Genomic DNA, 53,849 nt, shown 5'->3' on the forward strand with positions numbered 1-53,849 from the left:
GGTCGACAACGGCGGCCATCCGGTCACCGGCCGCCCGGATGGTGCGCCGCCCCCGTCCCCACGGTGCGGCGCCGGCGGGTCGTCGTCATCCGCTCGGACGACGGCCCACGTCTGTCGGGACTAGTGCGCGGGCGCACTCAGTCCGAGCGAGGGAAGGACTGCGTCCTCCACGAACCGGGTGAGGTAGGCCTCGTCCGCGTTCTTCCCCTCCAGCAGCGGACGGGCGCGCATCACGCCCAGGAGCTGCGCGGAGACGAACTCCGCAGCCGGATTGTCCGGCCGGATCTCGCCGCGCTCCGCGCCGCGCCGGACCATGGCGTCGATCGCCGCCAGTGCCGGCATGATCAGCGCCTCGCGCAGCGCGCACAGCAGCTCGGGGCTCTGCAGCGCGGCATGGCTGAGTGCGTGCATCAGCGGGGTGTCGCGTCCCGAGCCCGCGCCGATCGACCGCGCGGCCTCGCGCAGGTCGTCCGCGAGGCTGCCGGTGTCGATGTGCGGGAGCAGGCCCTGCCGGGTGCCATGCAGTGCGGCCACCACCAGTTCGGGCTTGGAGCCCCACTGCCGGTAGAGCGTGGACTTGCCGCAGCGGGTCCGCGCGGCGACGCCCTCCATGGTGAGCGCCTCGTACCCGGACTCCCGCAGCATGTCGAGCACGGCCGCGTAGAACTCCTGGGCCCGCTCCGGCGTGATCTTCGAGCGGCGCGGCGTGTGTGCGGGTTCCTGCGCGACTTTCTGCGGCGACATGTGTCTTCCCTCCCGGCGAGCTGCGACGAGGTCCTTCGATACGCCAGTGTACCGATACGCGCGTGTACCGATACGTTGGCGTATCGGTACACTGGCGTATCGATACGGCATGGACTGGACCATGCCGCCGTAACACCGCTTCGTCAGCAAAGGGGCACCGGGTGATGTACGCCGGTAGCGAGCCAGCAGATCGGGAGCCGGACAGTTCTGCCCGACCGCCCCTCGTCCGCGAACTTCTTCTGGTCGTGGGTCTCTTCGTGATCTACAAGCTCGGCCGGCAGGCCGCGAACGGCCACGTGGACGAGGCGTACCGCAATGCCGGACACGTCTGGGACTTCGAACGCTCCGTGCACCTGCCCGGCGAGGGCGCCGTCCAGAACCTGCTGCTGCACAACGAGACGCTGGTCCACCTCGCGAACACCTATTACGCGACCGTGCACTTCCCGGCCACGCTGCTCTTCCTCGTGTGGCTCTACTGGCGCCGCCCGCGCCACTACGTCTGGTCGCGCCGCATCCTCGCCGCACTCACCGGCGCGGCGCTCGCCCTCCACCTGCTCTTCCCGCTCGCCCCGCCGCGGCTGCTGGACGCCGCCGGACTGGTCGACACCGGCCAGGTGTACGGGCCGACGGTCTACGGGGCGACTCCGGCGACCGACTCGATGGCGAACCAGTTCGCCGCGATGCCCTCGCTGCACTTCGGCTGGGCGGTGATGGTCGCCGTCGGGCTGATCGTCGCGACCCGGACGCGGTGGCGCTGGCTGTGGCTGCTGCACCCGCTCGTCACCCTGCTGGTGATAGTCGGCACGGCCAACCACTACTGGCTCGACTCGATCGTGGTCTCGGCGCTGCTCGCGGTGGCCTTCGCGGCACTGCGGCTGCCGCGCACGGAAGCGGTGCGGGCCCACCTCCCGTGGCCGTCCACGACGGGCGAACCCGCGCCGTCGGCCGTGCCGTACGCCGTCGAGCCCGCCGTCCCGGCCGCCTACGCCTCGACCGGGGCGCGGCGATGAACGCCACCGTGATCGCCGTCGCGCTGTCCCTGGTCTCCGCCGCCGCCTACGCCTCGGCCGCGGTGGCGCAGGCCCGGCTCGCCGGGCGGACCGAACCGGACGCCGGGGTGCTGCGGCTGCTCGGCCGGGGTGCCTGGTGGTCGGCGGTCGCACTGAACGCCGGTGGCGCGCTGCTGCATGTCGCGGCGCTCAAGTACGGCCCGCTCACCCTCGTCCAGCCGCTCGGCGCCCTCACCCTGGTCGCCGCCGTCCCGCTGGGCGCCAGGGCCGCCGGCCGCCGGGTCACCCGGATCGAATGGCGCGGCACGGTCCTCACCCTGCTCGGTCTCGGTGCCCTGCTGGTGACCGCGGGCGGTGCCGCCCCGCACGAAACGCTCAGCCTGCCCGAGGCCCTGGCCGTGGGGGCCGGGACCATGGCCGTCGTCGCCGGACTCAGCAGGCCGGGTGCACGCCCCGGCCTGCGGCACGCCGCCGCGTCCGGCATCACCTCCGGGGTCGCGTCCGCGCTCACCCAGACCCTGACCGTCTCCGTCACCGACCACACCGGTCCGCTGATCAGCTGGCGTCTGGTCGTCGTCGCGCTGCTGGTCTCCGCGTTCGCGATGAGCGGGCTGCTGCTCTCCCAGACCGCCTACCGGGGTGGACTGGGCGCACCACTGGCGGTCGTCACGCTCGCCAATCCGGTGGCCGCGGCGGCCATCGGCCTGGCCCTGCTCGGCGAACGCCTCCAGGGCGGGACGACCAGCCTGTTCCTGGCCCTGCTCGGAACGGTGGCGGCGGTACGGGGCGTGGTCCTGCTCAGCCGTGCCCAGGCGGAGAGCCCGGCCGCCGCAGGTCCGGTCACCGCCGGTCCGGCCGGGGACGAGCCGAAGCCCGACGGGGCCGGATCGCCGCCACGGGTCGTCATCGCCGGCCGGGGGCCGATGGACCGGGCGGTGTTGCGACCGGAACCGGTCCGGGCACCGGTGGGCGGTCCGTGACGCGCTGAAGCGGTGTCTGCCTGCCTGCCGGTGGTGTGGCGCGGGTACGTGACCTCCGCCCGCCCGACCGTCACGTACCCGAACAACCCGTCTACGGACCCGGCTTCTCCTCCGGGTCCAGCGCCCGCGTCAGCCAGCCGATCCAGAAGTTCTCCAGATCGATGCCGCCGCGCAGCACCAGGTGGCGCAGCCGGTCCTCCTCGGAGTCCCGCCCGGGCGGGAAGTCCCGCTCCTCGATCTCCAGATACTCCGCCAGCTGCCGGCGATGCAGCCCCAGGTGGCGGCGGAGCTCCGCATCCAGGCCAGGTGCCCCGACGACCGCCGCGGCCCGCATGCGCAGCAGCAGCGGATCCCGGACCTGCTTGGGGTCCTCGGAGCGGGCCACCCAGGCAGAGAGCGCCTCACGGCCCGCCGGCAGCACCTCGTACTCCTTCTTCTGCCCCCGGGCGGGCTGCTCCGACGGCAGCGCCCGGATCTGTCCGGCCTGCTCCAGTTTCCCCAGCTCCCGGTAGATCTGCTGGTGCGTGGCGGACCAGAAGTAGCCGATCGACCGGTCGAACCTGCGGGTCAGCTCCAGCCCCGACGACGGCTTCTCGAGCAGGGCGGTGAGAATCGCATGCGGGAGTGACATGAGGTGCATCCTATGGACGGCCGACCGCAGTCCCGTGGCGCAGGGGCGGGTCCCCGCGCCGCGGGACCGGTGCGTCACAGCGAGGCCGCGAGCTCCGTGCCCTGGCGGATCGCCCGCTTGGCATCCAGTTCGGCCGCCACGTCCGCGCCGCCGATCAGATGTGCCGTACGGCCCGCGGCGAGCAGCTCCTCGTACAGGTCGCGGCGCGGCTCCTGACCCGCGCAGACCACGATCGTGTCGACCGGCAGGACGCGCTGCTCGCCGTCGACCGTGAGGTGCAGGCCCTCGTCGTCGATCCGGTCGTAGGCGGCGCCCGCGATCGTGGTGACGCCGCGGTGGCGCAGCTCGGTGCGGTGGATCCAGCCGGTCGTCTTCCCCAGCCCCGCGCCGACCTTGCCGGTCCTGCGCTGGATCAGGTGGACGGTCCGGGGGGACTTGGCACGCTCCGGGGCGCGCAGGCCGCCCCGGCCGTGGTAGCCGGTGTCGACGCCCCACTGCCGGAAGAACACCTCGGGGTCGCGGCTCGCCCCGTCGCCCGGGTCGGTGAGGAACTCGGCGACGTCGAAGCCGATGCCGCCCGCCCCGATGACCGCGACCCGTTCGCCCACCGGAGCCCCGCCGCGCAGGACGTCGAGGTAGCCGACCACACTGGGGTGGTCCTGGCCCGGTATCCCGGGGGAGCGCGGGGTGACGCCGGTGGCGAGGACGACCTCGTCGAAGCCGTCGAGCGCGTCGGCCGTGACGCGCGTACCGAGTCGGAGCCCGACCTTCTCCTCCCGCAGCCGGGTACGGAAGTAGCGCAGCGTCTCGTCGAACTCCTCCTTGCCCGGGACCCGGCGCGCGACGTTCAGCTGGCCGCCGATCTGCTCGGCCGCGTCGAACAGCGTCACCTCGTGCCCGCGCTCGGACGCCGAGACGGCGCACGCGAGACCGGCGGGCCCGGCGCCCACGACGGCCACCCGCTTCGCGGTGCGGGTCGGCGACAGGGTGAGCTCGGTCTCGTGGCAGGCGCGCGGATTGACCAGGCAGGAGGTGACCTTGCCGCTGAAGATGTGGTCCAGGCAGGCCTGGTTGCAGCCGATGCAGGTGTTGATCGCGTCGGCGCGGCCCTCGGCCGCCTTGGCGACGAAGTAGGGGTCGGCGAGGAACGGCCGGGCCATCGAGACCATGTCCGCCCGGCCCGAGGCGAGGATCTCCTCGGCGACCTCGGGCGTGTTGATGCGGTTGCTCGTCACCAGCGGCACCGAGACGGCCCCGCGCACCTTCTCCGTGACCCAGGTGTAGGCGCCGCGCGGCACCGAGGTGGCGATGGTGGGGATACGGGCCTCGTGCCAGCCGATCCCGGTGTTGATGATCGTGGCCCCGGCCGACTCGATCTCACGGGCGAGCCGCACCACCTCCTCCAGCGAGGAGCCGCCCGGCACCAGGTCCAGCATCGACAGCCGGTAGATCAGGATGAAGTCGCTGCCGACCCGCTCACGGACCCTGCGCACGATCTCGACGGGGAACCGGATGCGGTTCTCGTACGAGCCGCCCCAGCGGTCGGTGCGGTGATTGGTGGCGGCGGCGATGAACTCGTTGATCAGGTAGCCCTCGGAGCCCATGATCTCGACGCCGTCGTACCCGGCGCGGCGCGCCAGCTCGGCCGCTCTCGCGAAGGCCTCGATGGTCTCCTCGACCTCGTCGTCGGTGAGGGCGTGCGGGGTGAAGGCGCTGATCGGAGCCTGGATCGCACTCGGCGCCACCAGACCGGGGTGGTGCGCGTACCGGCCGAAGTGCAGGATCTGCATGGCGATCCGGCCGCCCGCCGCGTGGACGGCGGCGGTGACCCGCGCGTGCTGCTCGGCCTCCGCCTCGGTGGTCATCCTGGCCCCGCCGGGGACGGAGCAGCCCCGGGCGTCGGGGGCGATGCCACCGGTGACCATGAGGCCGACGCCGCCCCGGGCGCGCTCCGCGTAGAAGGCGGCCATCCGCTCGAAACCGTGCTCGACCTCTTCGAGACCGATGTGCATCGAACCCATCAGCACCCGGTTGGGGAGCGTGGTGAACCCCAGGTCGAGCGGGCTCAGCAGATTCGGGTACGGGCTCATGCGGTGGCTCCTCGCGCAGTGTCGGTTGCGCCAGTTGTAGACCACCGGAACACCATTGTGCAACAAGTTGCACAATGGTGTGGGTCTCAGTGCCGCGTACCGGGCCGTCCCCCGAACGGCGTAGCACCAGGACCCGTCGGCGCCCTGCGCCACGGAAAGTGGAACCGCGGCATCCGTCCGATGTGGCGCGACCGCGCACGCGTGCGTACCGCGCCCATCCCCGAACCCCTGCGGAGACACCCATGGCCTGCCTCGACCGACGTGACCTCGGCCTGCTCGTCCTGCGCGTCGGCACCGGCGCGGTACTGGCCGCGCACGGCACCCAGAAGCTGGCCGGATGGTTCGGTGGCGGAGGCATCCAGGGGACCACCGCCGCGATGGAGGCGATGGGTTTCCACCCGCCGAAGCACAGCGCGGTCGCCGCCGGTCTCGGCGAGGCGGGCGGCGGGGTGCTGCTGGCCCTCGGCCTCGCCACCCCGGCGGCCGGCGCGGCCGCGGCCGGGGCGATGGCGGGCGCCGTCGCCGTCCACGCACCCGCCGGATTCTTCGCGCAGGGCGGCGGTTACGAGTACCCGGCGTTCCTCGGCTTCACCGCCGCGGCGATCGGCCTGACCGGGCCCGGCCGCTACTCCGTCGACCATGCCACCCGGCATGTCTTCAACCAGCCGTGGATGGTCGCCCTGGCCTTCGCGGGCAGTGCCGTCGCGGCGGCGGCCGTGGTCGGCAGACGCGCCAGGGGGCAGGTCGCGGTCGACCCCGACGCGACCTGACCGCCCGGCAGGACCGGGACCGGACGGCACCCCAGGGAGGGAGCCGCCCGGTCCCGGATCCGGCTCCCTCTCGCTACTTCCGGAAGGTCAGCGACGCGGCCGGGGAGGCGTTCCCGTACGCGTCGACGGCGACGACCCGTGCCACGTACCGGCCGCCGTTCACGGCACCCGGTACCGGGATGTCGAGGGTGTTCGGGCGGGGCATGAAGTAGTAGTCCGAGAGGACCTTGGACTTGACGACGGAGGCACCGGTCGCGGCATCGGTGATGCCGACCTCGTAGTGGTGGACCATCTGGTCGTCCTCGGCCTGCGCGATCCGCAGCGCCGTGCCGCCCTCGGCGTCACGGACCCGGGACAGCGGCCGGCGTGTGGTGAACCTCGGCGCCACCGTGTTGCGTGCGGCGTCCGTGTAGCGGAAGTCGCCCTTGATCTGCTCGCCCGTCGAACCCTTCAGCCGAACCGTCCAGGTGGAGCCGGCGAGGGTGCCCGCGCTGGCGTACGGCGGCTGCCAGTTCGCCGACCACTGGCCACCGGCGTAGATGTCGTGCTTGTCCGCGGCCATGTTGACCCGCGCTATCTCCGTACGGTTCTTGTAGACCTCGACGAACAGAGCCTGCGCGGTGGGCGACTCGAAACGGTCGGCGAGACCGTCCTCGGTGACCATCTGGTAGCCGTGGTCGACCTCGATGTACGACATCGAACCGTCGTTGACCGAGGTGAAGTCGCGCTGGTGGATCGAACGGTCGTCATTGATGTTCAGGTGCGAGTGGCCGGAGAACAGGATGGCCTGCGGGAAGGCGCTCAGATCCTCGGCGAGCCGCGGGTTGGAGGCCTGCTGGCCGTCCATCGTCGTCCCGGTGGTGGGCCGGTGCCCCTGCACCAGGACCGGCTTGCCCGCGTAGGACCTGTCGGAGGTGATCGCGGCGAGCCGCTCCTTGAGCCAGGCGCGCTGGGCCGTGTCGGAGTCGTACGTCTCGGTGTTGACCGTGAGGACGTGCAGGCCCTTCACCTCGGACTCGTAGTAGCCGCCGCCCGAGTCGGGGAACCAGGCCCTGGGGTATCCGGCCCGTATCGCGGCGAGGCTCGCGTCGTGGTTGCCGTTGGAGATCAGCAGCTTGGTGCCGGTCATGCCCTTGCGGGCGAGTTGGGTCCGGAAGATCTCGGAGACGATCCTGTGGTCGGGGCCCTTGCCGTCACCGTTGTCGTTGATCATGTCGCCGTTGGACAGGATCGCGTCGGGCTCGGGGAAGATCGACCCGATGGTGTTGAAGAAGCTCTCGTACTTCTTGTCGGCGCTCGCGTGGCTGCCGACATGCACATCGGACATGACGACGAGCCGGGCGAGCGGCTTCTCCCGCGACTTGATCAGATAGCCGTAGGACACCGGGACGCTGCTCCGCCCGCCTCGGAAGGCGACCGCGGTGACATTGGTGTCCTTCTTGATCCGCAGCGGACGGCCGGGGGAGTAGACGCGGCTGTCACGGGTCGGGGTCGTGCCGTCCAGCGTGTAGCGGACGGTGGTGCCGCGCTCGGCCCGGAACTTCAGTTCGACCGCGTGCTCGTACCGCCCGCCCGGCACGCTGACACCGGGTGCGGCCGGGGTGCGCGTGCCGGGGGAGTCGGCCTGCGCGGCGGCGGTCGGGGCGACGAGCGCGACGGACGTCGCGGCGATCACGAGAGGGGTGAGTCTCACGGGGGTCCCTGTTCTCCGGCCCGGGAAGTCCATGCCGGCTTCCCTGCCTGGTTGCATAACGGATGAATAACCGGTCTGAACCAGGGACGTTAGGTGCCGCGTGCCTGCCGACGGTGCGGTCCGGCCGACTTCCCGGTGAAGCGATCATGAACGTCTTGTGGGGATCGCCGGAGGCGGGCGCCGGAGGGGAGGACGCGCGGACGGGGCCGGGCGGGCCCCGTCCGGTGATGCTCAGCCCGGCAGCCTCCAGCGGCTGCCCTTCGCCGCCGCGACCAGCTCCGCCACCGTGCCGAACTTGACCCTCGGGCGTCCGCCGTCACGACCACGTGCCAGCTCGGCCCGGTCGATGGCCGCCAGCCCCTTGGCGTCGACGACATGGCGGCTGCGGCTGCGGGCGAGCCGAAGGAACGCCTTGGGCGCGGGCGCCGGTGCGGACAGGGCACCGGCGACGGCATCGTCCAGGAGCGTGCCGACGGTCTCGGCGGCGCAGGCGCGGTTGGCTCCGATGCCGCCCGAGGGCCCGCGCTTGATCCAGCCGACGACGTACGTCCCCGGCATCCCCCTCACCCGGCCACCCTCGTGCGGGACGGTGCCGGTCGATTCGTCGAAGGGGAGCCCCGCGACGGGAACGCCGCGGTAGCCGACCGCCCGCAGCAGCGTGCCGGCCGGAATGTCCAGCTCGCCCCGGCCCCCCGTCACACGCACGGCCCGTACGGTGTCGTCGCCGAGCACCTGGACGGGTGCGGAGTGGAAGCGCAGGACGATGCGCCGTCCCGGGGCGGGTGCGCGCGACCAGTCCGCCGTCTCGCGGGTCACGCCCCGCAGCAGGGCCGCCTTCTCGTCCGGGGCCGCGCCGTCGATCGCCCTGCCGGTCCGCGGGTCGTGGCCGTCGATGACGAGTTCCACGTCCGGCAGATGCTTGAGGGCGAGCAACTCGGAGGCGCTGTACGCCGCATGCTCCGGGCCGCGGCGGCCGAGCAGGACCACCTCGCGCACCTTCGAGGCACGCAGGGCGGCGAGCGCGTGATCCGCGATGTCCGTGCCGGCCAGGGTCGACGGGTCCGCGACGAGGATGCGGGCGACGTCGAGGGCGACATTCCCGTTTCCGGCCACGACCACCCGTTCCGAGGACAGGCCGACGGCGTCGGGTGCGACCTCCGGGTGGGAGTTGTACCAGGCCACGAACGCGGTCGCCGAGATGCTGCCCGTCAGTTCCTCGCCCGGGATGCCGATGCGGCGGTCGGTGGAGGCGCCCACCGCGTAGATCACCGCATCGTGGTGGGCGGCGAGTTCCGCCGCGGTGATGTCCTTGCCGATCTCCACTCCCAGGTGCATCCGTACCCGGGGGTGGGTGTGGAAGCGCGCGAAGGTGTCGCCGACCTTCTTGGTCGCGGGGTGGTCGGGGGCCACCCCGTACCGGACGAGTCCGCCGGCCACCGGCAGCCGGTCGACCAGTGTCACCTCGGCGTTGGTGTGCAGCAGCAGGTCCTCGGCGGCGTACATGCCCGCCGGGCCCGTACCGACGACCGCGACGCGGATCGGCGCGAAGTCGGACGGCAGGCTGCGCTCGAACGACGGCGCGTCCCAGCGGTGGAAGTTGGGGCCCCCGACACCCTGTCCGGGCCCCTGCCCGGGTTCCTCTCCGGCCCCCTGCCCGGGTTCCTGCCCCGGCCTCTGCCCGGCGAAGTACGCCGCGTTGATCGCGGCGTACTCCTGCTGTGCGGCGGGCAGGGCATCCACCGGGAATATGGCGTCCACCGGGCACGCGTCGGCACAGGCACCGCAGTCGATACAGGACCCCGGGTCGACGTACAGCATCTCCGTGCTGCCGAACTCCCGCTCCTGCGGCGTCGGATGGATGCAGTTGACAGGGCACACGGCGACGCAGGTGGCATCGGTGCAGCAGGTCTGGGTGATGGCGTAGGTCATCTCGTCAGCTCGGGTCGCTCGGCTCGGATCAGATCAGGTTGGCGCGCTTGTAAAGAGCCAGCGCGGGCTTGGTGAGGAGGCGGGCCGAGGCCAGGAACTCCATCAGCCCCGAACAGCTCGACCGCATGAGGGACTTGTGGTGCTCGTTCGCACCTGCCTCGGCGAGCGCGCGCCGGGTGTCGAGCCCGGCGTTCGCGTAGACCTGCCGGTTCACCATGCTGGTGACGATGAAATAGGACGCGACGGCGATCACGAACGCGTTGAGCTGCCGGCGCAGGGGGCCCGCGTCCCGCAGCCGCCTGCGGGTCTCGTCGCGGGCGAACTTCATGTGCCGTGACTCCTCGACGACATGAATGTTGTTGATGGTACGTACGAACGGCGCGACCCGTTCGTCCCGCATCCAGTCCCGCTGCATGACGTCGAGCACTTCCTCGGCGACCAGGATCGCCGCGTACGCCGCCTCGCCGAAGGCGAGAGTCTTGAACGCCCGGCCCAGCTCGACCACCGCGCGGCGCGGCCGATAGGCCGGGGCGCCCAGCTTCGCCGCCCCGCGGGCGAACATGATGGAGTGCCGGCACTCGTCGGCTATCTCCGTGAGGGCCCACTGGAACCGCGGGTCGGTCGCGTCCGTCGTGTAGATGTCGCGCAGCACCATCTGCTGCAGGATCATCTCGAACCAGATGCCGGTGCTGGCCACCGAAGCGGCCTCCTGCCGGGTCAGCTCCTTGCGCTGCTCATCGCTCAACTCGTTCCAGTACGCCGTGCCGTAGAGCGTGCTCCACTCCGGGCTCGCACCGTGGAAGTCCTTGTCCAGCGGGGTGTCCCAGTCCACCTCGGTGACGGGGTCGTACGAGAGCTTCGCCGAAGAGTCGAGCAGGCGCCGGGCGACGTCCTGCTCGTCGAGCCGGTCCCGGTCCTCCGGTCGAACGGTGCTGCTTGCCATGGTGCGGCTCCTCGAATCGACAGATCGACTCCATGCCGGCCGACCGCGACCCCATCTCGTGCCGCTCGATGGGATCCAGGGCTGCCGAGCGCCTCCATCGCTTGTTAGACGCCACGTCTAGCAAGCTGTTAGACGGAACGTATAGCAAGAGTGCCGTGCGGGCCTACCCCTCGTGGCGAATCCGCTGGGTCGATCTTCGGAACGCGGGACCGCCGGGGCTCCGTGGCCGCCCCCGGTTCGCGCGCGGTGACCACCGTGCTGTACTGGTCCCTCATCCGCCCCGCCCGTCACCGGAGGCCGCCCGTGGCACGGCTCCACGTCCGTACCGGCATCAACCCCGACGAGCCCGACGCGCCCGTCGTGACGCTCCGCGTCGACCCGGACGGCTCACCCGGTGAGCGTGTCGTCGCCCGGCTCGGTGACCACTGCTACGAGGGCGACGGTGTGCTGTTCCTGTCGCAGACCGACGGCTGGGCCGAACACACCCTCGACGGCCGCCGCCTGACGGTCGACATCGCCGTGTACCCCGCCCCGCTGGCACGGGCGGGCGCGGACCTCGCCGCGTTCCCCGGCCGCTCGTCCGCGGACCCGGAGGCGGTGCTGGTCCTGCGGGCGGAGACCGAGGCGGACCCGGAGCTGTACGCACGGGCGGCGCCCGCGACCGCGGTGTTCACCGGGGCCCCGGACCGCGCACTCCACGGCCGGCCGATGCTGCTGGCGCCCCCGCCCGAGGGGTGAGGAGGCCGCCGGACGCGGGGTCCGGGAGGCCGCCGCTGATCCATGGCCGCCGGATTGATCAACGGCCCCGGAGCTTCTAGGTTCATGAACCGATCCTTGTTCGACAGCTGTTGGGGGCTCACGGTGGCCGAAGTATTCCTGTTTCATCACGCCCAGGGCCTGACCCCCGGTGTGACCGCCTTCGCGGACGCCCTGCGCGGCGAGGGGCACACCGTGCACACCCCCGACCTGTACGACGGGCACACCTTCGACACCCTGGACGGGGGACTGGCGTACGCGGAGAGGACCGGCTTCGACGAGTTGCTCGACCGCGGCGTCCGGGCGGTGGCGGACTCGACGGAGGCGCTGGTCTACATCGGGTTCTCGCTCGGCGTGCTGCCCGCCCAGAAACTGGCGCAGACCCGGGCCGGCGCCCGCGGCGCCGTGTTCGTCCACTCGTGCGTGCCGACTTCCGCCTTCGGGGCGTGGCCTTCGGGGCTCCCGGTCCGTGTCCATGCCATGGAGGCGGACCGCCTCTTCACCGACGAGGGCGACGCGGATGCCGCCCGCGCCCTGGCCGACGAGGCCCCCGACGCCGAGCTGCACCTCTATCCAGGCGATCAGCACCTGTTCGCCGACGACTCGCTGCCGTCCTACGACGCCGAGGCCGCCGCCCTGCTGCTCGACCGCACGCTGCGCTTCCTCGGCTCCCTGGATGCAGGCCACCGGGACGCCTGAGACGGATGGTGGGCCCGGTCGGGGTGTTCGGTCATCAGTCATGCCCGGATCCCGCCGGCCTCTGCCGCACCGCATGGCAGCGAAAGCGGATGTCACGCACCGGGCGACGGCGTAACATGCCACTCGGCTAACTGGCCATTACTTGTCAGATGGTGCGGTCACTGCTCCGGGAGGGCTTGATGGTTGCCGACACGGTGAGGACCTGGGTGGCGGGCTGGGCCGCGTCCCGGCGGACACCTCCTCCGGCCGAGAAGCCCTGGGGGTTCTACATCGCGGTGAGCGACAGTCCCGTGGAAGTGGGGCGCCATGTCCTGCCCGAGACCCGCGAATCCCTGGTCCGCGGCGCCGCTGCCTCGGTGACCACCCCACGGACGTGGATGAAGATGCCCGCGGAGCCGGAGACGATCGAGCCCTGGCTGCCTCGGGGATGGGTCGTGGCCTGGGAGGAGACCGGGCATCTGATGGCCGTGGACCTGATGGCCACGAACCCGGTCGCGCCCGAGGGATACACCACGACCCTGGAGTCCGGCGGAGGAGTCATCCGCGTCCGGGTCCTGGACGCGGCGGGCCGACAGGCGGCCAAGGGGCAGATGGCGGTCCTCGGGGACGAGGTGGTCGTGGACCGGGTGGTGACCGAGGAGACCCATCGACGGCGCGGGCTGGGCGGCTTCGTGATGCGTACGCTGGCCGACCGCGCGCTGGAAGAGGGCGCGGTCCTCGGTGTCCTCGGGGCGACCGACGCCGGACGCGCGCTCTACGAGACGCTGGGCTGGAAGAAGCACGCGACGCTCGCGGAGTGCGTCTACCGGCCCTGAAGCCAGGGGGCAGCCGTGGAAGAGGGGCGGTACGGGGCTGGGCGCACCGCCGTCGTTCTGCACAAGCGCAGGAAACGGGCCTGACGTCAGGAGCGGTTCGCCGGCGCGCCACGTTCAGAGGCAGGATCCAGCACCTGGATGTCGCCGGGTTCAGGAACCATGGGGCGGATGTCGGGGCCGCCGTCCCGAGCCGGGAGTCGTCCACGTACCGGCGCGGGCCATGAGCAGTGGCTGGAAGAAGCTGGTTTCCTGCGGCATCCGCCACTCGGGGTCGGCGAACCCGGCCTCGGCCGCAAGGCCGGCCAGCCGGTCCCGGCCCAGTGCCCAGTAGGTGGTACGGCGGACACGGACGCGCCATTCTCCTTCTGCCGGCAGGAGTTGGAAGTGTTCCAGGTCGTAGTGTTCGCCGTCGTCGTGCCAGTGCCAGAGCTGGAAGGTGACGGTCCGGTCTTCGCCGTCGGCGCGGTCCTCGCTCCTGTGGACCTGCGGAGTAGTCGAGGCCGGCCGCTCGCGCAGCAGGTCGTCGTACGGGCGTGTGCTGACCAGCAGCAGGCCGTCGGGACGCAGAACGCGGCGCATCTCGGCCAGGGCGGCGCGAGTGTCCTGCTCGGTGAGCAGGTGAGGCAGCGCGTTGTCGGCGCAGACGACCACGTCGAACCGACCGTCAGGGAACGGGAGATGCCGCATGTCGGCGGCGGCCGTGCGCAGTCTCAGGTCCCGGCGGGCGGCCTCACGGGCGGCGCGGGCGACGGCGCGGAGGCTGAGGTCGGTACCGGTGACCCGATGCCCGTGCAGCGCCAGGCCGATGGCCTGCGTGCCGATCCCGCAGGAGCAGTCGAGGACCGCCGCGCGGTCCTGGTCGATCAGGGCGTTCAGGGCGTCCCCCTGCCGGCGGATGCTCATATCCCAGTCCGAGTAGATCAGGTGGTAGTCGTCGGCCAGTTCGTCGTAGAAGCGCGCCACCGATGTCTCGTGCATGGCTGAGCCTAACGCGCCTGATGCCCCGGAGGCGCTGGTCAGCCCTCGCCCTCATCCGGGCCCGGAGCCCCCGCCGGCCAGGGCACCCTGCCGAAGGCCCACCGACAGCCGAGCGCGGTCACGGCCGGGCCCGGAGGAGGAGGGCTGCGACGTGGAGTGCCGCTAGGCAGGGGCAGAGGCAATGGACGGTGAGAGCGGGCCGGCCATCAGCGGGTCCCTGGACCGCTACGACGCGGTGGCGGAGGCGTTCCTGACCGGGATGGAACGCACACACGACGCGGGCGCGACCTGTCCAGGACCGCGTCGGTGGCGTCGTTCTTCGTCTCGCGGGTGGATACCGAGATCGACCGGCGGCTTGACCGGTTGGGCGGCGTCCGGCCCGCCGCGCTGCACGGGCGCGCGCGGCATACGACGCCACTCGGTACGTCGTGCACCTGGTCGCCCCGGGCGTGGTCAGCACCATGCCGGAGGCGAAACTGAACGCTGCCACCGAGCACGGCGTGGTTCCGGTCGGCAGTATCCGAGACACCTATGGCGAAGTGTACAAAAGCTGGAGAAACTCGCCGTCCTCGGCGTCGATTACACCGACGTCGTGCAGGTGCTGGAGAACGAGGACATGGAGAAGTTGACGCCAGCTGGAATGGGTTGGTTGAGAAACTCGCGCCCAGCCCGCACATATCTGACAGCGGCCGGCCCCAAGGCACAGACCGCAGCAGAGAGAAGGCGAGATGGCGCAATCCAACGTTCGTGATCGTCGGGGCGAGCCTGGCCGGAGCCGAGGCCGCTGAAGCGCTACGCGGGAACGGATTGGACGGCCGGATCCTGTTCATCGGGGACGAGCCGGACCCACTGCATGAGCGTCCGCCGCTGTCCAAGGGCTACCTCATGGGCGAGCAGGACCGCGAAACGATCTTCGTCCACCCGTCGCAGTGGTATGCCGATCACGGCATCGATCTGTGGCTGAACACCATCTTCACGGCCATCGACCGCGATCGGAAGGCGGTCACCGTCTCCGGTGGCAAGACGATCGGCTACGACAAGCTGCTGCTGGCCACCGGCGCCTCCCCGCACCGCCTGGCCGTACCGGATGCGGACCTCGACATCGACGCAGTGGATTCGAGTTCGATCGCGTGGCTACGCGCTACTGGTCCGCTCAGCGGCACCACCCGGTCCCATACCCGATGCAAGCCGCCGAGTCCCCGGTTCACAAGACCGGGGGTGGTCGGATCGACAGGCGATCGCGGCTCCGGCGCGCATGACGCCACCGGTGCGGGCGTCGGCTGACGGCAGCAGGTCTTCGGTCGGGTCGAAGTCCAGTGTTTGTCCGTCTTTGACTGCGGTCCATTACGGACACCGCGAAAACTCTCCTGACTCCAGGCGTACTGCTACCCGCCGTCACGGTGAAACAACGAAGACTTCGCTGTGGGATTCGATTTGCTGAATGGAATCCACTGTCCGCTCACCTAAAGTGACCCACCGGGTTACACCCCTTTAAATACCCCCCTGGGGGCGTAACCCGGTTGCCTATCTGCCTGAAACAGGCCGATCGCGGATCGGTCTTGGATCACACCCGCCCGTGCGGCAGGGAATGCGTAAAGGGAACGATGGTCATGAATGCGAACTCCTCTGTGCTGGTCCGGCGGTCGCGCAGATGCCTGGCCGCTGTCGCCGTTGCCGGAGCACTGGGACTGCTCAGTGCGTGCGGCGGATCAACACAAACCAAACCATCGGGCGCACTGAGTCCCGGCACTGGCCAGACCCTGCCTGGGACGCCCGGTGCCTCCGGAACAGGCGGTACGGTCAGCCCGCCACCAAGCACGCCCTCGACCTCACCTACCGCCGGCCAATCGTCCGCCCCGGCGGCCGCCAACGCGGTGACGATCAAGAACTTTGCGTTCTCCCCGGCCAAACTGACGGTCAAGGCGGGCACGAAGGTGACCTGGACCAACACCGACCCCGACACTCACACCGTCACCAGCAAACAAGGATCGGGCGGCCCGCTGAAGTCGGCAGGTCTGGCCACCAACGACACCTACAGCTACACCTTCACCAAACCCGGCACCTACGCCTACTACTGCACCATCCACCCGTTCATGACCGCCACCGTGGAGGTGACCCCATGACCGAACCCACACACAACTCCAGCGGCGACGGCGAGCACGGCATGTCCCGCCGTCAGCTCATGCGGCACTCCGCCTGGTTCGGTGGCGCCGTCATCCTGACAGTCACCGGGGGAGAGGTGATCAGCCATATCCCCGGTTCGACGGACCCCACCCCGGCGGGCAGCGCAGACCTGCGATTCGTGCAGGTCTCCGACAGCCACATCGGCTTCCGTGGCCCGCCCAACATGAATGTCACCGGAACGTTCACGGCAGCGCTCAACCAGATCAACTCGCTGGGATTCCGCCCCGACTTCGTCATGCACAGCGGCGACCTGACACACCTTTCCACCCCCGCCCAATTCGACCAGGTCAAGCAGATGCTGTCGCAGCTGCGCACCGACCGGATCTTCACCGTGCCGGGCGAGCACGACTCGATCGGAGACAACGGACGCGCATACCGACAAACCTTCGCCAAAAACACCCTGGGCGACGGCTGGTACAGCTTCGACACCCACGGTGTGCACTTCATCGCGCTGGTCAACACTTTGCACCTTGAGCAACTCGGCCACCTGGGCAGCGATCAGATCGACTTCGTCCGCAAGGACATCGCCGGCCTGTCATCGGACACCCCGATCGTCGTCTTCAGTCACATCCCGCTGTTCGCGATGTATCCGAAGTGGGGCTGGGGCACCGACGATGCCGTGCAGGTGCTGTCGATGCTGCGCCGTTTCTCCTCGGTCACGTGCCTCAACGGGCACGTCCACCAGTTGTTCACCAAGACCGAGGGCAACATCACCTTCCACTCGGCCGCCCCCACCTGCTACCCGTTTCCCAAACCCGGCCACGGCCCCGGCCCCATTCCGCAGGTGCTGCCCGCCGGACGCCTCAAGGACGCACTCGGCATCCGCACCGTCAACTACCGGCAAGGAAGCCACGCACTGGCGGTCAAGGACGAGAAACTCACCTGACCCCCCTGTAGCCTGCCTGCCATCGCACCGCGCTTGGTGCTCGCCGCCGCGCTCGCGGGTAGCGGATACATCCACGCCCAGCTTTACATCGATGGATACCACTTCATCCACGTCATCGGCCCGTTGTTCCTGCTGCAGGCCGGTGCCGCCTTCGCAGTTGCCGCCCTTCTCCTGCTGGCGGCACCCCTGCTACACCCAATCGCCGCTGCCGCCGCAATCGCCATCGGCGCGCTCGCCGGGTTCGCCACACCCCGCACCACCGGGTTGTTCGGGTTCACCGAAAGCGGCCTGCCGCCCGCCCCGCAAGCGCTGCTCAGCCTCATCGCCGAGACGCTCACCCTGCTGACCCGGGCACCTACGACTCTACGAACACGGCCCCCTCCTTCACCTGGGTCGGCATGTCGCTCTCACCGGCCGTTCGGCCCAACCGCCCTCCTTGATCCGCGTACCTGCTGGCGCGCCGACTCGACCCGGACGTGACTCTTCGGACGTACTGGTGAGATCGGCCCGCAACGCCTGGAGGACCCGTTGAGAAACCCTCGCCTCGCGACCGGCTCGGTCGCCGCTGACGCCATGCGTGCCACGGTGCACAACGGTTGCTCCGGCGGCAGGGGGACGACGATCGGCGTGAGCCCGCAGCCCGCACCGGCGGCGGTCACATCCGCCCGCACCGATCCTCGCTCTGTCTCCGGGCCGTCGGTCCGTACCACCGGCACTCCCAGCGCCGCGCTCGGCACCACGTGGTGTGCCGTCCAGCACCAGGGCGGCAAAACCGTGAGCGGGGGCGGCTGATCACGTGAACGGCCTCGCTCACCCTGCCAACCACAGACGGCGCTACGGCGTCCTGTGGATGCTCCTGCCCGTGGCGGTCATGGCCGGCCTCTACTGGTACGGCCGGGTACACACCCCCGCCTACGAGAACAGCCTCTTCGGGCAGCGCGGCAACGACGCCCAACTACTCAAGGCCCAACTCGGCTCCGCACTGCTGGGCCTGGCGCTGATTCAGCTATTTCTCGCCCTCTGGATGTACGGTCGCCTGCCCGCACTGGGAACCGCACCGCACCGGGTCAACACGACGCACCGCCTCATCGGTCTGACCGCCTTCCTTCTCTCCCTCCCCATCGCTCAGCACTGCATCACCACCTACGGCGTCCAGCTGACCGACACCCGCGTGGCGCTGCACTCGCTCACCGGCTGCTTCCTCTACGGGGCCTTCGTCGCCAAGGTCATCGTGGTCCGCCACCGCCACTGGCCCAGTTGGGCACTCCCTCTGGCTGGAGGCACCCTCGTCACCGCGATCGCCCTGATCTGGTACGCCGCCCCCTTCTGGTACCTGAACGGCTTCCAGGCACCCGGCCTATGATGCAGAGCGCGAGACCGCGAGACGCCTCTCCCGGCGGTGAACGGCGGCCCCGGCGGTCAACGGAGGCCCCGGCCGGACCGACAACATCGCGGTAAGCGACACACTGACCAGTGACGCCATGTACTTGGGCGGTGCCTGTCAGTTCGGGCGAGGTCAGGCAAGGCCGGGGAGACAGCCGGGCTCAGCTGCCGAGGCTTCGCCAGGACTTTGACCGAGGGATCTCGTTCTGGTCTGCGAAGGTCTGGAAGGCGGTCGGTGGTCTCGGGCGCGGCGGAGGTACGCGGCAACATGATGGTGGCGACCAAGTCCGGCACCAGCACGCCTTCCAACAGGGTCAGTGGTGACGGCACATGGCCGGGTGGGCGGTGAACGTGGCGATCGCCTCAAAGGTCATCGGCGATGGCAGGATCACACTGCAGGGGCCGGGAGCAGGAATCGGACCACCTTCACGCTGGACGCGGGCCAGTCCGTCCGTCACCGTCGTCTCGGCGATCGAGGGCGGCAAGCGGAGTGCGACGGTCAATAGACGAGCGATCGACATGGCCCTGGCGAAGGTGGCGTCACTATCCGACGCCCACGCCCTGGCATCGATGCAAAAGGCCCACCGAGCCTGCTGGAAGCAGTACTGGCCTGAGGCCCAGCGGCGCTCGGCGTCCGCGCAGAACCTCAACTGGGTTGAGGCGCCCTCGAACGCTACCTGACGATCCGTCAGTAGATTCGGCAAGTGGTCAGCATGAGCCCTGAAGAGGCTGGGGAACGCTGTCCGGACATGCGACTCGATGTAGGGTGGGAAATCAGCCCTTGACCTGCAAAAACGCAGGCAGGGAGCCTAGGTTCGGGAGTACCTCGACGCTGCGTACCATGTTCAAGTCCAAGATCTAGCGTTTGGGTGTTTCCGCAGGTCAGAGCCATGATCGCCACCCCGGGGTCAGCAAACGGTCAGCATCGGGCTGGACGGTGTCCGGCTTGCTGACCTGTACACGCGGTGGTGGTACAGGCGTCAAGCGTCGCTGAGCTGTGTAAAACGTTTCCACGTGTAGTTCGTTGGAGTTGTCGGCCCGGGAATGGTCCGGGTCTTGTCCTCGGCGAGACGAGCCTGGTCATCTGTCGACGCCGCACCACTCAGCTCGTGGACTGCTCCAAGCGGATGTGTTGGCCCGCTCCGTCTACGGCTCGGTGGGCATCTGCGGGCTGCGGAGCACGAGCAGGGTGATCTCGCTGGGGGCGAAGACGCGGAACGGCGGGCCCCAGAAGCCGGTGCCACGGCTGGTGTAGAGGAGGGTGCGGGGGCCGTGGTGGCTGAGGCCGGCGAGGGCGGGCTGGTCGATGCGGACCAGGTGGTGGAAGGGCCAGATCTGGCCGCCGTGGGTGTGGCCGGAGAGTTGGAGGTCGATGCCTGCGGCTGCCGCCCGGTCGACGAACTTGGGCTGGTGGGCCAGGAGCAGGACGGGCAGGTCCGGGTCGGCGCCGTTCAAGGCTCCAGCGAGGTGGGCGCGGTGGCCTGCCAGGCCGGAGGACTCGGCGGTGACGTCGTCCACGCCGGCGACCACGAGGGTGTCGCCTCCGCGTTCGAGCAGCAGATGGCGGTTGCGCAGCGGTTCCCAGCCCAGCTCGTCCATCAGGTCGACCCAGCCCTGGGCCTCGCTGTAGTACTCGTGGTTGCCGGTGACGTAGACCCGGGCCCGGGTGGCCCGCACGGTACCGAGCGGGGCGGCCTGGGCGCGGCGGCGTTCGGCGGTGCCGTCCGCGATGTCGCCGGTGTGGCAGACCAGGTCGGCTTCCAGGGCGTTGACCGTCTCGCACACCCGTGCCGACCAGCGGGCGCGATCGAGCGGGCCGTAGTGGGTGTCGGTGATGAGAGCGACGCGGGTGCCGTCCAACCCGGCTCCCAGTCGCGGGAGGTGCACGTCGAGTCGGCGCACGCGCGGCACGCGGCGGGCCTCGGCGTGCCCCCAGGCCAGGAGCACGGCGGTCACGCCGAGGACGGCCCACGTGACGGTGCGGGCCCGGTCCTGACTCCCGCCGACGCCGGCCACGGTCAGGGCGAGGCGCAGCAGGACGCCGAGCAGAACGGACCACGTGAACAGGATCCAACTGGTGCCGAGCAGGGTGTCACCGATGATCGCGGCCCGGTCCTGCTGGCGCCGGCCGTGGCCGCGCACCATCGCGAGCGGCATACCGAGGAGGCCGAGGGCGCACAGGGCGGTGCCGGCCAGCGTGACGGGCAGCGGCCAGTGCTGGCCGCTGTGCAGGAGCACCCAGCAGGGCACGGCCCACAGCAGGACCGGGGCGATCAGGGGGACGTAGCGCATCAGGCGGTGCAGCCGACTCTGCCGCGGCGCTCGCGCTTCACCCTCGGCGGGCCGGGCGTTGCTGGTGGCGGTCACGCTTCCCCTCCCTGACCAGACTGCCGTCCCGCGCACTGTATCCGGTCGCCCCCGGGCCGACCGGACCGGCGTTCATGGGCGCGGTCGCTTGGGGCGAAGGGGTCTCTGCGGGATGGCAAGACTCCGCCGTAGGCACCTCCCTCGGCATGAGCCGGATCAGGGTACTACGGCCTTCCTCAGCCCGTACTGCTGCCAGTGGAGCGTGCCCCGGGATTGCGGCTGCTCCAATGGTGGCGGTGGTGGCGAACGTGGTCGAGGTTGATGTAGTGCTACTGGCGGCGTTTGAGTTCGGCTTGCAGGCGGCCCGTCACGGTGTCGACGGCTGCGAGGTCGTCGGTTAGGACGTACGCACCGGCGTCGAAGAGGACGTGGCAGTTCGGGCAGAGGCACAGCAGGTTCTCCGTGAGATCGGGTCCCCCGTGCTCTCTTGCCCGGATATGAGCAGCTTCGCTGTAGCGGTGGCGGGGCGAGGGGAGGAACAGGGTAGTGGCACATATCTGGTAGGAGTTCTGGTACCACTGCTTGAGCTTGCGGACGGCATTCTCGCTGTTCTGCGCACGACTCGTATCGGTGCCGCCGCTGGGAGCGTGCCGTGCTCTCGCCCGAGGAGGCCATCGAGTACGTGAGCGCGTCACTGGAGGGTGATGCACCCGCCCGCCTCGTGGCCGTCGCCACCAAGGAACTCGTAGAGCCTCTGAACTTGGTGTTGGGGGTGAAGACCGTTCTGAGCGGGGCGGCGATCCAGGCCGGTCAGAGGCCCGAGGGATGACTGGAAAGCCAGTCGGCATGCCGATCGCGCATCTGGTCCCGCTCGTCGGGTGTGGCAAGGAAGACGTCAGCGCCACCGTCGTAGGGGTGGTGGATGCGCTGCATGCGGGTGTCGGTGATGAGGATTCCCGCCACCTTGTCATCGGCGGTATCTCGGAGCAAGTTGTCGATGCAGCCGCGCTGCCAGGGCCGGCGGGCGGCAAAGAGGTGGCAGTACGTGCGGAACTCAGGGTCAGGATCGTCCTCCACCAGCAGGCTCTGCCAATACCCCGTGACGGGTTCCACTGACGAAACCTCGGCTTCGGTCGCCCAAAGCGGAGTGATGACATACACGTCCACACCAGCGAACAACTCATCGAGGACGGTGTTGTAACGCTCCAGGACGACGGCGTAATCGCTCTCGTCCTCCGCATACCGCTTCGACTCCGGCAGGCTGTGAAAACGTACCCAGACATCCCGATATGGGTTGCGGAGCTTGTACCCGACCGGAGGACAACCGGGCCAACGCTGCTGCCACAGCTCCGTCAGATCTGTCTGCCCGTTTCCAGACACCCGCCGCACTCGTCCTCTCGCATGTGAACCTGCCGACGACCATGATGTCGGGGCTCACCCACGAGAGAAACCGACTTCTTCAGCCGTCGCTTCGTTGGCTGCTGATGTAGCCGGTCCAGTCGCGCTTGGCCAGGGTGGCCCACCGGGTTGCGTTGCTCACGCTGGGGCCTGTGATTTCAGCGAGGATTGACGCAGGAACGTTGGCGGCCAGGGCGAGGCGGGCGGTGTTGCGACCGGCGAGTCCTCTGAGGTTGTGCTTGCGGAGTTGACGGGCAATCGACTGCGGCACATCGGACGAGCCGGATTGTGGCCCGGGAAGAGCCACGGGGTTGTGCTGGCGGAGCGATTGTTCTCCCGGGCCGCTTCCGCTTCCCCCTGGGCGCCGCTGGACGAGGGTCAAAATGCGGGCCGGCAGGTCCATGTGGTGGTCGTTCGAGATGCAGGCGAACCGTGCTTCCGTTCAGCGAGACATCCTCGGTGGTGAGCCGGAGGATCTTGCTGATCTGCAGGCTGCGGATGAGGACGAGGCTGCCGACTACTCGCGCGGAAAGCAGGATGGTCTCGTGTTGTCAGCGGCGTCGGAGCTGCTGCAGGCGCTCGTCGTCCTCGATGAAGACGCTGGGCTGTTCTACCCGGCTTCTGGGCACATTCAGACGCCGAGCAAGCTTGTGGCGATGTGCCCACTGCAGGAACTGGCCGATGTCTCGGCGATGTTGCTTGTCCTGGCACAGGCAGCGGTCAAGCGCCGGCTGGTTGAGGTCGGCCAAGGCGATGCCTTCGCCATCCAGCCGGGCCAGCAGTTCGAGCGGGGCGCTGGTTGAGGGAGCGCGCCTCGACCTCGGCGGGCCGCCACTGCCAGGGGTACTGGTTCGAGAACTGCGCCAGCCGTCTCTTCCCGTAACTGTCGCCGGGTGAGCAGGCCGGGGGAGCGTGCGCCAAGCGGCTCCCCTTCAGCTGCTCACGGAACAGAGCCGGCGGCCATACGCTGCTGTGTCATGCGGGAGACGCGCCTCGACGCAACTCGGATCCGGACGGCTCGCCAGGTAATCGACCCGGTTTTCCTCGACACGCCGCTGTACCGCTGCGAGGCGCTGGAACCTGGCCTCGGGTGCAGGGTGAGTATCAAACTCGAAACGGCGAATCCTGTCCGCAGCTTCAAGGCCCGAGGCACCGAGGTGGTCGCGAGCCTGCTTGCCGACATTGGCCCGCGAGCCGTGGTGTGCGCCAGCGCGGGCAACCTTGGTCAAGCTCTTGCCTGGTCCGGTCGTGGCCGGGGGCTCGACGTCACCGTCGTGGCATCCCGCTTTGCGACTGCGGCCAAGCTTGATCGCATCCGCGCGTTGGACGCCAGGTTGGAACTGGTGGACGGCGACCACGAGATGGCGCGCGAGCGTGCTGCGGCCATCGCGCTGTGCGACGGCATCCGGCTGCTCGAAGACAGCCTGGACATCGAGACCTGCGAGGGTGCGGCAACCATCGGCCTGGAACTGGTGGACACCGCGACATCGTTCGACACTGTCCTGATTGCCCTCGGCGGCGGGGCGCTGGCCACGGGGGTAGGTCATGTGGTGAAAGCCTTGGCGCCGGAAGTCGAGGTGATCTGCGTCCAGCCGCTGGGCGCACCGGCGATGACACACTCGTGGCACAGGCGGCGCGTTGTCACCACCGACTCGACTGACACCATCGCTGACGGCGTCGCCGGCCGGCGTCCCATTCCGGCCGTCCTGGACGACCTCCTCCTGGTCGCCGACGACGCCGTCCTGGTCCAGGAGGCATCGATCATCGCCGGTATGCGGATGCTTCTCGACCACGCCGGCCTCGTCGTCGAACCGTCGGCCGCGCTCGGCATCGCGGCGATCCTCGAAGACCGTGACCGTTTCGCCGGCCGACACGTGGTCACCATCGTGTGCGGCAGCAACGTCGATGTGGATGCCTACCGCCGCTGGGTCGGCGTGGCTCCCGGCCACAGGTCTTGACGAGCGCTCGAAGTGTCTCTCGGAGAGTGCTGGCCACACCCTCTTCACCCGTACGGACCACTCAATGCCTTTCAGGACAGGTGAAATCGACTGTACGGCCTTCTGGCGGCCTGCCAGGCATTCGGATGCGTCCCAGCCCCTTGCCAGCAGGCTGCCAGAGCCGCCTTTCTGCCGGTCGGTTTTGACCAGAAATGTGAATCCCCGTCGATTTCGTCGAATCTGGTCGGCTCGAACGGGCGAGCCGTACCCGTTCTGAGGGGCACTGAGGAAGTTGGTGATGTCTGGGATGACCCGCCAGTCATCCCAGGTCGTCCCAGGCCCACAATGGGGCTGGACCGTGTCCCTGTAGCCGCGGCACTTCCTCGCCCTCGTACGGGTGAATGAGGGCGCGTTCGGCGAACAGTGCTTGCGCCGCCTCGTAGCCGCGCGGCCCGTAGCAGACCAGATCGATGCCGGAGCGGGCGTTGCAGGCGCCGACCAGGAAGGACCCGGTCACGCCGATGACCTCCGCGGCGTTGGCCGCGCCAGTTCACGACGGCGAGCAGGTCCTCGCTGACTGCCGTTTGGTCCAGGAGGCTGGGGGCCTGGTGCGGTGCGGCGAGGGCCTGGCGGCAGGAGTGGTGGGTGACGATGTCCTCGCGGGGCACGCCGGTGATGACGCACCCCACGGCGGGGGAGTAGATGTAGCACTCGGGCCGGTCGGCGAGGATCCCGAACGCTTTGGACACAAGGCTGTTCTGCCGGTACGTCCGGCCGAACAGCATCCGGTCGCCGCGGGTGTCCGGATAGTACTTGACGTACCCCTGGAAGTGCGTGCCGGGGTGGACATTGCCGATGACTTTGGAGATCACCCCGGCGCCGTCCAAGAGGTAGTCGCGGTCACGGATGGTTGCCAGCGCTGTGCCCAGAGGCGAACTCTTCGAGGCCGGGGAAGCGGGCGGTATCAACTGTCCCGGTTCGCTCATATTTCTCAAGTCCCTTCGTGAAGAGATGACGGCGGTACTGCCACTTCAGGTGCTTGTCCGTACGGGAAGGGTCGTCCGGCCGCATCGGGGCGAGGAAGAACAGGGCCTTGACGAGCAGGTATGCGCCCAGGTTCTGGCTGACCGGCTGTCCGGTGGTGTTCAGGTTCGCGTAGTCCAACGCGGCGAGGTAGCGGTGTCGCTGGCCGGGACTGGCGAGGTAGCCCTTGTTGCCGCCTTTGAAGGCGATGATCTCCAGGGCCGCGAGGACGTCGTATCCGAGTGGGACCAGGCCGTGGTGCTGCCAGTCGATGACTCCGGCCGGCAGGACGTTGGGCAGGCCGTAGTCGAGGTGGCCCCGCCCCAAAGGAACCGCGGCAAGGAGGCCCAGCGCGTGATTGAGCGCGGCGTGCGTCCGGGTGTTGTCCAGGTCGGGGTTCTCCTGGAAGACGTTCTGGGTGAACTCGGCGCTGTCCAGCCACTTCCGCAGTGTGCCGGGCGTGGGCTGGACAAGGTGGGCGGCCTGGGCACGCAGCAGCCGGGCGGCTACCTGCGCGGCAGTGTCGGTGACGTCGTCGGCCAGGGCGCGGCCCCCCGTTCAGTGATGCCACCGCCCGGTCGTGGAGGGTCTGGTCGCCCAGCGACTCCTCCACGACGTGACGTCGTTTCCTATGGCGGGTCGCTTGAATGAGGGCCAGTGATCGGGTTCGTTGCGCGATCGGCTGCTCGGGCAGTGGGGCATGAAGATGGGAAATCATCTGTTGAGTGCGCGAGTTTAGGAAGTGTGGCTGATGCTTGCTGTCATGGTTGGAGCCGTCGTCGCGGGTGTCGGGATCTGCCTCGTGGCGAACCTGTGGAACCTCGCAGATCGGGTCTTTTCCTACTATTCCCGCCGCGTGTCAATGGGAAGCGCTACAGCTGGGACGTTTCGTATGGTGGGAGGAGGAGCGGTTCTGGTCGGGCTTTTCTGGATCGCAACAGCCCTGCCTGAAGTGCTTTAGTACTGCTCGAGCTAGTGCTGTGACCGCATAGGTTCGCCGGGTTGGTCGTCGTGGCGGTTGGATGCGCGGTGACGTCCGATCCGACCGCTGGAGGCGCGGTGGCCGAGCCTGTCCGTGTGCGCAGACTGACCGACCAGGAGGGGCAGCGGCTGCAGCAGATCGTGCGCCGGGGCAGCACCAACTCGGTGCGCTACCGGCGTACGATGCTGCTGCGAGCCTCGGCCGGCGGGAATCGGGTGCCGGTGATCGCCCAACTGGTGGCGGCCGACGAGGACACCGCGCGCGATGTGATCCACCGGTTCAACGAGATCGGCCTGGCCTGCCTCGACCCTCGGTGGGCGGGAGGCCGTCCCCGCCTGCTCAGCGATGACGACGAGGACTTCGTCGTCCAGACGGCCACCACCCGCCCCACCAAGCTCGGCCAGCCTTTCACTCGCTGGTCGCTACGCAAAATCGTCGCCTACCTGCGCACAGTCCACGGCCGAGTGATCCGTATCGGCCGCGAGGCGGTACGCTGCCTGCTCGCCCGCCGTGGAGTCATCTTCCAGCGCACCAAGACCTGGAAGGAATTCACCGACCCCGACCGCGAGGCGAAGCTGGACCGGATCGAGCACGTCCTGGACCGTCTCCCCGACCGGGTCTTCGCGTTCGACGAGTTCGGCCCACTCGCGATCCGGCCCACCGCAGACTCGGGCTGGGCCGAACGGAATCACTCCGACCGGGTGCCGGCCACCTACCACCGCACCCATGGAGTCCGGTACTTCCACGGTTGCCACTCGGTCGGCGACGACATGTTGTGGGGCGTCAACCCCCGCAAGAAAGGTGCCGCGAAGACGCTGGCCGCGCTCAAGTCGATCCGCGCCGCCCGGCCCGACGGGGCCCTCATCTACGTGATCCTGGACAACCTGTCCGCCCACAAAGGCACCGACATCCGCCGCTGGGCTACAAAGCACAAGGTCGAGCTGTGCTTCACCCCGACCTACGCCTCTTGGGTCAACCCCATTGAGGCCCACTTCGGACCGCTGAGGCAGTTCACATCGCCAACTCCAACCACCCCAACCACACCGTGTAGACACGAGCCGTGCACGCCTATCTACGCTGGCACAACGCCAACGCCCGCCACCGCGACGTCCTGGCCGCCGAACGCAAGGAACGCGCCCGCATCCGAAGCGAGAAGGGCATTCGTTGGGGCGGACGCCCCCTCAACACCACAGCCCGACCAACCGCGAACCTGCACGGCCACAGCGCATCATCGGTCCGCTCGTGGCCAAGCGCGGACGACCGAAGCATTGTGAAGATGATCTCGGCTGGGCAGACCCGGAGCCCCGAACGGGGCCGGTTCAGGAGAAGGACGACGCCAGAGGAGAATGGCTCAGGAGGCGGACGGCTCGATCTCCCCCGCGAAGACGATGACCTGGTCGATGAGGCTCCGCCGCAGATGGACGACGTCCGTTCCCGCCAGGCGGGGGCCTCCATCCGGCGTCGTGAAGACCCACTGGTACCGGGCCCACTCGTCCGGCATGTCCACCGCCGAACAGCGCACCATCGTGCCGGTCCCCGCGGGGTGACGCCGGATGTCCAGCACGAACCGCTCGACCGCCTCGATTCCCTCACTGCGGCCCAACGGTCCCCAGAAGACCACGTCCGAGGTAAGGGCCTGGGAGAGCAGCGCAGTCACATAGCTGTCGTCCGAGGCGTTGAACGCGGAGATGAACGTGTCGATCGCGGACCGCGCGGTTTCTTCCTGCATGCACCAGTAATACCACTCGCCTCGCGGACCGTGCTCGTCCCTGAGTCGTCTCCCGACCACGATGGGGCGTGTCGTTGACAGGACGTGCTGAGTGGGGAGTTGGCTGCGGTCCGGCGGTCCGGTGTGATCTGGAGGACTTCGCGGCGGAGATCGCCGCAAGACCTGGGCGAACGCCGGCTACAGCGACATCCGCACCGCCGTCGACGACCACTCCCGCCTCGCCTGCAGCGAGATCCACGGCGACGAACGCAAGGAGACTGCCACCGCCTTCTGGACTCGGGCCCAGCAGCTCTTCACCTCGTGCGGCATCACCGTCGATCAAATCGGACAGACTCACTGAATGACGTTGCCCTGCGGTGTCGGTGAATACCAGAATGCAGTCATACAGAAAGGGTGAACGTGCTCAGTTCATGAGGTGTGACAGGCCGTTCCCGAGCCTGTGCAGGGTGGAAGGGCTACTGCTGTTTTCGCAGGGGGCTCTCGGGCGTGTCAGTGGTGGTTGCGATCCTGTGCAGCATGGACGATATGACTTTCTGGGCGCTCATGGATGAACTGAGCTGTCGCCCCGGTGACCGGCACGAACGGCTGGAGTGGCTGCGCGGGAAGTTGCGGCGCAGGCCAGCCGTGGAGGCAGTGGAGTTTCAAGCACGTCTGGAGGCCGCGTGCGCGGCGGTTGCCACGGGCACACTGTGGCGGGCGGTGCGCCGGATTGAGGGGGGCTTGTGCTCCGACGACGGCTTCGACTACTTCGCGCTCTGGCTGGTGGCCCAGGGGCAAGGGACGTACAAAGCTGTGCTTGCTGATCCGGATGCCCTCGCTGACGTTGCCGAGGTGCGAGCCCTGGTGGGTCGGCACCTGCGGGAGTGGTGTGACGACGAGTGGCCGGAATGGGAGGAAATCGACTACGTGGCCCAGGAGGTATTCGGCGAGCTGACGGGCCAGGAGGACGACTGCTGGGAGGCGTTCTGCGAGGCCGTGGAAGCCGTCCAGGAGACATGGGCGAAGCCCGAAGATGAGATCGACACCATAGGTGCCATGGTGAGGCGTGGGACGCCCCGGCTCGACGCCCTTTTTCCGGGAGAGGCCAACTGCTAGTCATCCAGCAGGAGTTCGATGTTCTGCCTGCTCAGAGGCGGCGTGGTGAGCGTGTAGTGAGCTGATGGGCCATCAGGGGCGGTCTTCGCTGGGCCGCTCCTCGAACGTGTGCAGCCGACGTTGGTAGTGGCATCGGCGGGCGATGGCCTGGCGTTCTCGGCGCCAGATGGACCAGTTCAAGGCGTGAGCGCGGGGCCAGCGCCGAGGGGGAAGCGGGGCTTGGCCTCATGGCCGGCCACGCGGCGGAACCAGGAGCGAGGTGCTTGACCCTCACGTGGCGTGATGCCGCATAGTCGCCGACGTGGAAGAGTACGAGCACCTGACTGTTGGACGGGTGGCGAGTTGGCTGCCGTCAGCGTCCGCACCCTGCACCACTATGACGAGATCGGCCTCGTCCAACTGTCCGCGCGGACCAGCGCCGGGTACCGGGCCTACTCGGCGGGCGACGTGGAGCGCCTGCGGGAGGTGCTCGCATTCCAGCGGCTGGGCTTCGGGTTGCGCGAGATCGCGGATCTGGTGGATGACCCGGCCACCGACGCGGTCGCGCGCCTGCGCCGGCTGCGTGGCCTGCTGGTGGAACAGCGGGACCGCACTGCCGCCATGGTGACGGCCATCGACAAGGAACTGGAGGAACGGGCAATGGGGATCAGGGCGACGCCTGAGAACCAATTGAAGGTGTTCGGCGCGCAGTTGTACGAAGCCATCGGGTCCGCCTACCCGGCGACCCGGCGCACCGAGCCGCGGATCGCCGCACGGATCTGGGAAGCGCTCGGGGACGCGCGGACGGTGCTGAACGTCGGGACCGGCACCGGCTCCTACGAGCCCCCGGACCGTGAGGTCACGGCGGTGGAGCCGTCGGCGGTGATGCGGGTGCAGCGTCCCGCAGGAGCGGCGCCGTGCGTGGCCGCCAGTGCGGAATGCCTGCCGTTCGCTGACCAGTCCTTCGATGCCGCGATGGCGGTCAGCACCGTTCACCACTGGCCGGACCCGATCGCCGGGCTGCGCGAAATGCGGCGGGTGGCCCGGCACGTGGTGGTGTTCACGTACGACGCCAGTACGACCGGCCGGCTACAGCGGTTCTGGCTCACCCGCGACTACCTGCCCGAATTCGCCGGCCTTCTCGCCGACTGGCCTTCACTGGGCGACATGACCCGCGCGATGGAGGGCCGCGCGGAGCCGGTGCTCATCCTGTGGGACTGCGCCGACGGCTTCTTCGAGGCCCACTGGCGTCGGCCTGAGGCGTACCTTGACGAACAAGTGCGCCGCGCGGTGTCGGTGTGGACCCGAGTCGGCCCGGAGGCCGAGCAGCGGGCGGTGAACATGCTCCGCGCCGACCTCGCCTCGGGTCGGTGGACCGAGCGCAACCGCGACCTCGTCGCCCTCGACGCGGCCGAGCTCGGCCTGCGCCTGCTCGTCGCCTGAACCTTCACGCGCGAGAGGGCGTCGGCCGTCCGTGCGGCCACTGGGCCGACTATCGCTGTCCGCCTCGCAGCCGTCAGTGGCCGAAGTGATGTCAGGCGGCGCGCTTCACGTGGCGGACCAGCCACATCAGCAGGGCGTCCAGGTCAGCGGCGGCCGAGAGGACCCGGTCGACCGCCTCGGGGGTGTGCAGCCATTCCTCGCAGCCGAGGGGACGGGCGGCGATCAGCGAACGGTGGCGCAGCAGGTTCGTACGGGGGTGGTTCGTCGGACAGCCGCGCGGCGGGCGTTTCATCACGTCCCCGGAGATGTCGTAGCCCTTCTTCCGCACGTCCTCGACGATGGCGCACAGTTCGCGGCCGCTCCCCTCGGAGGCCACGGCTTTGCGGAACATGTCCACCTGGCCGGGATCGGGGTACCACCAGGCGCCTTGGATCCGCAGGCCGTCCAGGGAGAACCGGAGACCGATCTCGATCTTGCGGCCGAGTCGGATCACCGCGCCCTGGTGCTGCCACCACCAGGAGTTGGTGCGGTAGTGCCAGACGGAGAAGTCCTCGTACCGGGGGTCGGCGTCCGCGACCTCGTTGAGCAGGGCGATCATCGGCTTCCGGACCAGGCGTTCGCGGTCCGCGCGGTAGCGCTCGCGGGTCGCGCGGGTCGGTTCACCCTGGAGCTGCCACAACACATCCATGGCCTTCTCCGGTCAGCCGGTGAACTGTTCATGCATGCGCGGAGGGTAGCTCACCGCCGCTGCGCCGGAGCACGACGGCGGCGATGCCTGATGACTGGCAGTCGACCACCAACGACCACACGGGAAAGGTCCTGGCCCTCCTGGACGCGCCCGAGCATGCGAAGTACCACGTCGCCGTCTGCGTCTACCACGCGCAAGCGGGCACCGGCGGTCAGCTCCTCTTCTTCCCGCACCGCACAGCCTGCAGCTTTAGCCCCACCATTAACCGGAGGAGCCTGGCTGGCTCGGCCAGCTTCACCGATGTGAGCTGGTACCTCCACGCACTGGTGCCGCCCCTGCTGGCCCTTGGGCTGGAAGGCTACGAAGCCAGGGACATCGGCCTCTGAGGCTCGGTTCAGCCAGTGGGGACAGGCGGGGGAAACGCTGGTGTGGTCTCCAGGCGGTCCAGACGTTCGTAGAGGGCGCGGACGAGGCGGGCGCGGTTCTGGGCGCAGCGCGCGGTGCCCTCCAGTTTCGCGGACAGCCGTCCTTCCGCCTCGGCGAGGACGATCTCGGCGAGTGCCCGGGGGCCGCTGTTCTCGGGGAGTTGGTCGGCGCGGTGGCGGACGTCGGAGGCGATGGCGCGGGCGTGGCCGGTGAGCTGGAGTGCGATCTGCTCGTAGTCGCGGGTGGTCGTGAGCGTGTCCTCGCCGGTCCAGGCGAGGGCGGCTTTGACGAGGCTCTCGTACGGCTCACGGTCGAGCGGGAGCCCGGCTTCGATCAGTCCTTCGGGGTCGTACAGGACCGTGTGTGCTGGTGTGTATGGCGGGCCTCGCTGCCGGGGTGTCTCGCGTGGGTGGCCGGCGGTCACCGCTGGGTGGACTCGCCGGCGTCGGCTCTTTCGTCCTGGTCCTCGGTCTGCTGGGTGAGGAACCGTGCGTAGCCCCGGTCCGCGCGGGCCAGCAGGGCTGGGGAAGGAACGTCATAGGCGGGCGAGGTGAGGCCGCGGTCCTCCGGGGCCGGGGCGGTGATGTCGGTGTGTGCGCGCTTGGGGCCCCGCCTCTCCGGCTGATGGTCCGTCGGTGACTTCGACGCTACGCAGCTACAGGCCGTGCCTTCAACCAAGTTGCGAGTTATTGCGGAGGTTCACTCCAGGGCATCGATCGCGGCCCGGATTCAGCACGCGGGAGGGCCGCCTACCGGCCCTGAGAGATCGGCCACTGGCTCCCTTCAGCGATCTGTCGAAGAAGCAGAGCCTGATCCATGTGTTCAAGCCGCGGGACGAGAATGGCTCTGTGGCTCCGTTCAGGGTCTCCGTCGGGGCCTGGAGCGGTTTGTGGCGCCCTGATAATGCGTCAGTAAAGCCAGCAGTTGGTCAGCATGAGTCCTGAAAGACCTGGGGAAAGCAGACCGAACATGCGAACCGTTGTAGGCTCCGAAGACCGCCCTTGACCTGCGAGAAGCAGGCAGGGAGCAGACATTTCGGGAGTTTTCTCATGTTTCGGAACATGTTCAAGTCCAAGATTCACCGGGCCACCGTGACCCAGGCCGACCTGCACTACGTCGGTTCCGTCACCGTCGACGCGGAGCTGATGGAAGCAGCGGATCTGCTGCCCGGCGAGCTGGTGCACATCGTCGACATCGACAACGGCGCCCGCCTGGAGACGTATGTCATCGAGGGGGAGCGCGGCTCCGGTGTCATCGGGATCAACGGCGCCGCCGCCCACCTCGTCCACCCCGGTGACCTGGTCATCCTGATCAGTTACGCCCAGGTCGACGATGCCGGGGCACGCGGCCTGACCCCGCGCATCGTGCACGTCGACGCCGACAACCGTATCGTCGCGCTCGGTGCCGACGCCGCCGCGCCCGTACCCGGCACCGCCACCGAACGGAGCCCGCACGCCGTGCCCGCGGCGCGCTGAGCCGGTCCGGCCACCGAGGGACCACCCGCCGTGGCGGGCCGTGGGGTGGTCCCGTTGTCCCGCTCGGCCGCACACCGCCAAGCGGGCAGCGCGCCGGCCGAGCTGGTGGAACGGGCGAAGGCGCAGCTCAAGACGTATCCCGAGCTGTACCGGCCCAGGTCGGCCGGGGACTGTAGCGTTTGGCCGGTGACCCTCGCCCTGCTGCATACCTCGCCGGCCCACGTGCCCGTTTTCGACGCGCTCCGGGACGCCGACCATCCCGGACTCGCCCTGCGCCATCTCGTCCACGAGGACCTGCTCACCAGGGCCGGGGAAGCGGGCCCCGAAGCGGTGTCGGGCGAGATCCGGGAGCTGCTCGCGGGCGCTGTCGCGGACGGTGCCCGTGCCGTGCTCTGTACCTGCTCGACGATCGGCTCCGTCGCCGAGTCGGAGTCGGCGCGGCTCGGTGTTCCCGTGCTGCGCGTCGACCGCCCGATGGCGGCCGCCGCCGCGGCACGGGGCCGCGTGACCGTGCTCGCGACGATCACCGGCACCCTGGCGCCGACCCTCGCCCTGCTCGCCGAAGAGGCGGGGGACCGGCCCGTCGACGTAACGACCGTCGTGGTGGACGGCGCCTGGGCGTGTTTCGAGGCCGGTGACCGGGACGGCTACCTGGACCTCGTCGCCGCCGCGGCCGACGCGGTGACGGACAGCGATGTGATCGTGCTGGCACAGGCGTCCATGGCCGGCGCGGTCACCCGTACGGTCACCCGCATCCCGGTGCTCTCCAGCCCCCGGGCGGGTCTCGCGGCCGCGGCCGCAGCCGCGCGCTGACCCCGGCACGGCCCGCCGGTCCCGGCCGATCATCCGGAACCGGGGCGCACGGACTCACCAGGCGCGGGCAGTCGCTCCGGGGGACGGTGGAAGCAGATCCACCCGAACCGCTCGGAGGCCCCCGATGACGAATCCGTACCCCGACCCGGTCCCGCCGGCCCCCACCCCCGGACCGATGCCCGGCCCACCGTCCCCGCTGCCGGAACCACCGCCACCGCCACCCGGCCCCGTCCCGCCGGGCCCCTCGCCGGATCCGATCCCACAGCCGCCGCCACCGCGCCCCGACCCGGTCCCGGAACCGCGGCCGTCGCGCCGGCGGGCCGGCCACACCTCGCTCCGAGGAGCCGGTCCCCGGCCGCTCCCGGGACGCGTCGCTCTCGCCGGACGGAGTGCACGGCCGCTGAACCGAGGCAGGCCGGAACGAACGGCTCGCGGTCCTGGCCGGCCGGCGACGAGGATCGCGCCGTGATCCTGTTCGCCGCCCCCGACGGTATTCGACTCGCCTGTCGGGAGCCGGGTGACGGCGATCCGCGTCTCCGCCTGCCGGGCGGTCCCATGCGTGCCTCCGCCTGCCTCGGCGATCCCGGCGGGCTGTCGGCGCACCGCCGGCTGATCATGCTCGGCCTGCGGGGCACCGGTGGCTCCGAAGTCCCGGGCGGCCCGGTCACGTACCGCTGAGATCGACAGGTCGCCGACACCCGGGCGCTCCGTGATCATCTCGGCCTCGAACGCATCGGTTGATCGCGCACTCGGCGGGCGAGCCCATCCTGCCGGACCGGAATCAGGCGGTGGGCGGCCGGACCGGTGACGGGCCCAGTGTCGTGGTGCCGGGGGAGGCGCGGTGGCCGAGGCCGGTTCGGTAGGCGTCCATCGCTGCCTCGGTGCGGCCAACGCGGCGCAGCAGGTCGCCCAGCAGCCGGCAGATGTCCGCGAGGTCTCCGGCGGCGCCGGCACGCTCCAGCAGCGACAGCGCGGTGACGTAGTGCTCCTCGGCGGATTCCAGATCGCCCCGGTCCTCGTGGATCAGCCCGAGCAGCCGATGCGCGCCGCCCGCGTGGACCGAGCCGCGGTCCGGGTGCAGTTCGCCGAGGAGTCTGTGCAGCAGCTCCTGGGCCTGGGCGTCCTTGCCCCGGCGGCGCAGGACATCCGCCAGCTCCACCTCTACCTGGGCCGTGTACAGGTGGGCCCGCTTCGAGGCCAGCATGTCGCGGGCGGCGCGCAGTTCGGTCTCGGCGCCGGACAGGTCGCCGTCCTGGGCGTGCACGTAGCCGCGCATCCAGTGGCAGTGCGCGAGCTCCGTGCGGATCTGGAGCTGCTGGTAGATCTCGGCGGCCTTGGCGAGTGAGGCGTCCGCCTCCGCGGTGCGGCCCGCCGCTATGAGGGTACGGGCGACGCTGCGGTGGAGACCGGCGACCAGTTCCGGATCGGACACCCGGGGTGCGAGGGCCAGCGCCAGCTCACCGGCCTGGGCGGCGCGGGCGTGGGCGCCCATGTCCATGTAGGGGGCGATCGCGGCCGTGTACAGCAGCAGGAGCGCGCCGGGGTCCTGGAGGCCGGAGCTGTTGAGTTCGTCGATGGCGCTCTCCAGCAGGTAGCAGGCGTACCGGAGTTCACCGGCCAGGAGGTGGGCGACGGCTCTGCCCCGGACGGCGGGGGCGCGCCGGGGGAGCGGGGCGTCGGCGAGCAACCGCTCCGCGGCCTCGAAGTGCTCGCGGGCCGTGGGCAGATCGCCCGTCTCCAGGGCGCAGTGGCCGAGCCCGATCAGGGCCGTGGCGCGTTCCTCGTCGAGCCCGTGCCGGCCGGCCTCGGCGAGCAGTCGCGCGTAGGCGGCGGCCGCGTCCTCGGCGGCACCCGTGGCCAAGGTCCGCTGGGCCTCGACGAGTTCCAGCCGCAGAGCGGTCGCGAGATGGGCGGGGCGCCCCGTCGCCAGTTCCTCGTACGTCACGCCGAGCCGTTCCGCGAGATGGCGCAGGGCCGCCTCCGACGGGCGCACCCGGCCCGCCTCCAGCGTGGAGACATAGGCGGGGGTGTAGGCGGGCTCCGCGAGCTGACGCTGAGTCAGATTTCGTTCGGTGCGCAGACGCTGTACGCGGCGGCCGATGGTGCCGGGATCCTCGTCCGGTCCGGTGGTCCGTCCCGCTGTGTGCTTCGCGTTCATCGCGCCGCCCCTTCTGCCTCGCCCCGCTTCGAAATGCGGTCCATGCATCGTAAATGCCCGGATACGAACCTCGACCACCCGGCGTCCGGGCCTTGTTCGGGGGTGCGGACGCCCCTAGGTTAAGCATCGCATTAAGTCGGATTAACTCATGGGTTACGTGATGGTCGTGCCCTGGGATCCCCGCAGAAGTCCCCCGGACCTGAAGGAGTTTGTCCATGCGCATACGCTCCCGCGCCCGCCGCACGGCAGGAGTCACGGCGGGGCTCGCCCTCGCCGGCCTCCTGGCGGCGACCGCCGCCATCGCACCGGCGTCGGCCGCCCCCACCGGTTCCGGTGGCGGCCGCAACATCGCGGTCGAGTACTTCCCCGACCCGGGCGGCCCGGGGAGGACGGCCGAGGTCCCGGCCGAGGCCCCCGCGCGGAAGGGCGGCACCGCCGCCACGCTGAGCGCGGCCGGGGCCGCAGTCGACGGCACGGTGGGCGAGCAGGCGGTGACCGGCCCCTCCGACGACCGCCTGGACGTCGTGATCATCGGCGACGGCTACACGGCGGGCCAGCAGGGCGACTTCCACGCGGACGCCACCGCCAAGTGGGCCGACATCACCGCTCTGGAGCCCTACAAGAGCTACCAGGGCCTGTTCAACGTGTGGACCGTCGACGCGGTCTCCAACGAGTCCGGCATCAGCGGCGACCCCGGTGCCGGCACCGTCAGGGACACCGCGCTCGGCAGCTACTTCTGGTGCTCCGACATCGAGCGGCTGATCTGCGCGGACATCGACAAGGTGGCCGCGTACGCCGCCAAGGCCCCCGCCGCCGACCTGGTGGTCGTCATCGCCAACTCCACCAAGTACGGCGGCGCCGGTTACTCCGGACTCCAGGCCGAGGGCTACCCCTTCAACGGGGTCTCCACCCTCTCCTCCGACCACCCCTCGTCCAGCCTCATCGCCGCCCACGAGATAGGGCACTCGGTGGGCCTGCTGGACGACGAGTACACCTACGCCGAGTACGGGACCTGGACCGGTGGCGAGCCGGGCGGGATCAACTCCACCACCTACACACCCGCCCAGCTCACCGAGAAGCGGGCCAAGTGGTACCGCTGGCTGGGCCAGGCCGACCCGGCGGGCGGCACGGTCGGCACGTACGAGGGCAGCGCCTACTACCCGCTCGGGCTCTACCGCCCCACCGCCTCATCGATCATGCGGGAGCTGAGCAACACCGAGTTCAACCTGCCGGGGCGCGAAGCGATGATCGCCGGGTTCTATCGCGCGGGCAACGCGCTGAGCAGCTCCGTCGACACCGGCACCGCCGTCGGACCGGGCCGGCGCATCACCGTGGACCTGGCGGAGCTCCGGACCGCCGGGGCCATCGCCCATCGGCCGGGCGCCGCCACCGGTCTCGCCCGGATCGATCTGCGCTGGTACGTGGATGGCGTCGAGAAGGCCTCCGCCCGGGGACGTACCTCGGTCACTCCCGCGTCGCTCGGCGTCCGTGCGGACGGTCGTGGCCACAAGGTGACCGCCGAGGCCGTCGACCGCACGGGCGCCATCCGTGACCCCGCCGTCCGTGCCCTGGCCACCGACACCCTGAGCTGGAGCGTCAGGGCGACCGGGCACCGGAGGTAGCAGCTCAGGCGATGATCGGGACCACGGCCTCGGGCGTCAGCATCCGGAAGGTGAACGCCTGATGGAAGTAGAGCCGGATGCTGGTCGCGTCGTGGTCCTGATAGCCGATGGAGAGGTCCTGGCCGAGGCGCAGCTCGAAGTCGCCGCCACGGGCGGACATCAGCACACCGCCCTTGACGGCGGGCGCCCACAGGATCTGGTCGTCGAGCAGCCGGGCCAGATGGGTGGCCACCGGGTACCCGTGGTCGGAGGTCTCGGTGGCCTCGGTGAAGGCGTCGGCACCGAGCAGCAGCCGGTACGGGCCGTCGACCCCGGCCAGCCGCAGCCGGGTCAGCGCCTGGCTGACAGTGGTCGGGTAGTCGCGGGCGTCCGCGGGCAGCGTCAGCGGCGAGTGCGAGGAACCGTCCCGGAGCCCGGCGATCCCGGCCGAGGCGTACCCGTCGATGATCGCCATGTCCTCCGCGAACGCACAGGTGCGGGCGGCATCCTTGACGGGCTGCCAGTCGCTGTCGTCGGAACCCCGCTCGACGTCGTCCACGGCCGACCGGGTCACCGTGAACGGCACCCGCCACTCGATGACCGGCACCGATGTGCGGGCCTTGGCGATGACGTCCGGCGCGGGCGGGTCGATGTCGCGCAGATGGCCGTCGCCGATGGCCGCAAGCTCGGGGCCGTCCGGGCCGGTGACATCGACGACACGACGGCCCGCCACATGGCGGCTGAAGGTGCGCCGGGCCTCTTCTTCGATCTGGTCCCAGGCGGCTTCCGTGACAGGGGCGAGTTCGCGGTGGAGATTGTTCATCACTGGGCGCTTTCTTGCAGGCTGCCGATGTGCAGCGAACCGTCGGCCGGACCGGCCGGGGCCGGGGCCGGGGCCGCCGCCGGTACCGGCGCGGACGCGGGCTCCGGCAGGGCGTCGGTCCCGGCCGACGAGGGCGAGGGCGGCGGGGCGTCGAGGAAGTCGGCGCTGGGGGCGTAGAAGAGGGTGCCGGTGACCGCGGTCGAGAAGTCGAGGATGCGGTCGTGCGTGGCGGGCGCACTGCCGAGGAACATGTTGCGGAGCATCTGCTCGGTCACCCCCGGATCGGCGGCGTAACCGATGAAGTACGTGCCGAACTCGCCCTCCCCGAAGCTGCCGAACGGCATGTTGGCGCGCAGGATGTCGCGCTCCGTGCCGTCCGGGTCGGTGATCGTGTTGAGCGCGATGTGGGAGTCGGCGGGTTTGACGTCGTCGGCGAACTCGACGTCGTCCAGCTTCGTGCGGCCGATGACCCGCTCCTGTTCCTCCGTGCTCAGTGCGGTCCAGGACGCGAGGTCGTGCAGGTACTTCTGCACGATGACGTAACTGCCGCCCGCGAACGAGGGATCCTCGGCGCCGACCAGGGCCGCCGACCGCGCGTCCGCCCCCACCGGGTTTTCCGTGCCGTCGACGAAACCCAGCAGATCCCGGTGGTCGAAGTAGCGGAACCCCTGCGTCTCGTCGACGACCGTCACCGCGTCGCCGAGCCGGTCGAGCAGCCGGGTCGCCCAGGCGAAGCACACGTCCATCCGCTCGGCCCGGATGTGGAACAGCAGATCCCCCGGGGTGGCGGGGGCATGGTGCCGGGCGCCGTGCAGTTCCTGGAACGGATGCAGCTGTGCCGGTCGCGGTCCGGCGAACAGCCGGTCCCAGGCCCCGGAACCGAAACCGGTCACACAGACCAGCCCGGCCTCGGGGTACCGGAAGCCGATGGAGCGGGCGAAGGCCGCGAGATCCGGCAGCACCTCGCGCACGGCGGGCTCGCCGCCGGGCTCGATCGTGGCGACCAGGATCAGTGCGGCGCTGGTCAGTGGTGCGACGACCGGCTGGACCGCGACCGGCTCCGGGGCGGTGTCGGGCATACGGGCGCTCCCTGGGGCGGCAACGGAGGGAAACGGCAACGGGCTCATGAGGTGGGCGGAAAGGGGCTCGCTGCTACTTACGCACAGCCGGGGCGCCCCCGCACCCCGGGGCACCCGGCCGGGCGAGCCCGACCACGGCCCGCCTGCCCGCACCGGCTCCGGGTCAGCCCGCGGCGACCTCCGACCGGTCGCCGCCCCGGAGGGTGTGGAAGGAGCCCGCGCGGTCGGTGCGGCGATAGGCGTGCGCGCCGAAGAAGTCGCGCCGGCCCTGGGCGAGTGCCGCGGGCAGCCGGTCGGTGCGCAGGCCGTCGTAGTACGCGAGCGCGGCGGCGAGTCCCGGCGTCGGCACCCCCTGCCGCACCGCCACGGCGACCACCGCGCGCCAGTCGTCCTGGGCCGCGCCGATCTCCCCGTCGAACCTCTCGTCCGACAGCAGACTCGACAGGTCGGGGCGGGCGTCGTAGGCGGCCGGGACCCGGTCCAGGAACGTGGCCCGGATGATGCACCCGGCCCGCCAGATCGCCGCCATGCCATCGCGCCGAGGTCGATGTCCCGGTCGTACGCCTCGCTGCTGCCCGCACGGATACGGATCCGGTGGAAGCCCTGCGTGTACGAGACGATCCTGGACGCGTGCAGGGCCTGCTCCACCCGGTCGGCGAAGGCCACGGCCGCCTCCTCGCCGAACGGGGAGGCCGACGGTCCCGGCTGCATGCCCGGCCGGACGGTGTGTCAGACCACGGCGAGCCGGTCCACCAGCAGCTTCACCCTCTGCGCGGCGTCCTCCGGCAGCAGCCGTCCCGCCCGGGTCAGGGTCGCAAGGCCGTGCAGGGACGCCCAGAACACCTCGGTGAACAGCCCCGGGTGGACGCCGTCCCCGGCGACCTCGCCCAGGCTCTCCAGCAGCGCGGCGAAGGCGTCCTTGAGAGGTTCCGGGGTGTCCTCCTGCGCGTACGCCAGGCCGCCGTCGAGCTGGAACAAGGCGTCGTAGACCGCCGGGTTGCGTGCGGCGAAGTCGAGGTAGGCGCGGGCCAGGGCGGCGACCCGCTCGCGCGGGCCGTCCGCGGCGGAGGTCGCGGCCCGTACCGCCGAGGCCATCTCCGCGGCGCCCTCGAGGGCGACGGCGCCGATGATCTCGCGCTTGCCGCGGAAGTGGCTGTAGAGGACGGGCTGGCTGTATTCGATGCGCTCGGCGAGCCGGCGGGTGGTGACCGCCTCCCAGCCCTGCTGCTCGGCGAGTTCGCGGGCTGTCGCCACGATGAGGCGCTCGCGGTCCGCCCGTTCGCGCTGCTTGCGTTCCTGTACCGACATGATTCGATCCTAGCACCGCTAGACAATCGAGCGGCAGCAGTACTAGCGTTGCCTCATCATCTAGCGACGCTAGATTCCAGGAGGGATCATCATGCTCAACGCACTCGAGGTGTTCACCACCGTGGTCGTCGGCGTGATGGTGGGGGTGGAGTTCTCCGTCGCCTTCGTCATCAACCCGATCCTCAACGCACTCCCCGAGGACAGTGGCCAGCTCGGCCGCGCCCACGGGGGCCGGATGCTCGGCGCCGTGATGCCGGTCTGGTACATCACCTCGCTCGTCCTTGTCGCGGTCTGGGCCATTGCCGGATGGCACCGCCACGGCACCGGCCTCGTCGTCACCGCCGGCGCGCTGCTGATCGTCAGTGTGGTCATGTCGATCCTGCTGCTCGTCCCCATCAACAACCAGGGCAAGACGTGGACCCCTGAGAACCGGCCCGAGGACTGGAAGGAGCAGATGAGCCGCTGGGACCGCTTTCACTACGTCCGCGTGGCCGTCATCATCGCCGCCTTCGCCCTGCTGGTCGCCGCCCTCACCTGAGCCCGCGGGTCGGCACCGCGCCGGTGGCGCACGATCCCACCCCCGGGCGGCAGCGGGCCACCGAGATCCCGGCATCCGCAAGAGCGGATGCCGCTCAGAGCTCACAACTGCGATCCCGACGAACCACGCCCCTCGATCAGCCGCGTCCGCGCGGCCTGATCGGGCCCCACACGGCTCAGCAAGTTCCACGAAGCTCACCGAGCTGACGAAGACTCGCAAGGAGAAGAACAATGTCGCTGAAGAAGATCAACACCGTCCTGGCCGCCGCCTTCATCGTCTTCATCCTCTGGTTCGGGGCGGAGTTCATCCTGAGCCCGGAGACGACGGCGGCGGGCTTCGGCCTGCCGAGCCGGCCGTCCGGCGACGGCGGCGGCTTCCTGATCATCAAGGGGATCCGCGACGTCGTCTTGGCCCTGGTCCTGGGCATCCTGCTGGTGACGGGCCATCGCCGGGCGCTGGGCTGGGCACTGCTGGTGGAGGCCCTCGCCGCGTACGGCGACATGACCACCGTGCTGGCCCACCACGGCTCCGTGGCCACCGCGCTCGGCGTCCACGGCCTGACCGCGACACTGATGGTGGTCAACGGCCTGCTGATAATGCGCGAGACCCGCAAGATCGTGGCCGCTCCGACGGCGCTCGCCCCGCAGCCCGCCTGACGCCACCTTGGCGTGTGTCGGTATGAGCCTGTCAGTGTCTGCGGGAAGGGCGAGGCGCACGATCTTCTTCCAGTGGGCTGCGTGCTGCCGGGGCGGCGGAGGGTTCTTCTTGGCGATCGGCGGTGTGCCGGTCGAGCCCGGCCGGCAGATCGTCCCGCACGGTGAGCGACAGCCGAGGAGGAACTGCCTACCAGGCCAGTGGTTCGCCATCTCGGAAGAAGCCGCCGGTGGGGCCCGAGTCGGGCAGGGTGGCAGCCCGGACGACACTGGCGGCGCCCTGCTCCACGGGTCCGCCGCCCGGGCCGCCCATGTCGGTGGCGATCCAGCCCGGACAGACGGCGTTGACCAGGATCCGCTCGGCGCGCAGTTCATCGGCGAGCTTGCGGGTGAGGGCGTTGAGGGCTGCCTTTGAAACCCCGTAGGCGGGGGTTCCGCCGGACATGAGTTCCAGCGACCCGGACTCGCTGGAGACGTTCACCAGGCGCGGGTGTGCTGAGCGGCGCAGTAGTGGCAAGAACGCCTGCGCGGTCCGCCAGGCACCGAAGAGGTTGGTCTCCAGGGTGTGGCGGACCTCGTCGAGGTCGGCGAAGACAGCGCGCCGGCCGGTGTCGTAGTTGATGGCGGCGTTGTTGACGAGGACGTCGAGGCGCCCGAACTCCGCCTCCACGCTGCGGGCGAGGGCACGGACACCATCGGCGTCGGTCACGTCCAATGGGTGCGGCAGGAGCACACCGGGCACTTGGGGGGCCAGGTCGGCGACGGCCTGTTCGGCGTCCTGCGGACGGCGGGCGCACAGCAGGACAGTGTGGCCGAGCGCGGCGAGCTGGCGCGCGGTCTCCCGGCCGATTCCCCGGTTGGCGCCCGTGACCAGCGATACCGGCGCGGCGGTGTTCATGGTCTCTCCTCGGTGCGGACGATCTGGACCCGAGCAGCACGCTATGTTGTCGCCCTGCGTACACAGATCAGGCCCTGGTCGCAGGCGGGCCGCGGCCTTGGGCGTAGTCCTCACGGACCATTGCGCCCGGCGGCTGTCGATCTGGCCCGTTGCGCAGCATCCGCCCCGGCACCGGGCGGGAGGCCGTCCCCGCCGGCTCCGCGATGACGACGAGGGCTTCGTCGGCGCAGCAAAGGCACCGACCACAGCCTCGCCGCACTCAGGACCGTCCGGGCAGCCCGCCCGGACAGCGCCCCCCATCCACGTCATCCTCGACAACCTCTCCGCCCAAAGGGCAGCAAGATCTGCCGATGAGCGGCCAGGAACAAGGAGGTCGAGCTCTGCTTCACACCGGCCAACGCGTCCTGGGCGAACCCGGTCGAGGCGCACTTCGGGCCGCTGCGGCAGTTCACCCTCGCCGACTCGACCCCGACCACACGGTCCAGACCCGCGCGCTGCACCACTACTCGCACTGGCGCAACCAGAACGCCACGCCATCCAGGCGTCCTTGCCACGCAGCGCCGGGAACGCGCCCGTCTCCGCAGCGAGAAAGGCATCCGCTGGGGCGGCCGCCCTCTGAACCCAGCGGTCCGACCGCCCGCCCCGTGATCGGCGGTGGTCCAGCCGAGCGGCCTCACCCCGGGAACGCGCCCCGTCAGGGCGTTTCGGGCTTGCGGGCCAGGAGGCAGGCGTGCGGTCTGTTCACGCGTCCGCCGGGCTCCTGTTCCAGTCTCGCGGTGACGACGAGTCCGGCCTGGTCCAGCAGGTCGACCATGCGGTCCAGGGGCAGGAGGTACGACTCGTAGGACACCGGACGGCCATAGCCGTGGGTTGGCTGCAGCCGCTCATTGCCGACGTAGTCTCCCCAGAGCAGGCAGCCACCGGGCGCGAGCGTGCGGTGGAACTCGGCGAACACATCCGGCAGCCACTGCGGGGGCGTGTGGTGGGTGGAGTACCAGGCCAGGATGCCGCCGAGCTCGTCGTTCCTCATCTCCAGCGCGGTCATCGAGCCCTCGGTGAACCGCAGGTTCGGATAGGCGTGCCGGGCCAGCCCGACCATCTTCGGCGACAGATCGACGCCGAAGACGGAAACTCCCAGCCCGGCCAGGTGCGCCGTCACGCGTCCGGGGCCGCACCCCAGGTCCGCGACCGGCCCCAGACCGGCCGTCCGCACCAGTTCGGCGAACCCCGCCAGCATCGCGCGTGACAGCGGGTCCATCTCGGCTGGAGGCGGGACGCGTTCGACGTAATCGGCGGCGACCGTGTCGTACGACTCGCGGACGGCGGTCAGAAAGGAGGGCTCAGCCATGCGGGCGACCCTAGGCCAGGCATCTGACACACCCTGGCGCGACCTTCAGCCGACCTGCGCGACATCCACCGCTGCCGACACCCAGCCGTCACACCACGCCGGTGATCGTTTGCGGTCACGGCCAGGGAGGGGACGGTGATCGGGGCGGGGTTTTCCGGCCGGGAGGGGAGCAGGTCGCCGACAGTTCCGGGCAGGGTGAGCCAGCCGGAGCCGGTCAGCTTTTGATCAGGTCCTCCGGGCCGGTGCCAGTCGGGTTCAGGAGGGCGAGCCATTTCAGAAGCGATAAAACCCGTTTTGCGGGGTTTCGGCGCGTCGCTCGCATTCGATATTCGAACAGACGTAGCATTGGCGTGTGCCCAAGAACAGCCCCGCTTTCGATTTTCCTCAAGACCTCCTCGACGCCCAGGCCGCTCTGGGCCGGACACGTGCCGAGTACGAGGAGTACGCCAGGTCCCTCCCGTGGTCGGCCGAGCTCATGCCCGGGTGGGAGGGCGACAAGCAGCTGCATTCCTCCTACCGGTCCCACAAGGAGGACTCTCCGGGGTACACGGAGGAGCAGGCCGCGGAAGTTGTCCGCTTCAGGGCCCGGCTGCTGGAGCTCAGCATCGTCGTGTCTATACACCCCTTCTGGGATTCGGTCGACCTCGGCGACCGTGTCGAGGCCCGCATGATGCTCAAGCACGCCCACGAGTCGGCCGAGGCCTGACCATGCCCGGCGGTGACGGGATATCCGACCTGGACAAGAACCGGGCCTTGGAGCAGTGGCTGGAGTGGCAGCTGCGCCAGGTCCGGGGCCGGATCCGGGAGCTTCAGGTCAAGGAGCAGCAGCAGCGGCGGGCCCGGGAGCGGGCGCGGGCGGAGCAGTCGTGGAAGATCCAGCCCCAGCGCAGTGGGAGCACGGCGCTGCTGCACCGCGGAGGGTGCACGTCGTACAGCGCGCAGCTCGGCTTCCTTGACAGGGGTGAGGCGCTCATCGCCCTGGCTGAGCCGGACATCGAGCCGTGCGAGGTGTGCCGGCCCGAGTCGGGGCTGATGCAGGCGTAGGTCGTACAGGCCTTGCCGGGTGCCTGGCGTGGTGCATGAGCGGGCGCGGCGGAAACCCTGCACCTGCTCCGAGCGGCCCTGGTCCACGTCGACACGCTGCTGCTCCAGCAGGTCCGAGCTGAGCCGAAGTGGGCCAAGAAGCTCACTGACGAGGACCGGCGCGGCCTGACCGTGCTGTTCTGGTCCGACGTCAACCCGTACGGCACCTGTCGCCTCGACGCGGACAAGCAGCTCGACCTGGCGCCGGCCGTCGTGGTGCCCCGTTCCCGCACCCCGGCGGACACCGCCGCCCGACCTGCCACGGAGACGAGATGAACACCGGAGCCCCGTCCGCGATTCGCGGACGGGGCCGGTCGCCGACGAGCTCGACGTGGCACAGCCCGGAGGCTGCTTGCGTGCCGCTACACCGATGCCCCGAAGGCGCGCTGCGTGGGGAGAGGCGGCTTCTCCGACACCTCGTGGCACTTGCAGTTGCACTTCTCGGTGTTGTTGGTGTGTGCCCCGAGCCTTGCCTTCTTCTCCGGGTCGTCGAAGCCCTCCGCCAGGGAGGTGCGGAGCTGGGCGAAGGTTTTGACGTAGGCGCCGTCAAATACCGTGTCGCCTCTGTTCGATTCAGTCAGTTTGTCTTTGATGACCGGGAAAGTGCACACGTACTCGGCAACGTGCGTGTACACCTGTTCATCCAGCATCTTCAGTGCGACATCCCGCCTGCCGTTGGCTCCCTCAAGAAGTACCTTCCGGCCGGCGTGAAGCCGTTCGAAGCGCCACAGCATCGCGAAGTACGCGCACATGACCTCGCCGCGTTCCGTCCCAGCAGGGTTGATCTCGCGGTTCTGCCAGTGCAGCGATCCCAGGGTGTGCCTGTCCTTGGCCGCCGCTTCACTGATGAGCTCCGCGTGGAGGCCTCGAACGATCTCAAGCCGGGCAGTCAGGCGTGATTTACGCCAGACGAGAATAGTGACGGCCAAAGCAGCAAAAGCCGCGATACAGGACCCGACTGGGCCCGCGACTCGAAGCAGGTCACTCATTTGATTCAAGCCTTCCTTTCCGTGCGTTGCGTGCTGTATCAGGCGTAATGGTGGGGATTGATGTTGTTTCCACCCGGCGCTCGGGCGGGTCGGCCCGCAAGAACCACTGGTTTTCCGGGTCGTGGAGACCTCACGCGCGCCTTTGGCCCTCGAAGGCCAACGGAGGGGAGGGCAGGGGGCTCACCCCCTGCCCTCCGGGTTCGCGGTGCTCAGCCGCGGCCGTCACACGCCTTGCAGTCGCCGCTGCCACGGCAGCTGTCGCACTTCCACACTCCCCGGTAGCCGGAGCCGTCACAAGTGGTGCACTTTCCGTTGCCCTTGCAGCGCTGGCACTTGTTCCACATGGTGAGTCCTCTTTCCGATGTCCTGGGCGTTTGGATGGCCAGTAGGTGGCGGGGTCACAGGTTGACGGTGCCGCTCCACCCGGCCTTGGGCAGCAGGTTGTTGTAGTAGTGGTTGGGGGTCAGGGAGATGCCGTAGGGCTTGGGGTCGGGCAGGTGCCGGCTGTTGTTCAGCAAGGGGCTGTAGGCGTGGAATATGTCCACGCTCTTGGTCAGGCAGTTGTTGCGGGCCAGGTTGTAGCCGTTCTTCGCGCTCGTGCCGGCCGCCCTCTGCGCCTTGGCCGGGTTGGCGGAGGGCGTGTCGAGGCACCGGTACTTCACATAGGCCTGGTTGCCGGCGCGCCGGGTCTTGAAGTTGTGGAGCATCCGGTTCCAGGAGCCGGTCTTGATGAAGGTGGCTTCGGGCCGGCCGGTGTCGCCCTCGGTGGCGCCGTAGGTCCAGGTCTTGCTGCTGTTGCGGAAGGCCCAGCCGATGTGCCCGAGCGGGCGGAGACGACCCCTGGGACCGTCCACGTCGACGGAGTTGGGCGCCAGCACGAGGCACACCCGGCCGCCTGCGGCGGCCTCCGCGGGGGCGGTCGGCGTGGTGATGGCTCCCGCGGCGAGCACGGCCGCGGCCGCAGTCGCCGCGAAGGCGCTTTTGATCTTGCCCATGGTGGTGGTTCTCCTGTTCTCGTCAGGCCCCGGTGACCGGGGCGGCGGTCGGCTGTTCCGCGCCGCCGGAACCGAATCTCCCGGAGTCGGCCGAGGAGATCACCAGTGCAAGAGGGGGGAGGATTTGCAGCGCAACTTGCAGCTCCGTAACCTGCTGCTTCTCCGTTGCACCGCAACGAGAAGTCCCTCGGAGGGGGCCGTTGATGGGGGATCAGGGGGAGCAGCTGGAGGACTTGGCGCATCGTCTGGTGCAGGCTCTGGACGCGTGGGCGACGTGCGTGGGGGAGCCGACCGAGAAGGGGAAGCCGAAGCGTACGACTCTGGTGGCCGCGCTGGAGAAGGAACGGGAGACACCTGCCTGGCAATCCCGTAAGAAGATCGACGAACCGCTGCTGTCGTACTGGCTGAAGGGGCGCGACCAACTGCGGCCCGGTATCAAGCACAATCGGCTGCCCAGCGTCGAGGATTGTGAAGCCATCGCCCGGGCGCTGAAGGAGAAGGCTCCTCAGAACGCCCAGCAGATCCCAAGGATCGGCCGGGAGATTGCCGACCTGGCGCGCAGTCTTCGGGAGACAGAAGGACCGGGCTGGCGGAACCGAGTCCTGGTGAGCATCACCGGGCAGACCGCCGAACCTGTCGAGGGTGCCGAGCTGGCCGAACCCGTCGATCCGGACGAGGCGGCCGAGCCGCACGAGGTCGCAAAGCCCGCCGGGCCAGACGGGGCCGCGGGTCCGGCCGAACCCATTGAACCGGCCAGGGCGGCCGGACCGAACGGGGGCGCCGAGCAGAGGGCTGGGAGGCGTACCCGGAAGAACAAGCAGGTCTGGACAGGAGCGGCCGCAGCCGTATTGGTGGTCGGGGCGATCGTGCTGATCGTGCGGCCGGGTGGCGCAGAGTCCTCCTCGGCCGGTCGGAAGCCGAACGGCTCGGCGGCGCCGAGGGCGGCGGGGGCGGACCTGGCCAAGCCGGGTCCGGCCGCCTCGACCGAGTCCGGCGGCGTGGAGGGCAACCACCGGTGTGGAAAGGCCCGGAGTGCGGGCGCGGTGTCGTGGACGCCATGCACGCTCCTCACCAAGGACAGGACGATGTCTTTCCTGGTTCAGTTCACGAACACCTCGGGCAAGCCAGTCACAGTGAAGGCGAAGCTCGCCTACGTCCAGGCCGCGGTGGAGCAGACATGCCCCGATCCGTGGGGGACGGCGATGACGGTCACCGTCCCCGCCAAGGCGACGAAGACCAGCCCGCCAGATGCGTGCACCGCTTCACTGACGCCGGCTCAAGCATTCCAGGCAAGGGTCTGGGTGGTACCCGACGGTGCAGCACAGTGGGGGTATCGCGAGCACTCGCCGACGCTGCACGTGCGGGACGACGGCACTCCGGCGTGGGCCGACGAAGTGTGACGACTCGCCCAGCAGGCCGCGGCTGGGCCCGGCCGTATGCGAGTCTCCCGGGATCAGGATCAGCGGCTTGGCGTTGACCGCTGTACCGATGTTCCCCGAGGCCGAGGAGCCCCGTGGGTTCGCGAAAACTGATGGGTTTTCGGCAGGAACCCGGGGGTCTGTCGCCGTGCCTCGCGACGTCGGATCCGTGGGTTCGTGGTGAAGTCGCAGGACGAGTACGACGGCAGCGCTTGCACGTAGCCGGGTTGGGCCACGCAGTCAGGACTGGTCGGGGTGGCTGAGTCGTGGCGTCTCGCCGCCGAATGGTAGGTGCGTGACTCGGCTGGTGAGGAGCCAGGTGTCCTCGATCTTCCGGAACGTGTCTTCGTAGTGGCCCACGTTGACGGGGAGCCTTGGGGACACCATGCCGTCGGTATAGCCGTCGACTCGGTAAGTGGCGAAGTAAGAGGTGGCCGTGGCCGTCGACGCGGAGTCCACCGTGACCAAGATGTTCGTGGACATACGGCGTGACAGCCGGTCCTTGGGCCGCGAACCGAAGTAGCTGCGGAGCGCCTCACGTCCTTCCACCTTGCGGTCGCCGTGAGGCCACTCCCACACCCCGTCAGGCGTGAAGAGGTCCGCGACACTGCTCGGATTTCCCAGGTCAAGACGGCGCACGAACTCGACGATCAGACGCTCGCATGCTCGCTCCGCGAAGAGACGTTCCATCGGGTCAAGGGCTTCAGTCGGCATCATCAATTGCTACCAGCCCTCTATGGGGCACCGCGACAGCTTTTCGGCTCCCGGTTCCCACGGCCCTGAACGCGACACCATCTTCGACCTGGCACGACGGTCAGAGCCGCTCGACGGGTCGCTCCGGGAGTCGGCGGGCGGAGTCCGCGTAGCGCATCGCGGTCTTCTCGTCGAGCCCGAACACCTCGGCGAGGTGGAGCGGGTCGGGCCCGTGGGTCAGGGCCTCTTCGAGTTGCCGGTCGACGCGTGGCCGTTCCAGCGTCGCGTCCTGCCCGCTCATCGCGGCGCTGGTCCAGTGGCTGCTGGCGCGGCTGGTCTTCGTGGTGGTCTGGTTGTTGATCAGTAGGTGCAGGTTCGCGGTGGTCGGCCACCGGTTTCGCCGGTGCTCCAGCCAGTCCGGCAGCAGTTTCAAGGTGAGATCGTCGAGCGGGCGGACACGTACGGCCTGCTGCACGTGTAATGGTGGAGTCGGGTATTGGAAGTGCCCGAATACCCCTGCTCGCGGCTGTGAATTGGGGTGCGTCCCGGCAGTGGTCGCAGCAGGATGCGATCATGGTTCAGCCGTTGGTGGTTCCGCGCTTGGCCGCGGGCGACAGGTTCCTACTCCGTCCTTGGGAGCTCGGCGATCTGCCTCTCGTTCGGGAGGCGTCGAGCGATGACTACATCCCGTTGATCACGACCGTTCCCGCGACGTACTCACGGGAGGCGGGCGAAGCCTTCGTCCGGCGGCAGTGGGAGCGAGCGTCTACTGGCAGCGGGTATCCATTTGTCATCGTGCGGATCGAGGACGGGCGCCCGCTCGGAATGGTCGGACTCTGGCTGAAGGACCGGGGCAAGGGACGGGCATCACTGGGGTACTGGCTGGCCGGGGCGGCTCGTGGCCAAGGGGTTGCGGCGGAAGCCCTTTCGGCGGTTGTCCGCTGGGCCTTCGGTGACCTGCGGATTCCCCGTCTTCAGCTCTATGTCGAGCCGTGGAATACCGCCTCGGTGCGAACGGCTGAGCGGGTCGGCTTCCAGCGGGAGGGCCTGCTCCGCAGCTGGCAGCAGGTGGACGACGAGCGCCGGGACATGTTCATGTATTCGATGCTGGGTACTGACCTGTACTGACCGGCCGCTGGCTGACCTCGGCTGCGTAGGCGGCCCAGTCTCCGGCGGCGGCTCGCTGCCATTTGACGGCAACGGTGATGTCGATGCCGAGGGTGCGGGCGAGGACCGCGGCGGGCAGCTCGGAGGCGAGCTGGAACAGGGCGGTCGAGCGGGCCTCCCCGAGGCGGATGCCGAGTTTGCGGAGCCGTTCGCCCATGGCCCAGGCGCTGATCGGACGGCCGGGCTGGCCTCCGGGGAAGAGCCAGGGCGAGTCTGTCCGGCCGAGGACGGCATGGCTGCGACGAACCTCGACCTGGTGGAGGGCCAGTTCGGCTACAGGCGCGGGAAGTTCGTGGTCGGGACACATTTTGCAGCGCGGCAGGCCCTTGCGGTCCCGGAAGCCGATGCGTCGGACGTTGCCGCAGGCGGTGCACTCGGTGGTCTCCTGCCCACAGACCGAGCAGTACCAGTCCTGGCCCTGCCGCTGGAAGGTTCGCAGCTTCTTGCCGCACTCGGCGCAGACCGGCGGCGAGATCGCCGAGGCGCCTGCTTTGCGGAGCTCGATGAGTAGATCGCCGATGGCCCGGGGTGCCGGGGACCGGCCGTCGGTCAGGATGGCGGGCCGCGTCGCCAGGGCCTCCGCCAGGCGTCGTGACTTCGCGCGACCGCCCGCGACCGCGGTGACCACAGCCCGGATGGTCTCAGCACCGATTCCCTTCTCGATGTCGGCGACCAGGTCGGAAATCAAGCCGATCGGGTCCGCGATGGCGCGGTCGGGATGGTCAGCGGTGGTCATGACCGGTCGACACCCCTGATCCTGGCCCGCTTGGGCCGCAGTCCACCAAGTCCCTCCGAACCGGATGCTGTGCCGCTGCCGACGGCTGCCTTCTTAGAGGGCGTTTAGCGTGGGCGAATTGCCTCTTATGCCCTAGTGAGTCCCTCGCCAGGTTGGCGTGGTCTCGTCCGTTATGCGCTTGGCGAGGTTGTCGATCGAGGCGACGTAGATCATGGCTTCGGAGCTGGTGGTTAGGGTCTCGTAGTCGCGGGCGAGACGTCGGTGCATCATGATCCAACCGATACTCCGCTCCACTACCCAGCGCCTTTTCACGACGTGAAAGCCGCGGACTCCGGGATTTCTGTTGACGACTTCGACGTCGATTCCGAGCTGCGCGCCGTGTTCGACGACGGCATTCTTGAAGCCGGTGTCTACCCAGCTCTTGGCGATGGTCGGGTACGTCTTCTTGGCCTGGTCGAGGAGGCGTATTCCCAGGGCGTTTTCGGAGAGGCTCGCGGCGGTGACGGTCACGACGAGGATCAGGCCGATCGTGTCGGTGAGGATACCTCGTTTCCGGCCCACAATCTTCTTCGCGGCGTCCGTTCCCTGGCTGGTCACAGGCGCGTTGGTGGAGGTCTTCACGCTCTGGGTGTCGATGGCGGAGCCTGCGGGTTCTGGTTTACGTCCCTCCTTCACGCGGGCCAGTGCCGGCCAGGGCATCGACGCCGGCAAGAAGATCGTCGGCAGGAAGCGAAGCATCGTCACCGACACGCTCGGCCTCCTCCTCGCCGTGCTGGTGACCGCGGCCGGCGTGCAGGACTCTGTTGCCGGCACCGCACTGCTCGACCAGGTCGCCGCCGACCATCCGGGCATCCGCAAGGTGTGGGTCGACGGCGGTTACCGCCAGCACCTCGTCGAGCATGCCGCCACCCTCGGCATCGACATGGAGATCACCGCCCGCAAGCCTGGGAGCAGGGGCTTCACCCCGATCCCGAAGCGGTGGGCGGTCGAGCGAACCTACGGCTGGCTCATGCTCCACCGCCGCCTGGCCCGCGACTACGAAACCCTGCCCGCCCGCTCCGAAGCCGTGATCCACATCGCCATGACCGACCTCATGGCCCGCCGCCTCACCAATGAGAACACCATCTCCTGGCGCGACCCGAAGAAGGCCACAGAACATCCCATCTCGGAATGAAACATCGGACGAAAACGACCTCTTAGGCTTCTTCGCGGCCCCGGCCGCCGCGACGGGCTCGATGAGGTCGTCCATGGTGCAGTCGAGAATGTCGAGAAGGGCCATGAGGATCTTCAGGCTCAGTCGCTCAGGGCGCTCGACGACGAGCCGGTAGACCTGGCTCGACGACAGGCTGATACCGCGTTCGGCGAGCGGAGAGATGAGGTCGGTGGTAGGGAACATCCTGCGGTCCGCCATGACTTTGCGCAGGTGCCAGTGGTAGTCGAGCTTGGCGGCCATCGCCGTATTCCTCCTGTCAGGCCCCGGCGAACGCCGGAGCCAGTGCCTTGTGCAGGGAAGTGTTCATGAAGTCATCGCTGACGTGCGTGTAGATGGCCAGGGAGCTGTCGCACTCATGGCCGACCTGCTGCTGGATGAACCGGCAGTCGACCCCGTCCTCGGTCAGATGCGTGACATAGGAATGCCGGATTGAGTGCGGAGTCAGGTCCTTCGGGAGCTTCAGGGCGTCGCGGTATGCCTCGAACCGGTCGTTGATGGAGCCGGGCTGGAGGCGGCCACCTCGTTCGGTGATCCATAGAGCCGGGTGATCGGGGAATCCGAACCGCGGCCGGACGTTCTCGACGTAGTCGGCGACCGCCTCGACGGCCCAGTCCATCACCGACAGCGTGTTCCGCCGCTGCGGCGGCTGCCCCTTCTTCGCCTTGCCGTAGCGGACGTTGAGCGTGCCGTACCGGCCGAACTGCCGGGCCTGCGGGTTGCGTCCGAAGTCGACCACATCGAGCTTGGACGTCTCGGTCCGGCGAAGCCCCCACCCGTAGATGACCTTGAAGAGGGTGGCATCCCGGTAGGCGGCGAGGGCACCCTTGCGTTTGGACTTCACGGCGCGGACGACCTCGTCGTCGGCGTAGTCCAGGAACCGCCGAAGCTCTTCCCTTGCGAACGGCCTCGCTTCCGGGGTGTCTTCGTAATCCTGCAGCTGAGGGAGGGTATTCCACTCGTGATAGATCGCCACCGGATAAGTGCCGAACGCTTCTTCACAGGCCGGGGCCCAGCCGTATCGGGCGTCGATGAGGAGCTCGGTGAACAGCCGAACCGTGCCTTGGTAGCTGCGGATCGTGGACGGCGCCAAATGTTTCTCGCTCGTCAATGATGCCGACCACTCGTCCAGGTGGGCCGGCGTCCACTGCCACGGGTACTCGTTCACGAACTCGAGGAACCGGCGGATCAGCCGTTCCCTCGGGCCGATCGTCTCGTCCTTCAGCCCTCGCGACTTCTGCTGAGCGGCACACCCTCTACCTGGAGGAATTCACCCACCGACTCGCCAGCGAGTGGCTCGCCTATCGCCACCACCGCTGGCCGGCATCGGCGAACCCCTACCTTCTCGTCAGCCAGAAGACCGCCC

General features: G+C 69.4%; 57 protein-coding genes and 8 pseudogenes. 32 read left to right on the plus strand and 33 right to left on the minus strand.

Annotated features, from left to right (window positions below):
* Positions 1-120: 120 nt before the first annotated feature.
* Positions 121-744, minus strand: a complete 624-nt coding sequence (locus ACWCPY_RS04470) for a TetR/AcrR family transcriptional regulator (protein WP_451262826.1) — start codon at positions 742-744, stop codon at positions 121-123.
* A gap of 161 nt (positions 745-905) precedes the next feature.
* On the opposite strand from ACWCPY_RS04470, the gene ACWCPY_RS04475 reads away from it, so the two are divergent.
* The gene (locus ACWCPY_RS04475; protein ID WP_451262827.1) at positions 906-1,754 is read left to right on the plus strand and encodes a phosphatase PAP2 family protein; all 849 of its coding nucleotides are present in this window, start codon (positions 906-908) and stop codon (positions 1,752-1,754) included.
* Positions 1,751-2,734, plus strand: a complete 984-nt coding sequence (locus ACWCPY_RS04480; protein WP_451262828.1) for a DMT family transporter — start codon at positions 1,751-1,753, stop codon at positions 2,732-2,734. The genes ACWCPY_RS04475 and ACWCPY_RS04480 overlap by 4 nt, the downstream gene beginning before the upstream one ends.
* 91 nt (positions 2,735-2,825) lie before the next feature.
* On the opposite strand, the gene ACWCPY_RS04485 is transcribed toward ACWCPY_RS04480, so the two are convergent.
* Together ACWCPY_RS04485 and ACWCPY_RS04490 are read right to left on the minus strand one after the other, a co-directional pair.
* Positions 2,826-3,365, minus strand: a complete 540-nt coding sequence (locus ACWCPY_RS04485; RefSeq protein WP_451262830.1) for a PadR family transcriptional regulator — start codon at positions 3,363-3,365, stop codon at positions 2,826-2,828.
* Between the two features lie 74 nt (positions 3,366-3,439).
* Positions 3,440-5,455, minus strand: a complete 2,016-nt coding sequence (locus tag ACWCPY_RS04490; RefSeq protein WP_451262831.1) for an FAD-dependent oxidoreductase — start codon at positions 5,453-5,455, stop codon at positions 3,440-3,442.
* A 242-nt stretch (positions 5,456-5,697) separates the two neighbouring features.
* Between ACWCPY_RS04490 and ACWCPY_RS04495 the strand changes: the two genes are divergently transcribed.
* Positions 5,698-6,225 (plus strand): DoxX family protein, encoded by a 528-nt coding sequence (locus tag ACWCPY_RS04495; protein WP_403774356.1) that lies wholly within the window; start codon positions 5,698-5,700, stop codon positions 6,223-6,225.
* Positions 6,226-6,298: 73 nt separating this feature from the next.
* Here the strand turns inward: ACWCPY_RS04495 and ACWCPY_RS04500 are convergent, their stop codons facing one another.
* From ACWCPY_RS04500 to ACWCPY_RS04510, 3 genes are all read right to left on the minus strand, one after another.
* Positions 6,299-7,918 (minus strand): chitobiase/beta-hexosaminidase C-terminal domain-containing protein, encoded by a 1,620-nt coding sequence (locus ACWCPY_RS04500; protein ID WP_451262832.1) that lies wholly within the window; start codon positions 7,916-7,918, stop codon positions 6,299-6,301.
* Positions 7,919-8,149: 231 nt separating this feature from the next.
* Entirely contained in the window at positions 8,150-9,847 is a 1,698-nt protein-coding gene (locus ACWCPY_RS04505; protein ID WP_451262833.1) for an FAD-dependent oxidoreductase, read from the minus strand.
* A 28-nt stretch (positions 9,848-9,875) separates the two neighbouring features.
* Positions 9,876-10,790, minus strand: a complete 915-nt coding sequence (locus ACWCPY_RS04510; RefSeq protein ID WP_451262834.1) for an AurF N-oxygenase family protein — start codon at positions 10,788-10,790, stop codon at positions 9,876-9,878.
* 303 nt (positions 10,791-11,093) lie between these two features.
* Between ACWCPY_RS04510 and ACWCPY_RS04515 the strand changes: the two genes are divergently transcribed.
* From ACWCPY_RS04515 to ACWCPY_RS04525, 3 genes are all read left to right on the plus strand, one after another.
* A complete protein-coding gene (locus tag ACWCPY_RS04515) occupies positions 11,094-11,528 on the plus strand; it encodes a hypothetical protein (RefSeq protein WP_451262835.1) in 435 nt (144 codons plus the stop codon).
* Between the two features lie 123 nt (positions 11,529-11,651).
* Entirely contained in the window at positions 11,652-12,245 is a 594-nt protein-coding gene (locus tag ACWCPY_RS04520; RefSeq protein ID WP_451263185.1) for a dienelactone hydrolase family protein, read from the plus strand.
* A 179-nt stretch (positions 12,246-12,424) separates the two neighbouring features.
* Complete coding sequence (locus ACWCPY_RS04525) at positions 12,425-13,060, plus strand: GNAT family N-acetyltransferase (protein WP_451262836.1); 636 nt, start codon at positions 12,425-12,427, stop codon at positions 13,058-13,060.
* 150 nt (positions 13,061-13,210) lie between these two features.
* Here ACWCPY_RS04525 and ACWCPY_RS04530 read toward each other — a convergent pair whose 3' ends face one another.
* On the minus strand, positions 13,211-14,038 hold the full coding sequence (locus tag ACWCPY_RS04530) for a class I SAM-dependent methyltransferase (protein WP_451262838.1): 828 nt from the start codon (positions 14,036-14,038) through the stop codon (positions 13,211-13,213).
* Positions 14,039-14,785: 747 nt separating this feature from the next.
* On the opposite strand from ACWCPY_RS04530, the gene ACWCPY_RS04535 reads away from it, so the two are divergent.
* The 5 genes from ACWCPY_RS04535 to ACWCPY_RS04555 all read left to right on the plus strand — a co-directional run bounded on the left by ACWCPY_RS04535 (position 14,786) and on the right by ACWCPY_RS04555 (position 18,471).
* Positions 14,786-15,322 (plus strand): FAD-dependent oxidoreductase, encoded by a 537-nt coding sequence (locus ACWCPY_RS04535; RefSeq protein WP_451262839.1) that lies wholly within the window; start codon positions 14,786-14,788, stop codon positions 15,320-15,322.
* A gap of 590 nt (positions 15,323-15,912) precedes the next feature.
* Complete coding sequence (locus ACWCPY_RS04540; RefSeq protein ID WP_370740797.1) at positions 15,913-16,161, plus strand: cupredoxin domain-containing protein; 249 nt, start codon at positions 15,913-15,915, stop codon at positions 16,159-16,161.
* On the plus strand, positions 16,158-17,108 hold the full coding sequence (locus ACWCPY_RS04545) for a metallophosphoesterase family protein (protein WP_451262840.1): 951 nt from the start codon (positions 16,158-16,160) through the stop codon (positions 17,106-17,108). Before ACWCPY_RS04540 ends, ACWCPY_RS04545 begins: the two co-directional genes overlap by 4 nt.
* A gap of 36 nt (positions 17,109-17,144) precedes the next feature.
* On the plus strand, positions 17,145-17,588 hold the full coding sequence (locus tag ACWCPY_RS04550) for a hypothetical protein (RefSeq protein ID WP_451263186.1): 444 nt from the start codon (positions 17,145-17,147) through the stop codon (positions 17,586-17,588).
* A gap of 316 nt (positions 17,589-17,904) precedes the next feature.
* Positions 17,905-18,471, plus strand: coding sequence for a DUF6529 family protein (locus ACWCPY_RS04555; RefSeq protein WP_451262841.1), 567 nt, complete (start codon positions 17,905-17,907; stop codon positions 18,469-18,471).
* A 334-nt stretch (positions 18,472-18,805) separates the two neighbouring features.
* Here the strand turns inward: ACWCPY_RS04555 and ACWCPY_RS04560 are convergent, their stop codons facing one another.
* The 3 genes from ACWCPY_RS04560 to ACWCPY_RS04570 all read right to left on the minus strand — a co-directional run bounded on the left by ACWCPY_RS04560 (position 18,806) and on the right by ACWCPY_RS04570 (position 21,508).
* Positions 18,806-19,195, minus strand: a complete 390-nt coding sequence (locus tag ACWCPY_RS04560) for a hypothetical protein (protein ID WP_451262842.1) — start codon at positions 19,193-19,195, stop codon at positions 18,806-18,808.
* Between the two features lie 442 nt (positions 19,196-19,637).
* Positions 19,638-20,858: a metallophosphoesterase gene (locus ACWCPY_RS04565; protein WP_451262843.1), complete on the minus strand. Its 1,221-nt coding sequence runs from the start codon at positions 20,856-20,858 to the stop codon at positions 19,638-19,640.
* A 269-nt stretch (positions 20,859-21,127) separates the two neighbouring features.
* Positions 21,128-21,508: an HNH endonuclease gene (locus tag ACWCPY_RS04570; protein WP_451262844.1), complete on the minus strand. Its 381-nt coding sequence runs from the start codon at positions 21,506-21,508 to the stop codon at positions 21,128-21,130.
* On the opposite strand from ACWCPY_RS04570, the gene ACWCPY_RS04575 reads away from it, so the two are divergent.
* Positions 21,451-21,627, plus strand: coding sequence for a hypothetical protein (locus ACWCPY_RS04575; RefSeq protein ID WP_451263196.1), 177 nt, complete (start codon positions 21,451-21,453; stop codon positions 21,625-21,627). The two genes, ACWCPY_RS04570 and ACWCPY_RS04575, sit on opposite strands and share 58 nt — an antisense overlap.
* Here the strand turns inward: ACWCPY_RS04575 and ACWCPY_RS04580 are convergent.
* Both ACWCPY_RS04580 and ACWCPY_RS04585 read right to left on the minus strand, forming a co-directional pair.
* Positions 21,609-22,178 carry a DUF3885 domain-containing protein gene (locus ACWCPY_RS04580; protein WP_451262845.1) on the minus strand — a complete coding sequence of 190 codons (570 nt, stop codon included), beginning with the start codon at positions 22,176-22,178 and terminating at the stop codon, positions 21,609-21,611. The two genes, ACWCPY_RS04575 and ACWCPY_RS04580, sit on opposite strands and share 19 nt — an antisense overlap.
* A 79-nt stretch (positions 22,179-22,257) precedes the next feature.
* Complete coding sequence (locus ACWCPY_RS04585) at positions 22,258-22,599, minus strand: hypothetical protein (RefSeq protein WP_451262846.1); 342 nt, start codon at positions 22,597-22,599, stop codon at positions 22,258-22,260.
* A 16-nt stretch (positions 22,600-22,615) separates the two neighbouring features.
* On the opposite strand from ACWCPY_RS04585, the gene ACWCPY_RS04590 reads away from it, so the two are divergent.
* Positions 22,616-22,999: a hypothetical protein gene (locus ACWCPY_RS04590; RefSeq protein WP_451262847.1), complete on the plus strand. Its 384-nt coding sequence runs from the start codon at positions 22,616-22,618 to the stop codon at positions 22,997-22,999.
* Positions 23,000-23,173: 174 nt separating this feature from the next.
* The gene (locus ACWCPY_RS04595; RefSeq protein ID WP_451262848.1) at positions 23,174-24,154 is read left to right on the plus strand and encodes a threonine ammonia-lyase; all 981 of its coding nucleotides are present in this window, start codon (positions 23,174-23,176) and stop codon (positions 24,152-24,154) included.
* A gap of 298 nt (positions 24,155-24,452) precedes the next feature.
* Here ACWCPY_RS04595 and ACWCPY_RS04600 read toward each other — a convergent pair whose 3' ends face one another.
* Together ACWCPY_RS04600 and ACWCPY_RS04605 are read right to left on the minus strand one after the other, a co-directional pair.
* Complete coding sequence (locus ACWCPY_RS04600; RefSeq protein WP_451262849.1) at positions 24,453-24,650, minus strand: hypothetical protein; 198 nt, start codon at positions 24,648-24,650, stop codon at positions 24,453-24,455.
* Between the two features lie 383 nt (positions 24,651-25,033).
* Positions 25,034-25,483: a hypothetical protein gene (locus ACWCPY_RS04605; protein WP_451262850.1), complete on the minus strand. Its 450-nt coding sequence runs from the start codon at positions 25,481-25,483 to the stop codon at positions 25,034-25,036.
* Between the two features lie 732 nt (positions 25,484-26,215).
* Here ACWCPY_RS04605 and ACWCPY_RS04610 point away from each other — a divergent pair.
* Positions 26,216-27,333: pseudogene (locus ACWCPY_RS04610) on the plus strand (IS630 family transposase); the annotation flags it as partial.
* 156 nt (positions 27,334-27,489) lie between these two features.
* On the opposite strand, the gene ACWCPY_RS04615 reads toward ACWCPY_RS04610, so the two are convergent.
* Complete coding sequence (locus ACWCPY_RS04615; RefSeq protein ID WP_024757633.1) at positions 27,490-27,867, minus strand: nuclear transport factor 2 family protein; 378 nt, start codon at positions 27,865-27,867, stop codon at positions 27,490-27,492.
* A 175-nt stretch (positions 27,868-28,042) separates the two neighbouring features.
* Between ACWCPY_RS04615 and ACWCPY_RS04620 the strand changes: the two are divergent.
* From ACWCPY_RS04620 to ACWCPY_RS04630, 3 genes and pseudogenes are all read left to right on the plus strand, one after another.
* Positions 28,043-28,192: pseudogene (locus tag ACWCPY_RS04620) on the plus strand (IS481 family transposase); the annotation flags it as partial.
* 191 nt (positions 28,193-28,383) lie between these two features.
* Positions 28,384-28,962 carry a DUF4240 domain-containing protein gene (locus ACWCPY_RS04625; protein WP_451262851.1) on the plus strand — a complete coding sequence of 193 codons (579 nt, stop codon included), beginning with the start codon at positions 28,384-28,386 and terminating at the stop codon, positions 28,960-28,962.
* 282 nt (positions 28,963-29,244) lie between these two features.
* Positions 29,245-30,384 carry a MerR family transcriptional regulator gene (locus ACWCPY_RS04630; protein ID WP_451263187.1) on the plus strand — a complete coding sequence of 380 codons (1,140 nt, stop codon included), beginning with the start codon at positions 29,245-29,247 and terminating at the stop codon, positions 30,382-30,384.
* A 91-nt stretch (positions 30,385-30,475) separates the two neighbouring features.
* On the opposite strand, the gene ACWCPY_RS04635 is transcribed toward ACWCPY_RS04630, so the two are convergent.
* Positions 30,476-31,072 (minus strand): DUF2461 family protein, encoded by a 597-nt coding sequence (locus ACWCPY_RS04635; protein ID WP_451262852.1) that lies wholly within the window; start codon positions 31,070-31,072, stop codon positions 30,476-30,478.
* Between the two features lie 83 nt (positions 31,073-31,155).
* On the opposite strand from ACWCPY_RS04635, the gene ACWCPY_RS04640 reads away from it, so the two are divergent.
* The gene (locus tag ACWCPY_RS04640) at positions 31,156-31,458 is read left to right on the plus strand and encodes a hypothetical protein (RefSeq protein ID WP_451262853.1); all 303 of its coding nucleotides are present in this window, start codon (positions 31,156-31,158) and stop codon (positions 31,456-31,458) included.
* 8 nt (positions 31,459-31,466) lie between these two features.
* Here the strand turns inward: ACWCPY_RS04640 and ACWCPY_RS04645 are convergent, their stop codons facing one another.
* Complete coding sequence (locus ACWCPY_RS04645) at positions 31,467-31,922, minus strand: DUF6415 family natural product biosynthesis protein (protein WP_451262854.1); 456 nt, start codon at positions 31,920-31,922, stop codon at positions 31,467-31,469.
* Positions 31,919-32,176, minus strand: coding sequence for a hypothetical protein (locus tag ACWCPY_RS04650; protein WP_451262855.1), 258 nt, complete (start codon positions 32,174-32,176; stop codon positions 31,919-31,921). Before ACWCPY_RS04650 ends, ACWCPY_RS04645 begins: the two co-directional genes overlap by 4 nt.
* A 371-nt stretch (positions 32,177-32,547) precedes the next feature.
* Here ACWCPY_RS04650 and panD point away from each other — a divergent pair, with 371 nt between their 5' ends.
* The 3 genes and pseudogenes from panD to ACWCPY_RS04665 form a co-directional block, all read left to right on the plus strand.
* Positions 32,548-32,973 carry an aspartate 1-decarboxylase gene (panD, locus tag ACWCPY_RS04655; protein WP_451262856.1) on the plus strand — a complete coding sequence of 142 codons (426 nt, stop codon included), beginning with the start codon at positions 32,548-32,550 and terminating at the stop codon, positions 32,971-32,973.
* Between the two features lie 186 nt (positions 32,974-33,159).
* Positions 33,160-33,786 carry an aspartate/glutamate racemase family protein gene (locus ACWCPY_RS04660; RefSeq protein WP_451262857.1) on the plus strand — a complete coding sequence of 209 codons (627 nt, stop codon included), beginning with the start codon at positions 33,160-33,162 and terminating at the stop codon, positions 33,784-33,786.
* Positions 33,787-34,251: 465 nt separating this feature from the next.
* Positions 34,252-34,544, plus strand: a pseudogene (locus tag ACWCPY_RS04665) (alpha/beta fold hydrolase); the annotation flags it as partial.
* A gap of 23 nt (positions 34,545-34,567) precedes the next feature.
* Here ACWCPY_RS04665 and ACWCPY_RS04670 read toward each other — a convergent pair.
* Positions 34,568-35,944, minus strand: a complete 1,377-nt coding sequence (locus ACWCPY_RS04670) for a helix-turn-helix domain-containing protein (RefSeq protein ID WP_451262858.1) — start codon at positions 35,942-35,944, stop codon at positions 34,568-34,570.
* 215 nt (positions 35,945-36,159) lie between these two features.
* On the opposite strand from ACWCPY_RS04670, the gene ACWCPY_RS04675 reads away from it, so the two are divergent.
* Entirely contained in the window at positions 36,160-37,566 is a 1,407-nt protein-coding gene (locus ACWCPY_RS04675; protein WP_451262859.1) for a M64 family metallopeptidase, read from the plus strand.
* 4 nt (positions 37,567-37,570) lie between these two features.
* Here the strand turns inward: ACWCPY_RS04675 and ACWCPY_RS04680 are convergent, their stop codons facing one another.
* From ACWCPY_RS04680 to ACWCPY_RS04695, 4 genes and pseudogenes are all read right to left on the minus strand, one after another.
* Positions 37,571-38,368, minus strand: a complete 798-nt coding sequence (locus tag ACWCPY_RS04680; RefSeq protein WP_451262860.1) for a family 1 encapsulin nanocompartment shell protein — start codon at positions 38,366-38,368, stop codon at positions 37,571-37,573.
* On the minus strand, positions 38,368-39,447 hold the full coding sequence (locus ACWCPY_RS04685; protein WP_451262861.1) for a Dyp-type peroxidase: 1,080 nt from the start codon (positions 39,445-39,447) through the stop codon (positions 38,368-38,370). Before ACWCPY_RS04685 ends, ACWCPY_RS04680 begins: the two co-directional genes overlap by 1 nt.
* Positions 39,448-39,610: 163 nt before the next feature.
* Positions 39,611-40,149, minus strand: a pseudogene (locus ACWCPY_RS04690) (NADP-dependent phosphogluconate dehydrogenase); the annotation flags it as partial.
* 27 nt (positions 40,150-40,176) lie between these two features.
* Positions 40,177-40,755 carry a TetR/AcrR family transcriptional regulator gene (locus tag ACWCPY_RS04695; RefSeq protein WP_451262862.1) on the minus strand — a complete coding sequence of 193 codons (579 nt, stop codon included), beginning with the start codon at positions 40,753-40,755 and terminating at the stop codon, positions 40,177-40,179.
* Positions 40,756-40,846: 91 nt separating this feature from the next.
* On the opposite strand from ACWCPY_RS04695, the gene ACWCPY_RS04700 reads away from it, so the two are divergent.
* Positions 40,847-41,293 (plus strand): DUF1772 domain-containing protein, encoded by a 447-nt coding sequence (locus ACWCPY_RS04700; protein WP_451262863.1) that lies wholly within the window; start codon positions 40,847-40,849, stop codon positions 41,291-41,293.
* Positions 41,294-41,523: 230 nt separating this feature from the next.
* Positions 41,524-41,949: a DUF4267 domain-containing protein gene (locus ACWCPY_RS04705; RefSeq protein WP_451262864.1), complete on the plus strand. Its 426-nt coding sequence runs from the start codon at positions 41,524-41,526 to the stop codon at positions 41,947-41,949.
* A gap of 187 nt (positions 41,950-42,136) precedes the next feature.
* Here ACWCPY_RS04705 and ACWCPY_RS04710 read toward each other — a convergent pair whose 3' ends face one another.
* Positions 42,137-42,844 (minus strand): SDR family oxidoreductase, encoded by a 708-nt coding sequence (locus ACWCPY_RS04710; RefSeq protein WP_451262865.1) that lies wholly within the window; start codon positions 42,842-42,844, stop codon positions 42,137-42,139.
* A gap of 213 nt (positions 42,845-43,057) precedes the next feature.
* On the opposite strand from ACWCPY_RS04710, the pseudogene ACWCPY_RS04715 reads away from it, so the two are divergent.
* Positions 43,058-43,492: pseudogene (locus tag ACWCPY_RS04715) on the plus strand (transposase); the annotation flags it as partial.
* Positions 43,493-43,538: 46 nt separating this feature from the next.
* Here the strand turns inward: ACWCPY_RS04715 and ACWCPY_RS04720 are convergent.
* Positions 43,539-44,192 carry a class I SAM-dependent methyltransferase gene (locus tag ACWCPY_RS04720; protein ID WP_451262866.1) on the minus strand — a complete coding sequence of 218 codons (654 nt, stop codon included), beginning with the start codon at positions 44,190-44,192 and terminating at the stop codon, positions 43,539-43,541.
* 352 nt (positions 44,193-44,544) lie between these two features.
* Between ACWCPY_RS04720 and ACWCPY_RS04725 the strand changes: the two genes are divergently transcribed.
* The 3 genes from ACWCPY_RS04725 to ACWCPY_RS04735 are packed head-to-tail and all read left to right on the plus strand — an operon-like array spanning position 44,545 to position 45,551.
* Positions 44,545-44,898 (plus strand): hypothetical protein, encoded by a 354-nt coding sequence (locus tag ACWCPY_RS04725; RefSeq protein WP_451262867.1) that lies wholly within the window; start codon positions 44,545-44,547, stop codon positions 44,896-44,898.
* 2 nt (positions 44,899-44,900) lie between these two features.
* On the plus strand, positions 44,901-45,236 hold the full coding sequence (locus tag ACWCPY_RS04730; RefSeq protein ID WP_451262869.1) for a DUF6233 domain-containing protein: 336 nt from the start codon (positions 44,901-44,903) through the stop codon (positions 45,234-45,236).
* Between the two features lie 57 nt (positions 45,237-45,293).
* Positions 45,294-45,551, plus strand: a complete 258-nt coding sequence (locus tag ACWCPY_RS04735) for a Tn3 family transposase (protein WP_451263188.1) — start codon at positions 45,294-45,296, stop codon at positions 45,549-45,551.
* 86 nt (positions 45,552-45,637) lie between these two features.
* Here the strand turns inward: ACWCPY_RS04735 and ACWCPY_RS04740 are convergent, their stop codons facing one another.
* Positions 45,638-46,264, minus strand: coding sequence for a hypothetical protein (locus ACWCPY_RS04740; RefSeq protein ID WP_451262870.1), 627 nt, complete (start codon positions 46,262-46,264; stop codon positions 45,638-45,640).
* A 398-nt stretch (positions 46,265-46,662) separates the two neighbouring features.
* Complete coding sequence (locus tag ACWCPY_RS04745) at positions 46,663-47,259, minus strand: hypothetical protein (RefSeq protein WP_451262871.1); 597 nt, start codon at positions 47,257-47,259, stop codon at positions 46,663-46,665.
* 323 nt (positions 47,260-47,582) lie between these two features.
* Between ACWCPY_RS04745 and ACWCPY_RS04750 the strand changes: the two genes are divergently transcribed.
* Positions 47,583-48,659, plus strand: coding sequence for a hypothetical protein (locus tag ACWCPY_RS04750; RefSeq protein WP_451262872.1), 1,077 nt, complete (start codon positions 47,583-47,585; stop codon positions 48,657-48,659).
* A gap of 258 nt (positions 48,660-48,917) precedes the next feature.
* On the opposite strand, the gene ACWCPY_RS04755 is transcribed toward ACWCPY_RS04750, so the two are convergent.
* Both ACWCPY_RS04755 and ACWCPY_RS04760 read right to left on the minus strand, forming a co-directional pair.
* Positions 48,918-49,391 carry a nuclear transport factor 2 family protein gene (locus ACWCPY_RS04755; protein ID WP_451262873.1) on the minus strand — a complete coding sequence of 158 codons (474 nt, stop codon included), beginning with the start codon at positions 49,389-49,391 and terminating at the stop codon, positions 48,918-48,920.
* 100 nt (positions 49,392-49,491) lie between these two features.
* On the minus strand, positions 49,492-49,845 hold the full coding sequence (locus ACWCPY_RS04760) for a hypothetical protein (RefSeq protein WP_451262874.1): 354 nt from the start codon (positions 49,843-49,845) through the stop codon (positions 49,492-49,494).
* A 98-nt stretch (positions 49,846-49,943) separates the two neighbouring features.
* Between ACWCPY_RS04760 and ACWCPY_RS04765 the strand changes: the two genes are divergently transcribed.
* Positions 49,944-50,498 carry a GNAT family N-acetyltransferase gene (locus ACWCPY_RS04765; RefSeq protein WP_451262875.1) on the plus strand — a complete coding sequence of 185 codons (555 nt, stop codon included), beginning with the start codon at positions 49,944-49,946 and terminating at the stop codon, positions 50,496-50,498.
* Here the strand turns inward: ACWCPY_RS04765 and ACWCPY_RS04770 are convergent.
* Together ACWCPY_RS04770 and ACWCPY_RS04775 are read right to left on the minus strand one after the other, a co-directional pair.
* Complete coding sequence (locus ACWCPY_RS04770) at positions 50,464-51,273, minus strand: hypothetical protein (protein ID WP_451262876.1); 810 nt, start codon at positions 51,271-51,273, stop codon at positions 50,464-50,466. The genes ACWCPY_RS04765 and ACWCPY_RS04770 overlap by 35 nt on opposite strands.
* A 132-nt stretch (positions 51,274-51,405) precedes the next feature.
* Positions 51,406-51,963: pseudogene (locus tag ACWCPY_RS04775) on the minus strand (transposase); the annotation flags it as partial.
* On the opposite strand from ACWCPY_RS04775, the pseudogene ACWCPY_RS04780 reads away from it, so the two are divergent.
* Positions 51,959-52,447: pseudogene (locus ACWCPY_RS04780) on the plus strand (transposase); the annotation flags it as partial. The pseudogenes ACWCPY_RS04775 and ACWCPY_RS04780 sit on opposite strands and share 5 nt — an antisense overlap.
* Positions 52,448-52,510: 63 nt before the next feature.
* Here the strand turns inward: ACWCPY_RS04780 and ACWCPY_RS04785 are convergent.
* Positions 52,511-52,726, minus strand: a pseudogene (locus ACWCPY_RS04785) (helix-turn-helix domain-containing protein); the annotation flags it as partial.
* A gap of 16 nt (positions 52,727-52,742) precedes the next feature.
* Positions 52,743-53,651: a tyrosine-type recombinase/integrase gene (locus ACWCPY_RS04790; RefSeq protein WP_451262877.1), complete on the minus strand. Its 909-nt coding sequence runs from the start codon at positions 53,649-53,651 to the stop codon at positions 52,743-52,745.
* Positions 53,652-53,849: the final 198 nt, after the last annotated feature.

Source organism: Streptomyces sp. NPDC002403 (assembly GCF_053593015.1).

What these genes read in the sequence shown, in the direction of transcription:
- ACWCPY_RS04705 (WP_451262864.1), top strand. Translation starts at nt 41,524, where the DNA reads ATGTCGCTGAAGAAGATCAACACCGTCCTGGCCGCCGCCTTCATCGTC.
- ACWCPY_RS04710 (WP_451262865.1), bottom strand. Translation starts at nt 42,844, where the DNA reads ATGAACACCGCCGCGCCGGTATCGCTGGTCACGGGCGCCAACCGGGGA.
- ACWCPY_RS04695 (WP_451262862.1), bottom strand. Translation starts at nt 40,755, where the DNA reads ATGTCGGTACAGGAACGCAAGCAGCGCGAACGGGCGGACCGCGAGCGC.
- ACWCPY_RS04640 (WP_451262853.1), top strand. Translation starts at nt 31,156, where the DNA reads ATGCCTGATGACTGGCAGTCGACCACCAACGACCACACGGGAAAGGTC.
- ACWCPY_RS04680 (WP_451262860.1), bottom strand. Translation starts at nt 38,368, where the DNA reads ATGAACAATCTCCACCGCGAACTCGCCCCTGTCACGGAAGCCGCCTGG.
- ACWCPY_RS04625 (WP_451262851.1), top strand. Translation starts at nt 28,384, where the DNA reads ATGGACGATATGACTTTCTGGGCGCTCATGGATGAACTGAGCTGTCGC.
- ACWCPY_RS04675 (WP_451262859.1), top strand. Translation starts at nt 36,160, where the DNA reads ATGCGCATACGCTCCCGCGCCCGCCGCACGGCAGGAGTCACGGCGGGG.
- ACWCPY_RS04495 (WP_403774356.1), top strand. Translation starts at nt 5,698, where the DNA reads ATGGCCTGCCTCGACCGACGTGACCTCGGCCTGCTCGTCCTGCGCGTC.
- ACWCPY_RS04505 (WP_451262833.1), bottom strand. Translation starts at nt 9,847, where the DNA reads ATGACCTACGCCATCACCCAGACCTGCTGCACCGATGCCACCTGCGTC.
- ACWCPY_RS04765 (WP_451262875.1), top strand. Translation starts at nt 49,944, where the DNA reads ATGGTTCAGCCGTTGGTGGTTCCGCGCTTGGCCGCGGGCGACAGGTTC.
- ACWCPY_RS04730 (WP_451262869.1), top strand. Translation starts at nt 44,901, where the DNA reads ATGCCCGGCGGTGACGGGATATCCGACCTGGACAAGAACCGGGCCTTG.
- ACWCPY_RS04545 (WP_451262840.1), top strand. Translation starts at nt 16,158, where the DNA reads ATGACCGAACCCACACACAACTCCAGCGGCGACGGCGAGCACGGCATG.
- ACWCPY_RS04485 (WP_451262830.1), bottom strand. Translation starts at nt 3,365, where the DNA reads ATGTCACTCCCGCATGCGATTCTCACCGCCCTGCTCGAGAAGCCGTCG.
- ACWCPY_RS04740 (WP_451262870.1), bottom strand. Translation starts at nt 46,264, where the DNA reads ATGAGTGACCTGCTTCGAGTCGCGGGCCCAGTCGGGTCCTGTATCGCG.
- ACWCPY_RS04770 (WP_451262876.1), bottom strand. Translation starts at nt 51,273, where the DNA reads ATGACCACCGCTGACCATCCCGACCGCGCCATCGCGGACCCGATCGGC.
- ACWCPY_RS04670 (WP_451262858.1), bottom strand. Translation starts at nt 35,944, where the DNA reads ATGAACGCGAAGCACACAGCGGGACGGACCACCGGACCGGACGAGGAT.
- ACWCPY_RS04585 (WP_451262846.1), bottom strand. Translation starts at nt 22,599, where the DNA reads ATGGACCTGCCGGCCCGCATTTTGACCCTCGTCCAGCGGCGCCCAGGG.
- ACWCPY_RS04490 (WP_451262831.1), bottom strand. Translation starts at nt 5,455, where the DNA reads ATGAGCCCGTACCCGAATCTGCTGAGCCCGCTCGACCTGGGGTTCACC.
- ACWCPY_RS04530 (WP_451262838.1), bottom strand. Translation starts at nt 14,038, where the DNA reads ATGCACGAGACATCGGTGGCGCGCTTCTACGACGAACTGGCCGACGAC.
- ACWCPY_RS04590 (WP_451262847.1), top strand. Translation starts at nt 22,616, where the DNA reads ATGCAGGCGAACCGTGCTTCCGTTCAGCGAGACATCCTCGGTGGTGAG.
- ACWCPY_RS04630 (WP_451263187.1), top strand. Translation starts at nt 29,245, where the DNA reads ATGCCGCATAGTCGCCGACGTGGAAGAGTACGAGCACCTGACTGTTGG.
- ACWCPY_RS04685 (WP_451262861.1), bottom strand. Translation starts at nt 39,447, where the DNA reads ATGCCCGACACCGCCCCGGAGCCGGTCGCGGTCCAGCCGGTCGTCGCA.
- ACWCPY_RS04595 (WP_451262848.1), top strand. Translation starts at nt 23,174, where the DNA reads ATGCGGGAGACGCGCCTCGACGCAACTCGGATCCGGACGGCTCGCCAG.
- ACWCPY_RS04720 (WP_451262866.1), bottom strand. Translation starts at nt 44,192, where the DNA reads ATGGCTGAGCCCTCCTTTCTGACCGCCGTCCGCGAGTCGTACGACACG.
- ACWCPY_RS04745 (WP_451262871.1), bottom strand. Translation starts at nt 47,259, where the DNA reads ATGGGCAAGATCAAAAGCGCCTTCGCGGCGACTGCGGCCGCGGCCGTG.
- ACWCPY_RS04525 (WP_451262836.1), top strand. Translation starts at nt 12,425, where the DNA reads ATGGTTGCCGACACGGTGAGGACCTGGGTGGCGGGCTGGGCCGCGTCC.
- ACWCPY_RS04635 (WP_451262852.1), bottom strand. Translation starts at nt 31,072, where the DNA reads ATGGATGTGTTGTGGCAGCTCCAGGGTGAACCGACCCGCGCGACCCGC.
- ACWCPY_RS04615 (WP_024757633.1), bottom strand. Translation starts at nt 27,867, where the DNA reads ATGCAGGAAGAAACCGCGCGGTCCGCGATCGACACGTTCATCTCCGCG.
- ACWCPY_RS04480 (WP_451262828.1), top strand. Translation starts at nt 1,751, where the DNA reads ATGAACGCCACCGTGATCGCCGTCGCGCTGTCCCTGGTCTCCGCCGCC.
- ACWCPY_RS04700 (WP_451262863.1), top strand. Translation starts at nt 40,847, where the DNA reads ATGCTCAACGCACTCGAGGTGTTCACCACCGTGGTCGTCGGCGTGATG.
- ACWCPY_RS04470 (WP_451262826.1), bottom strand. Translation starts at nt 744, where the DNA reads ATGTCGCCGCAGAAAGTCGCGCAGGAACCCGCACACACGCCGCGCCGC.
- panD (WP_451262856.1), top strand. Translation starts at nt 32,548, where the DNA reads ATGTTTCGGAACATGTTCAAGTCCAAGATTCACCGGGCCACCGTGACC.
- ACWCPY_RS04510 (WP_451262834.1), bottom strand. Translation starts at nt 10,790, where the DNA reads ATGGCAAGCAGCACCGTTCGACCGGAGGACCGGGACCGGCTCGACGAG.
- ACWCPY_RS04755 (WP_451262873.1), bottom strand. Translation starts at nt 49,391, where the DNA reads ATGCCGACTGAAGCCCTTGACCCGATGGAACGTCTCTTCGCGGAGCGA.